A 57671-nucleotide genomic window follows, 5' to 3' on the forward strand; every position below is an offset into this window, starting at 1 on the left:
GAGCGCAAATCAACAGCCAAGTTTAACATTGCTTTGTAAAAGGCAGGTCTAGGACCTGCCTTTTATTTGATGGTATGAATTTGAAAAGGTATACTGAAATAGTGAGTATACATAATTGGGAGGGTTTCTACAGATGATTAATCAGGAACGTCTTTTAAATGAATTTTTAGAACTTGTACAAATTGACTCGGAAACAAAATTTGAGACTGAAATTGCAAAGGTTTTAAAACAAAAATTTTCTGATTTAGGTCTTGAAGTTTTCGAAGACGATACAACGGCTGTGACTGGACATGGTGCAGGAAACTTAGTATGTAATTTAGCAGCTACTAAGGAAGGAATTGATCCGATTTATTTTACCTGCCATATGGATACCGTTACTCCTGCGAAAGGAGTAAAACCATCGATTAAGGATGGCTATGTTGTAACCGATGGTACAACAATCTTAGGTGCGGATGATAAAACAGGTATTTCTGTTATGCTTGAAACCATTCGTGTTTTAAAAGAACAGAGCATAGAGCACGGCTTAATTCAATTTGTTATTACGGTTGGTGAGGAATCAGGTTTAGTTGGTGCAAAAGCCCTTGACCCTTCCTTAATGAAAGCAAAATATGGCTACGCGCTTGATAGTGATGGTTTAGTTGGTAATGTGGTTGTAGCGGCTCCAACCCAGGCAAAAGTAAAAACGACTATTTATGGAAAAACAGCTCATGCGGGTGTCGCTCCAGAGAAAGGGGTTTCGGCGATCACCATCGCTGCCAAAGCAATTTCCAGAATGCCATTAGGAAGAATTGACCACGAAACCACAGCAAATATTGGCCGTTTTGAGGGTGGTTCTGCTACAAATATCGTTTGCGACCGAGTTGACATTCTAGCTGAAGCGCGTTCCCTGATTCCTGAAAAAATGGAAGCACAGGTCAGCAAGATGAAGGAAGCGTATGAGACGGTTGCAGCCGAAATGGGCGGCAGAGCAGAGGTAAATGTGGAAGTCATGTACCCAGGCTTCAAATTCGGCGAAGGCGATCAGGTAGTAGAAATCGCCCGAAAGGCTGCTGGGAAAATCGGCCGCAGCTGTGAATTGCAGCATAGCGGCGGGGGCAGTGATGCTAATGTAATCGCTGGATTCGGCATTCCTACTGTTAACCTTGCAGTTGGTTATGAAGAAATCCATACAACTAACGAACGCATGCCGATTGAAGAGCTATACAAGTTGGCAGAAATGACCATTGCGATTATTAACGAAGTAACCAATCAATAGTATTGAAGGAGGGCTAAGGGCTCTCCTTTTTGTTATACTTAAACTATCAATTGTTTTAGGAAGTGTGTCGGCTTGAAGGAAATGTATCCGAAGAATGGTCGTGTCATTTTACATGTGGATATAAATAGCTTTTACGCATCTGTTGAAATGGCGTATGACCCATCTCTTAAGGGAAAACCGCTAGCCATTGCTGGAAACGCAGAGGAAAGACGAGGAATTATCGTCACCTGCAGCTATGAAGCCAGGAAATTCGGTGTGAAAACAACGATGCCACTTTGGGAAGCAAAAAAGCTTTGTCCGCAGTTAATCGTAAAAACTCCCAATTTTGAGCGCTACCGGGCTGCGTCTATGGGGATGTTTGACATCCTAAGGCATTACACAACACTAGTAGAACCTGTTTCGATTGATGAGGGTTACATGGATATTACGGAAAGCTTTCAATTTGGCAGTCCAATTGAAATAGCAGAAAGCATCCAAAATAGAATACTTAAGCAGCTGGATTTACCCTGCAGCATCGGTATTGCTCCGAATAAATTTTTAGCAAAGATGGCATCAGATATGAAAAAGCCGCTGGGGATTACCATCCTCCGCAAGCGAGATATTTCAGCAGTGCTTTGGCCGTTAAACACAAGCGAAATGCATGGAGTGGGTAAAAAGACAGCAGAAAAACTAACGACTATTGGGATTCACACCATCGGTGATTTAGCAAAGGGCAATGAAATTCAATTAAAAACCCTATTAGGAATCAATGGAGTCCGCCTGAAAGAACGGGCAAATGGAATGGATCAACGGCCGGTTGACCCTGAATCCATTGAGGAGTTTAAAAGCATTGGCAATTCCACAACTCTGCCTCGAGACATCAGCAATCAGCAAGAGCTTTTTCATGTCCTTGAGTCGTTAGCTGAAACTGTTTCTGTTAGGATAAAGCGAAAAAATGTTTTGGCTGCAACTCTGGGAATTACCATCCGTTATAAAGATCGCCGAACAATTACCAGAAGTAGAAAATTAGCGAACCCTGTTAATCATAAAGACGATATTGCAGCGTTTGCGAAACAGCTGTTTCTTAAATCCTGGAATGGTGATGCCATTCGTTTGTTAGGAATAACTGGTTTTGATTTAGTTGAACAGGATCAAGCTTTTAAACAGTTAGACATATTTTCATATGAGCATGATGCAAAAAAGGAACCGTTACTTAAAACTCTTTCCGGCCTCCGTGAAAAGTATGGGAAAAATATTATTGAAAGTGCTGGAACTCATAATATTGATCCTGTTCATAAAATTGGCACAGGCACAAGCTTTAATAAGGATTTTCTTCGTTCTTTTCCCCAGAAAAAAGAGGAAGAAGAGTAAAAAGCTCCACATTGCCCATATAGAGCAAGTGGAGCTTTATTAATTATTTGCAAATATCTACTTCTAAATCTGTTACTGGCCACCAGAAGAAGCCGTCTTTTTCCAAAAGCTTATCTGCTGCATCTGGTCCCTTCGAACCGGATACATAATTTGGGAAATCTGCTTTTGTTTTCTGCCATTCAGCTGAAATTTTGTCTACAAACGCCCAAGAATAGGCAACTTCATCCCAATGGGTGAAATTCGTGGCATCGCCGCGCATACAGTCATAAAGCAGCTTTTCGTACCCTTCAGGCGTATTCATTGCATGAATGCCAGTATTTGCAAAGCTTAATCTTACTTCTTGTGCGTCCAAATGACCACCTGCTTTTTTTGCATTTAGATGCAAAGTGATTCCCTCTTCTGGCTGAATATGAATAACAAGGAGATTTGGGTTCAGCATTTTTTCGGTTTGGTAATATAGATTCATTGGAATATCTTTAAATTGAATGACAATTTTGGTCGATTTAACCTTTAGTCTTTTTCCTGTTCGAATATAAAAAGGAACGCCGGCCCAGCGGAAATTATCAATCATTACTTTTCCAGCCACATAGGTTTCAGTATTGGATTCTTTATCGACCATTGGCTCATCACGGTATTTTGGAACCGAATTTTCATCCATTTCACCTTCGCCATATTGCCCGCGGACGAAATATTCATTTACTTCGTCACCTTCGACTGATCGGAGCGCACGAAACACTCTGACTTTTTCAGACCGAATTTCATCTGTTGTAAGCCGGATTGGCGGCTCCATCGCCAGTAATGCGACCATTTGCATCATATGGTTTTGCAGCATATCTCTAAGGGCGCCGCTAGACTCATAATAGCGCCCGCGTTCTTCTACACCAAGGGTTTCGCTGGAAGTAATTTGGATATTGGAAATGTATCGATTATTCCAAAGCGGTTCAAAAATGGCATTGGCAAAACGAATGACTTCGATATTCCGCACCATTTCTTTTCCTAAATAGTGATCGATCCGGTACACTTCTTTTTCCGAAAAGGCGGTTCGAATTTGTTTGTTTAATTCCTTTGCGGATTCTAAATCATGCCCGAATGGTTTTTCAATGACAAGCCGCTTGTAGCCCGATACATCTGTAAGCCCATCAGATTTTAAATGCAAGGCGATTGGACCGAAAAATTCCGGTGCCATGGCTAAGTAAAAAATCCGGTTTCCTTCCAGTTTATGATGTTCATCAATTTGGTCAGCAAAGGTTTTTAAGGAGCCGTATGAACTTGAATCTGACACATCATGAGGTTGATAATAAAAATGCGAGATGAATTCATCAATATTTTCCTTGTTTCCAAGTGCCGATACAACGGAGTCCCTTACAGATGCCTGAAAAGCATCATTAGGCATAGATTTCCTGGCAACGCCAATCACAGCAAATTTATGGAATTTCCCTTTATTGTATAACCGGTACAGAGAAGGGAAAAGCTTCCGTTTCGCTAAATCCCCAGTTGCTCCAAAAATCATGATTAAAGAAGTCATGTTTTCTTCCACGTTCAAAGCCCTCATTTCTAAAGTTTGATGCATATGTAGTTTGTACTTAACAAGTATTTAATTTAGCGCTTATGAATAGGTTTCGCAAATATAATGATTTGCATGTATCAATTTAGTAGGACATAACGGGCTAAGAAGCAATCCGCAGCAGTTTATGCTATAGTAATTGGAAGTAGGTTCGGTATAGAGAGGAGATTTAATTTTGGACATTTTTTTCTTAGGAACCGGCGCAGGAATGCCTGCAAAGCTTCGCAATGTAACGGCCATTGCCCTTAAACTATTGGAGGAACGCGGGGCAGTCTGGTTATTCGATGCCGGTGAAGCAACGCAGCATCAAATTTTACATACATCGATTAAACCGCGGAGAATTGAAAAAATCTTTATAACCCATCTTCATGGGGATCATATATACGGTCTTCCAGGTCTGTTATCGAGCCGGTCTTTTCAAGGTGGAGATACCGAAGTAACAGTATATGGACCGAAAGGGATCAAAGAGTTTATTCATGTTAGTTTATCTTTAAGTCAAACCTATTTAAAGTATCCGTTGTCTGTTATTGAAATCTCCGAGGGTATCATTTTTGAAGATGATCAGTTTTCCGTCGAAGCTCGTTTGCTCGATCACGGAATCCCATCCTATGGATATCGGGTGGTCGAAAAGGACAGGCCTGGTACGTTGCTTGCCGATAAGTTAATTGAAGCAGGCGTCCAGCCTGGCCCTATTTTTAAAAAGATTAAGAACGGTGAAGCTATTACACTTGATGATGGCAGTATCATTGAGCCGCATCATTTTCTTGGTCCTGAGCAAAAGGGGAGAATCGTTACCATTTTAGGAGATACCCGATTTTGCGAAAATGCGATTTTGTTAGCAAAAAATGCTGATTTGTTGGTTCACGAAGCGACCTTTTCAAAAGGAGAAGAAAAATTGGCTTCCGACTATTTTCATTCAACGACCCATCAGGCTGCAGAAATTGCTAGAGAGGCCGGATGTAAGCAGCTGTGCTTGACTCATATCAGTTCACGGTATGATCGAAATGACTGGAAAGAATTAGTTGACGAAGCAAAAGAAATTTTTCCTAATACGGACATATCTGAGGATTTTAAAGAAATTAATATTCCGCTTAATTAATAAAAAAAGCACTTACCGAAATTTAGTAAGTGCTTTTTGTCTTTTATATCCAGCCGCGCTCATATTGTTTTGGTCCTTCAATGCTGACACCAAGTTCTTTCGCCGCGTTTCTTGGCCAGTATGGATCTCTTAGTAATTCACGTGCTAAAAAAACTAATTCGGCCCGTTCGTTTTGTAATATTTCTTCTGCCTGAATCCCGGAAGTGATTAAGCCGACTGCACCGGTAGGGATGTCAGCACCATTCTTAATCGTTTCGGCATATTTAACCTGATAGCCCGGATAAACATTAATGCGTGCTGGAACGACTGCGCCTGAGCTTACGTCAATTAAATCGACACCCTGTTCTTTCATCCACTGAGAGAAGATTACGTAATCTTCCGGCTTTAAGCCTTCTTCATGGTAATCATGAGCGGAAACACGCACAAAAAGGGGCCCATCCCAAACTGCTTTGATGGCATCAATCACTTTTTGCAAGAATCGGTAACGATTTTCAGCTGATCCTCCATATTCATCGGTTCTTTTGTTGGAAAGAGGTGAAAGGAATTCGTTTATCAAATATCCATGCGCCCCATGAATCTCAATTACATCAAAGCCAGCCTTGGCAGCCCGCTCGGCACCCTTCTTAAAAGCCTCCACGGTTTCTTCAATTTCGGATTTTGTCATTTCCCTTGGCGTTTTCATTTTATCATTGAAAGCTAGCGCGGAAGGGGCAACAATTTCTCCTTCTAGCATCGCTTTTCGACCTGCGTGGGCAAGCTGGATTCCCATTTTGGCCCCGTGTTCTTTACCAAGCTTAACTAGTTCTTGGAATCCTGCAATATGGTCATCATTCCAGATGCCTAAATCCTGTGTTGAAATCCGTCCCTGAGGTGTTACGGCTGTTGCTTCTACTATAATGAGGCCGACTTGGCCAACTGCTCTGCTTGTGTAATGCGTGCGATGCCAATTTTGAATATGACCATCCTCATTATGACTGGAATACATGCACATTGGTGCCATGACAATTCTGTTTTTGAATGTGACACCTTTAATTGTATAAGGAGTAAATAATTTAGCTGTCATGTTAAGGAGCCTCCTTCAACTGTTATATTAACAATCATAGTATAGCAAAAGGCTCCAAGATAATTAAAAATTCTGCTTCAGTCGTTATCTCTAAGCTCGCTTAATCGGTAGGTGGTGCCTCTCCAGACTATTCCCCCGCGTTTAAACGTAATAATGCTTGCTCTAATAATTGAATAAATAAACAGCAAGGCCGTAATCGGAAATACAGCAAATAGAAAAGGGGAGAATCGCGTCATTTTCTTCACGATCATCCAATACAGAATGCCGCTCGCAGCAATATTTCCTAAACTGAGCAGGGCAATGGTTTTATTTTTTGAAAAAATAGTCACAAAGGGAAGCACATGAGTGACAAAGACTCCAAATATCGAGAAAAGGACCATGCTGACCCGATAATTTAGTCCGGCAAAAGTATTTTTTTCAAGACCCACAAATGCCTCTTTTAAGCTGCCATACCATTCGACTTCAATTAATTTGAGCGCGGTGACAATTCTTTGCCGGAATCCTGCTTTTTTCATTTTCATCCCCAGCTGCAAATCATCATCCGGACGCATTTTCACTTTTTCATGTGTACCAAACTGTTTATAGGCCGCTTTTGATACGAGGTTAAACGCCCCGATTCCCGTGCCGATTTTCGACTTTGGGTTATTTGCAGACCATGGCCGCTTAAAATAGGAGAATCCAAATAGGAAGAAGGCGACAAAGGTTTTCAGCCAAAAATGGTTTGCGTTAAGATTTGGTGCCGCCGTTAAATGATCAAGCTGGTGTTTGTCAAAATAATGGAGGGCCTTTGCGAATGCTTCTTCGTCATACTTTACATCCGCATCGGTAAACAATAGCCATTTACCCGAGGCCTTTAGAGAGCCTTGATATAAAGCATGATTTTTCCCAAGCCAGCCCTCAGGCAGGTCCTTAATGTGGAGAACTTTTATTCGCGAGTCTAGTTCCATTAATTCATCCATGATTTTTCCGGTATGATCAATTGAACGGTCATTGACAAGAATCCATTCCACATTTTTATAGGTTTGCTTCATTTGACTGATAATGCTTGATTTTATTTGTTTCTCTTCATTACGGGCTGCCACAATTACCGACAATAATGGCCCATTTTCTAAGCATTCTTCGCTTTCAAGCGAGTCTAAATTTTTAAAACCAAAATGAGCATCTACGAGAAAAACAATCCAAACCAGGATGCCCAAGGAGAATAAAACGGTAAGTATGGTGTCCATATCCTCAGCCCTCTAAAATCATGTGTTTACTATTAGTTTAAGAGAACTGTGGATTACGATACAACTTTTTAAATTGTTTTTCCTACCTTAAGCTGTGAACAGAGGGTATCTCCCATTTTCCTAGATTGGGCAGTCGCTGCTTTAATACAGGAAATGAATGCCTCTTGAACCCCGTTTTCCTCTAAAATCCGAATGCCGGCTTCCGTAGTGCCGCCTGGACTTGTCACTTCTTTCCGCAATTGTGTCGAAGTTTTACTGGAGTTTTTAACCATCTCTGCCGCTCCAATCAACGTTTGCACAATTAATTCACTTGCCATTTCCTTTTCCAATCCAACCTCTACAGCACTTTTTTCCATTGCTTCAATCAGGTAATAAATATAGGCTGGTCCGCTGCCGGACAAACCTGTTACAGCATCGAGCTGTTCTTCGGCAACAAAGGCTGCCAGGCCGACTGTTCCAAACAGCTTTTTTGTAGTTTCTAGCTGTTCTGTGGTGACACGGTTATTAACAGCGATGGCGGTCGCCGATTTTCCTACTGCCGCAGATGTATTAGGCATAGACCTGGCGATGGAGAGGGATTTATTCGCTAGAGTCTCAATCGTATTCATCGATACCCCTGCTAGAACGGAAACTACCAGCATTTTCTCGGTTAAATGCCCGTGGATATAGTCGATTGCAGATGCCGCATCCTTTGGCTTCATTGCTAACATGACAATGTCGGCCCCATCAAAAAGTACATTTAAATCATATGTTCCGCGGACACCATATCGTTCTTCTAGACGATGTAATCGTTCTTGATTTGAATTATTTGTTACCCATACATTTTTTTTATCAATTAATCCATTTTCTAGAATGCCGGAAATAAAGGCTTCAGCCATCGAACCTGCGCCAACAATTGCGATTTTTTTCATCATAAACCCTCCCTAATGTTTTTAAAAAAAACAAAAAGACCCTTCATCCACAAAGGACGAAAGGTCTAGCTTCCGCGGTACCACCTTCATTTACCCAGTTGGAACTATACACAACAAGGTTCACTCGACTCCGTTAACGCCGGACATACGTTAGGTTTTCCTAAATGCTCATAAGGTAGGTTCAATGATTAAGCGGGCGGTGAAGCCTTTCAGCCTTCGAGCTTCACTCTCTTTCGCCATTTCTCATTTACTAGCCTTACTCATCGCTTCGAACAAATGAAATTTTAATAGTGATTATGCAAGAAAAATAGCCTGTCTGTCAAGAAATAAATTTAAAGAATTTTTTATTTTTTCTAAAAAATTATGTAAATATAATGACATTGGAAAAAATAATCGTTACACTTTAAATTAACCATTATGTTAAGGGGTTTTGAATATGACTGAATGGAAAGATGGAATTGCCAAGATTACGTTGCCGACTCCTTTTGCCGTTGGCGATGTTAATGTTTATTTGATTAGGGGAGAACGTTTAACGCTTGTTGATACGGGAGCGAAAACGGAAGAATCATGGAATTCCCTTACAGAACAAATGGCTGAATTAGATTTAAGCCCTAAGGATATCGAGCAGGTAGTTCTTACTCATCATCACCCTGATCATGCCGGGATGCTCGATTTTTTCCCCGATTCGTTAGAGGTGTATGGGCACCCGCTGAATGAAAGATGGATTCATCCAAATGAAGCTTTTTTTCAAGAACAAGAACATTTTTTCATAGAGCATTTTAAGGAGTTTGGATTACCGGAGGAATATTTTGCGATACTTCCAAAACTAAGAAAGACGATGAAGTATATGTGTAATCGGCCGCTTTCCGGACATCTCTTGGAGGGCATGAGACCTCCGGGACTACATGACTGGAAGGTACTCGAAACCCCTGGTCATGCCCAAAGTCAAATTGCGCTTTTTAGGGAAAAGGGCGGAGTTTTGATTGGCGGGGATTTAATACTTGCCCATATTTCACCTAATCCATTACTTGAGCCGCCGGTGCCGGGAGAAAAAAAGAGGCCTAAGCCGCAGCTTCAGCATAACGATTCGATGAAAAAGCTGCTTCACTATCCAATTCATTCTGTCTATACTGGTCATGGTGATGAAGTCTATCAGTTAGCTGAACTAATTGAAAAAAGGCTAACCCGCCAGCATGAACGTGCGATGACGGTAAAAACTTGGCTTGAGGAAGAGGAACTTACTGTATTTCAAATCTGCCAGCGGCTGTTTCCATCCGTCTATCAGCGTGAATTGATGTTGACGATTTCGGAAACGGTTGCTCAGCTTGACTATTTGGCTTCTATCGGAGAGATTATTAGTAGAGATGGTCAGCCTGTGGTATATCAAGCAAAACCACGGGATTAACTCTGATGGGGTGTATAAATGGTTAGGGAACAGTTAAAGGGGAAAAATATTGTGATTACCGGTGCATCCGGGGGGATCGGAGCGGAAATTGCCAAGCTTTGTGCGGCGAGCGGCGCTAATCTTGTCCTCCTGGCACGAAGCCTCGATAAGCTGGAACAACTGAAGGCAGTATTGCAGCAAAAGTATCAAGTAAGAGTGGATGTTTTTCAGCTTGATGTGTCTGATACTGATCAAGTTCAAAGCGTTTTTAAGGAGATTTTTGCAGAAATAGGACAAGTAGACATACTTGTAAATAATGCAGGCTTTGGGGTTTTCCGTGAAGCGCATGAAGCCCCGATTGATGAAATTAAGGGAATGTTTGAAGTAAATGTTGTTGGGCTGATGGCCTGTACCAACATGGTGCTGCCGAAAATGCGCGAGCGGCGCTTTGGGCATATTATTAATATTGCTTCACAAGCTGGAAAAATTGCCACTCCGAAATCAAGTGTCTATTCTGCCACTAAGCATGCTGTTCTTGGCTACACCAATGCTCTTAGGATGGAGCTTTCCGACTATAATGTTCAGGTCACCTCCGTGAATCCAGGGCCAATTGCCACTAATTTTTTTAACATTGCCGATGAAAAGGGCACTTATGTTAAAAATGTTCAACGGTATATGCTACAGCCTGAGTATGTGGCAAAGAAGGTCGTTGACAGCATGCTGACGAAAACGAGGGAGATCAATTTGCCGCGTTGGATGAATTTTGGAAGTGTTGCCTATGTTCTATTTCCTCGGTTGTTCGAGCGGCTGGGAAAACGAATGCTCAGTTCTAAGTAAGGGAAAAGCTGCCTGGTCAAGGCGGCTTTTTGTATGGGAGCAATTCTATAAAAATGTTATAATGGGTAATCTAAATGACCTCAGGAAGGAGTCCGCTTTTGAATATAAGATTACACCAAAAAATGATTAAAGAAATGTGCGGGACTGTCTCCTTCAAAAGAGGCGAGGCTTTCTACCGTTCCAACAAAGTAACCTTTGAATATTACGGTCCTGACCGATGTGAAGCAATAGTATCTGGAACTGAGGACTTCCATGTTGTGATTGAAAGGGAAGACAACGGTGGTTTTCGATCAAAGTGCACCTGTCCTGTGTTGACTTCCTTTCAAAAGGATTGTCAGCATATTGCGGCGGTATTGCTAGCTATCCACGACCATCAACGTAAAGGAACCACTCCCTTTCGAGAGGTTTCTTCAAACAGTGGGGAGAATTTAGCTGAAGGCGTGCTGAACCTCTTCAATAACCAGCCGATACGCTCTAGTCGGCATCAGCTTCATTTTGAAAATAGAACCGTGCTTGAAGTCGAACTTACCTGTGAACCCATTTTGATTGATGAACAGTACCTACTCGGAATGGAGATAAAGATTGGACCAATAACAGTACCGAACATCCGGGACTTTCTTAGCGCCGTCGATCAGGGACGGCCAATTATGGTTTCTAGCCTATTCAGCTATGAACCTTACTTGCATTGCTTTCAACCTGAAATTGATTCCGTGATTAAGAAACTAATACAAGTGATTCAAGATAATAAGCACACTGGCGAGTCAGAACTTCTTCCTATTCCGCCATCTTCCTGGAAGGAGCTACAGCCATTGCTTACGAAGGCACCATTGGTGAAGCTTAAATACAATGGCAATACCTATGATAGTTTAATTGTTACAGCCGAGCTGCCTCCGTTAAAGTTTGAATTTGGCGAGGCGGAAGGCACTGGCTATTTTCTTAAAGTCAAAGGATTATCTAATATGATTATCTTAGATTCATACGGGTCTGTTTTATCTGCAGGGAAAATCGTCACGATGAAAACGGAGGACTGCCAGCGGTTGTCCGATCTTAACCATCTGCTGGATGCATCAGGAACGAATCAAATTTCCATCCCTCAGGTACAAATCCAGCATTTTTTAGAAAAAGTAGTTCCTGGCTTAAAAAAAATAGGTTATGTCCAGCTTTCTGATGCACTGGCAAAAGAGTATATGAAAACGCCGCTAATTGCCAAATTGTACTTGGACCGGGTGAAAAATCGCCTGCTAGCCGGGCTGGAGTTTCATTATGATCATGTTGTTATCAATCCTTTGGAGAAGCAGGATATTCATGCTGGTTCTAGAGTAATCCGAGATGAGGAAAAGGAGAGCCAGATTTTACAGCTTATGGAGGAGAGCTCATTTTCCAAAACTGAAGGCGGTTATTACCTTCACAATGAAGAATTAGAATATGAGTTTCTTTACCATACTGTCCCGAAGCTTCAAAAGCTAGTGCAAATTTATGCCACAACAGCTGTAAGAAACAGGATTTTTAGAGAGAATCCCCGCCCGGGCTTGAGAGTAAAGGTGAAAAAAGAAAGAACAAACTGGCTCGAATTTAAATTTGAACTAGGAATTCCTGAGCAGCAAATTAAAGAAGTTTTAGCGGCCTTAGAGGAAAAGCGGAAATATTATCGTCTCCGGAATGGTGCGCTATTGTCATTAGAGACACGGGAGTTTAAGGAAATCCAACGGTTTTTAGCGGAAATACCAGCGGAGAAGAAAAATCTTGAAGACAGCTTCGAGCTATCGATTATGCAGGGACTGCCGCTGCTTGATTCCGTTGATGACAGTCAGGTGTTCATCGCAGAAGAATCCTTTCGTCAGTTCCTTGAAAGTCTCCGCAATCCTGGCAGCTTGGAGTTTGTGGTGCCATCTAGTTTAGAGTCCATTTTACGCGACTATCAAAAACGCGGTTACAAGTGGATGAAAACACTAGCCCATTACGGGTTTGGTGGAATTCTGGCTGATGATATGGGCCTTGGAAAAACGCTGCAAAGCATCTCGTTTATTTTATCGGAGCTTTCGATTATCCGTTCAAAGAAGCAGCCAGTTCTAATCGTCTGTCCTTCCTCTTTATCGTATAACTGGCTGAGTGAAATAATGAAATTCGCTTCGGAAATTCAAGCTGTTGTCGTGGATGGCAATCAAGTTGAGAGGCATCGTATCCTGAAGGAAGCTTTGCAAATGGACGTGGTTATTACTTCGTATCCTTTACTGCGGCGGGATCTCAAATGGTACGAGAAACAAGAGTTCCACACTGTCTTTTTTGATGAAGCTCAAGCCTTTAAGAACCCGCTGACTCAAACGGCACGAGCGGTAAAAAGGCTGAAGGCGGATTATCGGTTTGCCTTGACCGGAACACCGGTGGAAAATTCTCTCGAAGAACTCTGGTCCATTTTTCATGTTGTCTTTCCTGAACTATTTCGTGGCTTAAAGGAATTCTCAAACCTATCAAGGAAAAAGATCTCCCGGAGAGTCCGTCCATTCTTATTGCGCAGGATGAAGGAAGACGTCGTTTCCGAGCTTCCGGAAAAAATAGAGTTTACGGAATCAGCAGAACTTCTTCCAGACCAAAAGAAGCTGTATGCCGCGTATTTGGCCAAGCTTCGAGAGGTTACACTTAAGCATTTGGACAAGGAAACTATCCGGAAGAACCGGATAAAAATCCTCGCAGGTTTAACGCGCTTGCGGCAGATTTGCTGTCATCCGGCTTTGTTTGTGGACGGTTACAAAGGCAGCTCTGCAAAATTTGAAATGCTGATGAGACTTATTGAGGAATCCAGGCTTTCAGGAAGGCGGGTGTTGATTTTCTCCCAGTTTACAAAAATGCTCGGTCTTATAGGGAGAGCTTTAGCGGTTAAGGACCTTCCTTTTTTCTATCTTGATGGGGCTACTCCGTCTGAAGAACGCTTGGAAATCTGCAATCGATTTAATGAAGGGGAACGTGATTTTTTCCTTATTTCGCTTAAGGCTGGAGGTACAGGGCTTAATTTGACGGGAGCGGACACGGTCATTTTGTATGACATTTGGTGGAATCCGGCGGTCGAGGAACAGGCCGCAGACCGGGCTCATCGCATTGGCCAGAAAAATGTTGTCCAGGTCATCAAGCTTGTTTCCCGGGGCACCATCGAAGAGAAAATCAGCGAACTGCAGGACAAAAAAAGACAGCTGATAGAAGAAATCATTGACTCCGAGGAGCAGGGCAAATCCGTATTAACCGAAGAGGATATACAAGAAATATTATCTTAAAATTGTTTATGGAGAATTCTTGCTTGTTTTCTCAATCGAGTTCTTTTATGGGACAATTTGCATAGAATTCCCGCTGGTTTTTTCTCATAGAGCTCTTCTATGGGACAGTTTGCATGGGATTGCCACTGGTTTTGTCCCATAGAGTCCTTCTATGGGACAATTTGCATGGAATTCTCGCTGGTTTTGTCCCATAGAGCTTTTCTATGGGACAGTTTGCATGGGATTCCCGTGGATTTGTCCCATAGGGCTCTTCTATAGAATCACCCCGTTAAAAATTCATACACCATATCATTTACTACCTCATATAAATCCGCATTCGGTTCTTCGTCTTTTGTTTGAAGAATCCGATTCACAAGTGCCTCCAAATCTTTCTCATCAACAGGCAGCGAATCCGCCTCATAATACTGTTTAAAACAATTCTTGATCATTTTAACGACTAATTTTTTCTCCATAAAAAGCACCTCATCGTTATTATACTGTTTTACCGCTTAATCTCCATCTAAAAAAACAGTCAAAAAATTTCCATTGAACGAGAACGTATATTCGCTTATCATAATAAATATAATAATAAAGAACAAATGTTCTACTTTTTGGAAAACTGTGAGGGGAAAGCCATGGTGGATTATAGCACACTGCCGCAAAATAAAATTCTATGTGTGGATATGAAGAGTTTTTATGCAAGCTGTTCGGCTGTTATGAGAGGTCTTGACCCATTGAATTGCTATTTAGCGGTGGCGGGCAACTTGGATCGGCAGGGAAGTGTCGTGCTTGCTGCTTCCCCGCGCCTCAAAAAGGAATTTGGGATTAAAACAGGTTCACGGCTATTCGAGATTCCAAAAGACCCAAGAATTCAAATTGTTGAGCCAAGGATGGCAACTTACTTACGTGTTTCAACTGAAATTTCCCGTGTCTTTAACCGCTACGTTCCAAAAGAAGCCATCCATACGTACAGCGTCGATGAAAGCTTTATTAAAGTCGATGGCGCGATTCATTTATGGGGGGATGCCCGGACGATTGCTGAAAAAATAAAGGACGATATTGAACGGGAATTTCAGCTGCCGTGCGCTGTCGGCATTGGCCCGAACATGCTCATGTCAAAGCTTTGTCTGGATCTGGATGCAAAGAAAAAAGGAGTGGCCGAGTGGACGTATGAAGATGTAAAGACAAAGCTTTGGAATGTATCCCCGCTTAGGGAAATGTGGGGAATTGGCCGGCGTGTCGAAAAGACATTAAACGGAATGGGGATTTTTACGGTTGGCCAGCTGGCCCGCTATGATTTAGAAAAGCTGGAAAAGAAGTTCGGCATTATGGGGAACCAGCTTTATCATCATGCCTGGGGAGTGGATCTTTCTGAACTGGGAGCCCCAATCATTCAAGGGCAAATCAGCTTTGGAAAAAGCCAAATTCTCTTAAGGGATTATAAAGAGGAAAAGGAAATCAAGGCCGTTATTTTAGAAATGTGCGAGGAAGTGGCCCGAAGAACAAGAACGCGCCGAAAAGCAGGGAGGACCATTAGTTTCAGCGTCGGTTACAGCCAAGATGAATTTGGCGGCGGCTTTCATCGCTCCCGTACGATCAGGCAGCCAACAAATGAAACGATGGAGCTTTACCGCGTCTGCCTTGAATTGTTTCATGAAAATTATACAGGCAAGACGGTAAGACAAATTGCGATTGCTCTCGGAAATATAGTCGACGACAGCGAGCTTCAGCTCGATCTTTTTGACTTGGGGGCCTACAAGAGGCGGGAGCTTGGCTATGTAGTGGATTCGGTCCGCCGGCGCTTCGGTTCAGGCTCGCTGCTGCGCGCTGTTTCCTATACAGCTGCTGGAACTGCAAAGCATAGGGCAACACTAGTAGGCGGGCATAAAATGTAATTGGGAAAGAAGGTAGAGGCGTATGACGATTCGCGACCGCGGCAGAATCAAATGGACGTCGATGATGCTTCCTGAGCATGTGAAGTTGCTCCGGGATTGGGTAAAAGAAGATGAATACGAACAGAAAAGAGAAATGGATGAGCAGCAGCTCGAACTCATGAATGAGACCTTGTCTGAAGCAATTGAATTTGATCAATACGTTACAATTACGCATTACCATAATCGGAACTATGAAATTGTGATTGGCAAAATTCATTACTGGGACGAAATGGCCCAAAGGCTTCATGTAGTAGACCGCTTTGAAGAAGTGCACCGGATTCCGATAGATGCGATTGCCGATATAAGGCTGACGGACACATAAAAAAGCGCGGCTTCTATATGAAGCCGCGTTTCTTAATCTATTCACCTTCAGGAACCCGGACTTGTGATTCGAAATTTCCTTTATGCGAGCCATCGCAAAAAGGTTTGTTTTTTGATAAGCCGCATCGGCAGAGAGAAAAAGAAGGTTTAGTAGTATAAACATTGCCTTCACCATCTAGCAGCTCCACATCACCCGTGATTCTTAGAGAGCCGTTATCATTTACTTTGATTTGAACTTTGGACATAAACTGACACTCCTTTAAAAACATATGATACAATCATCATATGCCAAAAGAGAGGAGCTTTAAACGTGGAAATCACCATAACAGCAGAAGCGGCAGGAAAAATCAATGAAAGAACCGGCAACCGTGAAGGCTATTTAAAATTAAAATATGATACAGATGGCTGCGGCTGCGCCGTAAACGGCGTAATTGCCTTATGGCATGTTACTGAACTAGATGATACCGACATCGCGATAGAAACAAACGATAGAACGGTTTATGTGGAAAAATCCAAAATGGTCTTCTTTGATGAACAAATGAAAATAGATTTTTCTAAGGCAACTAATTGCTTTCAATTAAAAAGCCCAGGGCAAATCCTGAACGGACATATGAGCCTAATCCTGAAAGAAAAAACAGACTGATCCAATGGACAGTCTGTTTTAATTAGGCATGGGCTGCTGAACATACTTTTGAAGAAATTCATCAACCACCCGTGCGTAATCGGCGGGATTTTCGTTAAAGGATTGGGCATGGCGCCCGTTTGCTGCGAGATAGAGCATTTTCGGCCCTTTCTTTTGCTCAAATAACTCTTTCGTCATGGTAGGAAGAATAAAATCATCCTTTTGGCTGTGAATGAACAAAACGGGATGTTTGATGTTCTCGATGACCGAAATCGGAGAAACATTTCGAATGGAATATTTATCACGTAACCTTAAAAGAGTGTCACCGATCGGCAGCAAGAGTCCAGGGATGAGTTTAAAATCCTTTTTAATCAGATAGGCAAGCTGTTCTTTAAAATCAGAAAATGGACAGTCGGCAATATAAAAATCAGCGCCATCCTCTAAAAGACCTGCATATAACAGCATCGTTGCTGCTCCCATCGATTCACCGTGAATTCCAAGTTCAAGATTAGGCCCTTTTTCTTTTTTTAGCCAGTCAACAATTGTTTTTAAATCAAATTTTTCATAGTGGCCAAAGCTGGTGGTTTTCCCTCCGGATTCTCCGTGGCGGCGATGGTCATAAATCAAGGCATTGAACCCGCGCTCAAGGAAAAGGTTTGCATATTTAATCGAATTAATTTTCGTTTCAGTTACACCATGGGTAATTATGATATAGCGGCTGGTCTCGTGAGGTTCAACCAAAACGGCTTTAATGGTGTAGCCGAAAGGAGAAGGTATATCCACTTCTCGTTGTGGAAGGGAATCAAATTCATCAGGATTATACCTGCCAGCATCCTTTTCCCGCTTTAAGATAAAATTCTCGTCCTTTTTTTTCATATACATAATCCGGTTTGTAAAATATAAAGCGAGAGATAACCAGAAAAACAATAAAATGAACAAAGCTCGAAATGCCTTTTTCAAAAGCGGCACCTCCCGAAGTGATTAATATAATATATGGAAAATAAACTACATTCGCCCATAAATTTTAACATGAAAAAAGCCGCTGATTCCAATGTAGCGGCTTACGCTCATAATACAAATTACATGATATCGCACTTTAAGAACTGTCCAGCTCCAGCGCCTAGGAAAAAATGAACTGCTTTTTTCCCTGGGCACTAAGGAAAGCTCCTTTGAATAAGCCTCGCAGGAACAAGCTTCGCTTGTTCCGAAGGCGCTTCCGCTTTTCTATTATGACTCTGCATTTTGTCGCTTCGTCGGATGAATCGCTTTGTTCATCTCTTCAGCGGCCATTGTTCGTGTACCGCCACCGCCTGTTTCTGCATAGTCTTTGCCCTTTTGGCTATTTCCTTTGTCACGTTTTTGGCTCATAAAATCAATCTCCCTTCAAGGTAGCTTCATCTAATAAGATGCATAGATAGAAGGGTGATTATTCAAAAATCTAAATGGTTTGAGCATGTAAACGATAATATCCGCTATCGATGGACCTTGAAAGATGAGGCCGGACGATTTCAATCGCATCCACGAGCTTTTCGAGATTAACTTCTGTTTCAATTCCCATCCGCTCAAGCATGTAAACTACGTCCTCTGTTGCTGCATTTCCGCTGGCTCCAGGTGCGAAAGGGCAGCCGCCAAGCCCGCCGGCAGAAGAATCAAATCGGTCAATTCCTGCTTGAAGAGTAGCTAAAATATTGGCTAAGGCAAGCTTCCGGGTGTCATGAAAATGGGCTGTTAAAAGAACCCCATGGAATTCTGCTTTTAGTTGAGAAAACAAGGAGTAGGCTTCATCAGGGGCTGCCATTCCAATCGTATCGGCCACGCTTAATTCATCGACACCAGCCTCTACAAAATCACGGCAAAGCGCCAATGTGTCAATCTCATTGATTTTCCCTTCATAAGGACAATAAAAAGAGGTAGAAATGCAGGCGCGAACAAAATAATTCTTTTCTTTTAATTCTTGGATGATGGGTTTTAATTCTTCCATACTATCCTTCGTTGATTTATTTATATTTTTTAGATTAAAAGTGTTGCTCACCCCAACAAACACGGCAACCGCTTTGCAATCGGTAGAATAAACCCGGTCAATCCCTTTTCGATTCGGGGCAAGGACAATATTTCTTGTCCTATCATCGAGGCAATCAGTGACAATTTCAGCCGCATCGCCCATTTGCGGCACCCATTTTGGCGAAACAAACGAAGTCAGCTCCATTTCCTGAAGCCCGGCATCTCTTAAAGCAGCAATAAATTGTTTTTTTATATCAGTCGGTACGAATAACTTCTCATTTTGCAGACCATCGCGCGGACCAACCTCAATAATGGTCACCTTTTTTGGTAAATTAAGCATCATTTTTCCCCTCCCATTTTCATACTTTCATTGTAGTGTCGGTATTTTTGAAAAATCAAGAAAAAATGAAATTTTGACAAAATTAGAGGAATTTCCGTGTTAAACTAGAAGTAGTAAAGGAAAAAAGGTTGAAGGGGAGAGAAAGATAATGAGTCAAATAGAAGTAGTCATTGTCAGTGCGGTCCGAACTGCACTTGGAAACTTTAACGGAAGTTTAAAAAATATATCCGCACCGGAGCTGGGAGCGACAGTTATCAAAGGGGCACTTGAGCAGGCAGGAGTAAAGCCAGATCAAGTGGATGAGGTAATTATGGGAAATGTTCTCCAAGCAGGCCTCGGGCAAAACCCGGCAAGGCAGGCGGCTATTCAAGCGGGCATTCCTGAAAGCGTTTCCTCAATGACGATTAATAAAGTTTGCGGTTCCGGACTTAAGGCTGTTCACCTTGCGACGCAAGCCATTTTGGCGGGTGACGCTGAAATCGTAGTGGCCGGCGGAATGGAAAATATGAGCCAGGCGCCATACCTATTAAAAAATGCCCGGGACGGCTTTAAAATGGGCGACCAAAAATTAGTGGATACATTAACTTCTGATGGTCTTACATGTGTATTTAACGACTATCATATGGGGATTACCGCAGAAAACCTTGCTAGCAAATATTCGATCACAAGAGGAGAGCAGGACGAATTTTCGGCATGGAGTCAGGACAAAGCTGTGAAGGCGATCGAAGCAGGGAAGTTTAATGATGAAATCGTTCCTGTTGTTATCCCGCAGCGTAAAGGGGAGCCAATTGTTTTTGCAGTGGATGAATATCCGAAAAGAGGAACAACGGCAGAAAAATTGGCCGGGTTGAGAACAGCGTTTAAAAAGGATGGCACAGTAACGGCAGGAAATGCTTCAGGAATTAATGATGGCGCGGCTGCTGTAGTGGTCATGAGTAAGAAAAAGGCGGAAGAATTAGGTCTTGAATCACTAGTAACTATTAAAGCAAATGCCAGTGCCGGTGTAGACCCAAGCATCATGGGAATTGGTCCAGTACCTGCCGTAAGAAAAGCATTGGAAAAGGCAGCTGTTTCGATGGAGGAGATTGAATTAATCGAAGCAAATGAAGCTTTTGCGGCACAATCGCTGGCTGTAGACCGTGAGCTTCAGTTTAATAAAGAAATTCTCAATGTAAATGGCGGCGCCATTGCTCTCGGCCACCCTATCGGAGCAAGCGGGGCGAGAATTCTGGTTACCTTAATCCACGAAATGAAAAAGAGACAGGCGCGCGTAGGATTGGCTACTCTTTGTATTGGCGGCGGGCAAGGTGTCGCAACGATTGTTGAGCTTGCATAAAACGTTCATGATAAGGGGGAGAGAACGAAAATGAAGAAAATTTGTACATCCTTCCAGGAAGCAGTTGCCGATATCCATGACGGAGCGACGCTGATGGTAGGTGGATTTGGTTTGTGCGGGATACCAGAAAACCTGATTTTAGCGTTAGCAGAGAAAGGCGTAAAGGATTTAACCGTTATTTCTAATAACTGCGGAATTGATGAGTGGGGGCTCGGTCTCCTATTAAATAATAAGCAAATTAAAAAAATGATTGGCTCTTATGTCGGGGAAAATAAAGAGTTTGAGAGACAGGTTTTGACAGGAGAGCTGGAAGTGGAATTGACACCTCAAGGCACATTAGCGGAAAAAATTCGAGCAGGAGGCGCCGGCATTCCAGCGTTTTATACTCCTGCAGGGGTAGGGACGCCGATTGCTGAAGGCAAAGAAACAAAAGTTTTTAAAGGTCGTGAATATCTTTTAGAGGAAGCGCTGACAGCAGATTTTAGCTTGGTGCGGGCATGGAAGGGCGACAAAATGGGCAATCTCGTTTACCACAAAACAGCCCGAAACTTTAATCCTATGATTGCGGCTGCTGGCAGAGTAACAATTGCTGAATTAGAAACACTCTATGAAATCGGCGAATTGGATCCGAATTTTATTCATACCCCAAGCATTTATGTGCAAGCCATTATCGAAGGAACCCAGGAGAAACGAATCGAGCGATTAACAATAAGTAAATAAAGTTGGTAGAAGGGAGTAGTGTAAATGGCGAATGAGAAAGTCTCTGTCAGAGAGAGAATTGCGATTAGGGCAGAGAAGGAAATTGAAAACGGCTTTTATGTAAACTTAGGAATCGGCATGCCCACCCTCGTTGCCAATTATATAACGGATAACAAACAGGTTGTTTTGCAATCAGAAAATGGCCTTTTAGGAATTGGTCCATATCCACATGAAGATGAAGTGGACCCGGATTTAATAAATGCAGGGAAAGAAACGGTTACAGCGATCAGCGGTGCAGCCTATTTTGACAGTGCTGAATCGTTTGCGATGATTCGCGGCGGACATGTGAACTTGGCAATCCTTGGTGGAATGGAAGTCTCCGAAACCGGCGATCTTGCAAACTGGATGATTCCAGGAAAAATGATTAAAGGAATGGGCGGGGCGATGGACCTTGTTCACGGCGCTCAGAAGATCATAGTTATTATGGAGCACGTCAATAAAAAAGGCGAATCAAAAATTCTAAAACAATGCACTCTTCCATTAACAGGGAAAGGGGTCGTCAACCGGATTATCACGGAACGCGCCGTTATGGATGTCACGGTTTCCGGATTGCGGCTTGTGGAAGTAGCAAAAGGTTTTACCGTAGAGGAAGTCGTAAATTCGACGGAAGCAGCACTAAATGTCGATGAAAGTGTTAAACTAGAAGCATATTAAAGAAAAGTTTTAGGCAGGCTGTGTAAACAAACAGCCTGCTTTTTTCATGATATAATAAAAAGGAATAATTGAATTCTGGAGGATTTTAGAATGAAAAAGAAAGCGAAACAAAAAAATCAATCTAAACCAAAAACAGATGACAAACCCGTAACACTTAAAGATATGATTAATCCAGACTTAATTAAGCAGTTAAAAGATCAGCAGGATCAATTAAAGGCGGAAGAAGAAAGAAAAAAACAAGAGGAAGAAGCAAAAAAACGGGAAGAACGCAGATTAAAAGAAAAGAATAAATCATTTGAAGAGTTATTGAACGAAAGCGGGATGAACTGGAAGGAGTTTAAATAATAAAGGCTCTTTTCGTAAACTTTGTTGCTTATGGAACTTAATAAGGTTCAATAACTAAGTTTCTGGGCAATTTTCGTAAATGTACTTACGAAAAGATGCCCCGAAGCTACTAGTTATACGGGTTGATAAACTTATACGAAAAACAACAATTTATGCGAATAGCTATAATAAAAAAAGGAGGGCAGCTGCTCTCCTTTACCGATGTTCTGGAAAAATATTATTCTTTGTTAAGTCTTTGATTAGCGCAACCTCTTGATTAGTCAATGGCTGGCTTCTTACCGCCTTGGCATTGCCTCTAATTTGTTCTGCACTGCTTGCACCGGCAACAACAGATGCGACAGCAGGGTTAGCTAGATTGTATTGCAACGCCACTTCTGTAAACGAACGGCCAGCCCCCACTTTTTCTTTTAATAAGCCAAGCGTCTCTCTTAACTCTTCGTAGGAATAATCCAAATACCCCTTTTCAGATGCTTTTTCAAGCAGCTTATCGCTGAGCAGCCCTTTTGCAAGCGGTCCACGGGTAACAGCACTGATGCCTTTTTCATGAAGCAGCGGTAATGCCTCTTCTTCAGGCCTGCGATCTAACATGCTGTACTGCATCATGACAGAAACCATCCCCGATTTCCTCACATATTCGCGAATCACATTCGGCCGAATCGATGAGATGCCATAATAGCGAATCAAGCCTTCTGCCTTTAATTCCTCAAATGCTTCGATCGTTTCGTCAATCGGGTCCTCAATCGTGCCGCCATGCAATTGATAAAGATCAATATAGTCTGTTCCCAGCCGTTTCAGACTGTTTTTCACTGCTTCTTTTATATAGGCTTTAGAAGGGTCCCAAGACCAGCCGCTTCGATTCTCCTTCCAGCGATTCCCGACTTTAGTCGCAATAATCACCTGTTCACGGACATCCTTTAACGCACTTCCGACGATTTTCTCATTTTCACCGAAATCATATAAATCAGCTGTATCGAAATAGTTGATTCCTTCCTCAAGTGCTGCTTCGATGATTTTTCTCGAAGAAAGCTCATCTGTTCCGATGGACATACAGCCGAGCCCTAACTCGGTAACATACAAATCGGAGGCTCCTAATCTTCTTTTTTTCAAAAAAAACACCCCGTTCTTTTTTCTATCATTTTACAAAAAGAACAGGGCAGACTACAAACAGCAGAACTCATTTTTGCACAATATTTTGAACCCATTCCGAAACGAAAGTATAATCCTTGTTATATTCCTTAAGTTTTTGAAGAATCTCCCAGCTCTTTCCGACAAGGATAATTCCTTTTTCGTGCACGACGACCTTCATCCATACCCCTCCATTTTAAGTATGGTAAAATGTATGAGCAGATTATCGGAATAGAACAGGAGTGACCTTAATGAGCAAGCTTGAAGAAAAAACGCTTCATAGTGAAGAAATTTTTTCAGGAAAGGTAATCAGTCTTCATTTACAGGATGTTGAACTGCCAAATGGAAAGCAGTCCAAACGGGAAATCGTCAAACATCCCGGGGCAGTTGCTATTTTAGCTGTAACCAATGATGAAAAGATCATCATGGTCGAACAATACCGAAAAGCGTTGGAAAGAACGATTGTGGAAATACCTGCAGGAAAGCTGGAAAAAGGGGAAGAACCAGCTGTCTGTGCCCGCCGCGAGCTTGAGGAAGAGACAGGCTATGGATGTGAAAGTCTTGAATTACTCACTTCCTTTTATACTTCACCAGGTTTTGCTGATGAAATCGTCCATGTATATTTGGCAAAGGGCTTATCAAAAATAGAAAATTCCGCCGCACTTGATGAAGACGAATTTGTGAATCTCGAGGAATTAACTCTTGAAGAAGCTTTACAATATGTCAAGGAACAAAAAATTTATGATGCGAAAACAATCTATGCTGTCCAATACTTACAATTGCAAAGGGCATTAGGAAAAAAATGAATCGTTATTATGTAGATTTACATATTCATATTGGCAGGACCTGGACAGGTAAACCGGTCAAAATTACCGGGGCCAAATCGTTAACTTTTACAAATATTATCGAACATGCCAGGCACGAAAAAGGGCTCAATATGGTCGGAATAATCGACAGCCATTCACCGGAAGTCATTCTCGAGATGGAAAGTCTGATTAACAGCGGAGAAATTTATGAGCATCCGGATGGTGGCTTAGTATTTGGAGACTTAACGGTTATCCCGGGGTCGGAGCTGGAGATTTATGATGAACAATGCAATGGTCCAATTCATTTGCTATGCTATTTTCCGAACCTAACGATTATGAGAGAATTCTCAGCATGGTTGTCGAACCACTTGAAAAATATACAATTAAGTTCACAAAGAATCTATGTATCAGGTCGGGTATTGCAAACAAAAGTAAAAAAGCTTCGAGGTATTTTCATTCCCGCTCATGTTTTCACGCCCTTTAAAAGTTTATATGGAAAAGGGGTCAATCATTCACTAACAGAGGTACTGGATCCCGATTTAATAGACGGGATAGAGCTTGGCCTAAGCTCAGATACAAGCATGGCTGATCAATTAGGAGAATTGCACCGCTATACGTTTGTAACGAATTCAGACGCGCATTCCCTTGCAAAGATTGCCCGTGAATATCAAGTGGCTGCGATGAAGGAACCAACCTTCCTTGAACTGCAAAAAGCATTAAAAGGAGAAGACGGCCGGCAAATTATTGCAAACTATGGGCTTGATCCACTGCTAGGGAAATATCATAAAACTGTGTGCGCAGAATGTTTAAATCATGTTAGTGAGGAAGATCAGCTTTGTGATTTATGTGGAAATAAGAAAATCATAAAAGGAGTGGCTGACCGAATTCTGGAATTGAAAACGGCAGATGAAAGTCCTCCTGGCCGCCCTCCCTATGTTCATCAAGTACCACTGGAATTTATCCCTGGCCTAGGGCCTAAGTTACTTGAAAAACTGGTGAATCATTTCGGCAGTGAAATGGCTATATTACATGAAGTCCCATATGAAGCATTAAAAGAGGTAGTTCCGGCCAAAATAGCCGACCTTATCATGAAAGCAAGGGAAGGAAAAATAAATCTAGCTGCCGGCGGCGGCGGAAAATATGGTAAAATTGCGGATTAAAATCCCGGCAGGATGTGCTGCCGGGATTTTTCCTATACTCTATTAAATTATGGTAATAGAAATACTAGATTAGGCATAGATTGTAATAACAGATTGACAAAAGTAGGAGGAACCGCAAATGAAAAAACGATTGAACCATTCCAATGCCGCTAGTTATTTCCGTGAGCATTCCTCGATTTTCTTATTTATTGTAATTTTATTTTTAATGGGGGTCATATTTGGAGCTGTTGTGGTAAACAGTATGAGTTTTACCCAAAAGGAAGATCTCTACTATTACTTATCACAATTTTTTGGCCAAGTTTCCGGAGATAAGGTAGCGGAAGATAATGACCTATTTTTCCAAAGCTTTTCCCACAATAGTAAGTTTATTGGACTAATGTGGATCCTTGGGATATCAATCATTGGACTGCCTGTTATTCTGATTCTCTTATTTGTTAAAGGAATGGTTGTTGGGTTTACAGTTGGCTTTTTAGTAAGTCAAATGGGCTGGAAAGGATTTCTGCTCGCGTTTGCTTCGATCCTCCCGCAAAACTTGATTATCATTCCAGTGTTTATCATGATGGCAGCCTTATCAGTGATATTTTCAATGAGAATGATCAAAAAACAGTTTATGAAAAAATATGCCCAGCCAATCATGCCTTTTTTTAAAGGATATATTTTTGCCCTGATTGCTGCAGTAATTTTTATCTCGGCAGCATCTGGAATAGAGGCTTATTTATCGCCATGGCTAATGAAAACGATTATTACTTCAACATCTTTATAATAATTATTATTTAATATTAATTATAAGTTCTTGTTTATAATAATTTTATTTTGAATCTCATTTCTCATCTGTTATAATGAGAACTAACAGTGGCGAGGGAGGGACTTCAGAATGGAAACTAGAATTGAACGTATAAAAAAACAGTTGCATTCAGCAAGTTATAAGCTAACACCTCAGCGTGAAGCAACCGTCAGAGTTTTACTAGAAAATGAAGAGGATCATTTAAGTGCGGAAGATGTGTACCTCCTCGTTAAAGAAAAATCGCCTGAAATTGGATTAGCAACTGTTTATCGAACATTAGAATTATTAACGGAATTAAAAATTGTCGATAAAATAAATTTTGGCGACGGCGTATCGAGATACGATTTAAGGCAGGAAGGTGCAGCACATTTTCACCATCACCTTGTTTGTATTGAATGTGGAGCCGTTGATGAAATTCAGGAAGATTTGCTTGAGGATGTAGAAGCTATCGTCGAAAGACGATGGAATTTTAAAATTAAAGATCATCGCCTTACTTTTCATGGGATTTGCTATCGCTGCCAGGCGAAAGTGGAAGAAAAAACTGTATAGCTTATAAATGGTCCTTTTGTGCAAAGGGCTTTTTCTTTTGTTTCCCCATATTTCCAGATATAAAGGTATAAAACTTGTACATTTTGGCATACCTTTTACTAGAGTACCTGAAAATTAGGGGGAAGTAAGATGATTTCTTTTCTAAAAATTACACTGCAAACCTTAAAGGTTTTTATCATTTTCACCGGATGCACAATCCTCTTCTATTATGGTATCATGTGGGTATCAGAAGAATACCAAAGCTATCATCGCTATGAAGAACCGGAAGGAGCAGCATTAAAGGTTTCAAATGCAGTAGATGAAGAAAATCCTTCCTTGTTAGATCGGCTGATGTTGTTTTATTTAAATGGGGAGTAAGGGCGATGGAAGAGCGAATAAAAGAATTTATGCATTATTTGATAGTTGAAAAAGGGCTGGCCAAAAATACGATTCTATCCTATGAACGCGATTTGAAAAGCTATCTTCATTATTTAGTAAAGGTTGAGGCAATCCGCTCCTTTAATGATGTACAGCGCGTCCATATTGTGCAATTTCTGGGATTTTTAAAGGAGAAAGGAAAATCAGCGAAAACAATTGCACGGCACATTGCTTCCATTCGTGCCTTTCATCAATTTTTATTAAGGGAAAAAGCAGCTGACCAGGATCCTTCGAATTTGATTGAACCGCCGAAACTTGAAAGGGCTATTCCTAAAGTTTTGAGCATGAAAGAGGTCGAATTCCTTTTAGAAGCGCCTAAATTGGATGATCATTTTGGAAAACGGGACAAAGCGATGCTTGAACTTCTCTATGCAACAGGAATTCGTGTTAGTGAACTTATTGGTCTGGATGTTGATCATGTTCATTTAACGATGGGGTTTATTCGTTGTCATGGAACAAGCAATAATGAACGGATTATTCCGATTGGGCGAACTGCCTCAAATGCGATATTGCAATATTTAGAACAAGGCAGACCTTTGTTTGCGGCGAAAAAAACCCCTGATAATGCCTTGTTTTTAAATCACCAGGGTAAAAGGTTGACCAGACAGGGTTTTTGGAAAATTCTAAAAAAACTTTCCAAAGAGGCTGGAATAGTAAAAGAGCTGACTCCACATACACTCCGTCATTCCTTTGCTGCTCATTTATTGGAAAATGGGGCTGATTTAAAGGCTGTTCAAGAAATGTTAGGACATGCAAATATAGCCACAACACAAATATATACAAACGTTTCTAAGACAAGGTTGAAGGACGTTTATAGTAAATTCCACCCAAGAGCTTGATAGAATCATAGTTGCTACTCAATTTCACAAAAACGTCAAAAAGCTGCCAAAAATTCAGGCAGCTTTTTCTTGTATTTTCGAAAACATTTAGTAAAATAGAGATGTCAGACTTCTGACGAATGCAATTATGGGACCCCTTCATAGTTCCAATATAAACAGGGTAACCTATTTTTGTGTATTTTTTTATTTGTAAACGTTTCCTATTGATAAAGGAGGAAGATTCGAATGACGGCAGATACATATAAGCGTATTTTTATTATCGTCATGGACTCAGTCGGAATTGGAGAAGCACCGGATGCAGAAAAGTTTGGTGATAAAGGTGCTGATACATTTGGACATATTGCTGAAAGAATGAACGGTCTTAATATGCCTAATATGGCGAAATTGGGATTAAGTAATATTCGGGAAATAAAAGGAATTAATAAAGCAGAAAAGCCTTTAGCTTTTTATACAAAAATGATGGAAGCTTCAAACGGAAAAGATACAATGACAGGGCATTGGGAAATTATGGGACTTAATATTCAGACTCCATTCCGTGTTTTCCCAGAAGGGTTTCCAGAGGAACTTGTATCTGAATTAGAAAACCGCACCGGCAGAAAAATTATTGGCAATAAACCAGCCAGCGGAACCGAAATTCTTGATGAACTTGGTGCAGAGCACATGAATTCAGGTGCATTGATTGTATATACATCGGCAGATTCTGTCCTGCAAATTGCCGCCCACGAGGAAATTATTCCGCTTGAAGAATTATATAAAATTTGTAAAATTGCACGCGAACTGACGCTTGATGAAAAGTACATGGTTGGCCGGGTAATTGCCCGTCCATTCCTAGGGGAACCAGGAAACTTTAAACGGACTTCTAACCGTCATGATTATGCCTTAAAACCATTCGATCGGACAGTAATGAGCGAATTGAAGGATGCAGGATTTGATGTAATCGCGATTGGTAAAATATCGGATATTTATGACGGCGAAGGCGTTACAAAGTCACTCCGCACTGTTTCGAATATGGACGGTATGGATAAGCTTGTTGAAACCCTTGATATGGACTTCAATGGAATAAGCTTTTTAAATCTAGTGGATTTTGATGCATTGTATGGTCACCGCCGCGACCCTGAAGGTTATGGTAAAGCACTTGAAGAATATGATGCGCGCCTTCCTGAAGTGTTTGCGAAAATGAAGGAAGATGACCTATTAATGATTACAGCAGACCACGGAAACGATCCTGTCGCACCTGGCACAGACCATACTCGTGAATATGTCCCATTATTGGTTTACTCTAAGAAAATGACTGAGGGCAGAGAGCTGCCACTCCGAGAAACATTTGCTGACCTAGGTGCAACAGTGGCGGAAAACTTCAATGTGAAAATGCCAAATTACGGAAAGAGCTTTTTAAAAGAATTAAGCTAAAAAGGGGAATGAACATGAACGTTGAAAAAATTCAAAATGCTGCTGGATTTCTTAAAGATAAATATGCGAATACACCTAAAATTGGTCTCATTTTAGGCTCTGGATTAGGTGTGTTAGCGGATGAGATTGAGAATCCTGTCAAAATTCCATACAATCAAATACCTGATTTTCCAGTATCCACAGTAGAAGGACATGCAGGACAGCTTGTTTTTGGGGTATTAAGTGGAGTAGAAGTTGTTGCAATGCAGGGTCGCTTTCATTTTTATGAAGGATATACAATGGATAAAGTAACTTTCCCTGTTCGCGTCATGAAAGAAATGGGAGTTGAAATGTTAATCGTTACGAATGCTGCCGGCGGTGTCAATGAAAGCTTCGAGCCGGGAGATTTGATGATTATTACCGACCATATTAATAATATGGGAACAAATCCATTAATTGGGCCAAATGATGCTAAATTAGGCGTTCGTTTTCCAGATATGTCAGAAGCCTATACGAAGGAATTACGTGCTATGGCAAAAGAAATCGCTTCTCGCTTAAATATTAAGATTCAAGAGGGTGTTTATTTCGGAAACCCTGGCCCTGTATATGAAACGCCAGCTGAAATTCGCATGGTTCGGGTATTGGGCGGTGATGCAGTAGGAATGTCTACTGTACCAGAGGTAATCGTTGCCCGCCACAGTGGAATGAAGGTTCTTGGGATATCTTGTATTTCAAATATGGCTGCCGGAATTCTTGACCAGCCGCTGACACATGATGAAGTCATTGAAACAACTGAAAAAGTTAAAGCAAATTTCCTTCTATATATAAAAGAAATCGTTAAAAATATGGCGTAATTGAGCAGAAAACTATTTATTGTAAAGTGGTGATAATCGATGAGAATGGTTGACCTAATTGAGAAAAAACGAGATGGACATGAATTAACAACGGAAGAAATCAAATTTATTATTAACGGCTATACAGATGGTTCCATACCGGATTATCAAATGAGTGCCTTAACAATGGCTATCGTCTTTCAAGGGATGACTGAGAAAGAAAGAGCCGATTTAACAATGGCAATGGTGGAATCCGGGGATCAAATTGATTTATCGCAAATTGAAGGAATAAAAGTTGATAAACATTCAACTGGGGGAGTTGGTGATACTACCACTCTTGTTCTTGGCCCGCTTGTAGCTGCCCTGGGGGTCCCAGTTGCGAAAATGTCAGGTCGTGGATTGGGACATACCGGCGGTACCATTGATAAATTAGAAGCAGTTAATGGTTTCCATGTTGAAATTGATAATGCTGAATTCATTGATCTAGTAAATAAAAATAAAATCGCCGTTATCGGCCAAAGCGGAAATTTAACACCTGCGGATAAAAAGCTTTATGCCCTAAGAGATGTTACGGCAACTGTTGAAAGTATTCCGCTGATTGCTAGTTCCATAATGAGCAAAAAAATTGCTGCAGGAGCTGATGCCATTGTACTGGATGTAAAAACAGGTGCCGGAGCTTTCATGAAAACGCTTGATGATTCAAAAGACTTGGCAAAAGCAATGGTTCGGATTGGTAATAATGTCGGCAGACGTACAATGGCCGTCATTTCCGACATGAGCCAGCCGCTAGGATATGCTATCGGTAACGCGCTTGAAGTAAAGGAAGCTATTGACACATTAAAAGGTGAGGGTCCCGAAGATTTAACAGAGTTATGCTTAACACTCGGCAGCCATATGGTTTACCTGGCAGAAAAGGCAGGCTCATTAGCAGAGGCAAGGACACTCCTTGAAAATGTGATTAAAGATGGTTCAGCCCTTGAAAAATTAAAAGTCTTTTTAAGCTCTCAAGGCGGGGATGCTTCGATTGTAGATGATCCTGCTAAAATGCCGCAGGCTAAATTCACGTTTGAACTTGAAGCGAAAGAAGATGGGTATGTTTCCGAAATCGTCGCTGACGAGGTTGGAACAGCAGCAATGTTACTAGGAGCAGGAAGAGCAACGAAGGAATCTATTATTGATTTGGCAGTTGGCCTTGTGTTAAGGAAGAAGATCGGAGACCAAGTCAATAAAGGTGAATCGTTAGTAACTATCTACAGCAACTTTGAGGATGTAAGTGAAGTAAAACAAAAGCTTTATGAAAATATCAAAATCTCGGCAGCCAAAGTCGACGCGCCAGTTCTCATCCATGGAGAAATAACTGAATAATAAACGTGCTCTAAGGTGTCAGGCACCATGTGAAAATTTCACATGGTGCCTGACACCTTTTTATGTATAAACTTGTTTATTTTGGTAAAAATGGTGGCTATAAAGAATGGAGGGTTATGCGAATGAAACGATTGTTCTCTTTTATAGTAGCATCTTTTTTACTGACTAGCTTATGGGTACCATCTTCCTTTGCTGCTGAAGAAAAAAAGAATGCCCAAATAGAAAATAAGGGTACAGATATTGTCAGTAACGTCAGTTCTGCCATTTTAATTGAGCGGGACACAGGCAAGATTCTATATGAGAAAAATAGCCAAGAAAAATTGCCGCCTGCAAGTATGACCAAAATTATGACGATGTTACTCATTATGGAAGCGATTGATAAAGGAAAGCTTTCCTGGAATGAAAAAGTCCGGACGAGTGAATATGCCGCCTCTATGGGTGGATCACAAATATTCCTGGAACCAGGTGAAGAAATGACAACCAAGCAGATGCTTCAGGGCATCGCGATTGGTTCAGGAAATGACGCTTCAGTAGCGATGGCTGAGAGAATTGCCGGTTCGGAGGAAGCCTTTGTCGATATGATGAATGCAAAGGCAAAACAGCTGGGATTGAAGCATACCTTTTTTAAAAATACTACGGGCTTACCTGTAAGCGGACATTACAGCTCTGCACATGATATGGCAGTAATGGCAAAAGAACTATTAAAATATGAAGACATTACAAAATTTACGGGAATGTATGAGGCATACCTTCGTGAAAATACAGACAAAAAGTTCTGGCTCGTTAATACAAACAAATTGGTTCGTTTTTACCCTGGAGTTGACGGGTTAAAAACGGGTTTTACGGCTGAAGCGAAATATTGCTTAACAGCAACAGCACAAAAGGATGGCATGCGTGTCATTGCGGTTGTCTTTGGAGCACCAACGTCGAAAGAGAGAAATGCTCAAGTGACAAAAATGCTTAATTATGCTTTTAGTCAGTACCAAACACACCCGCTGTATAAAAGAAATCAAACTATTGGCACAGCCAGAATCAGTAAAGGCAAGGATAAATCAGTAGAGGCAGTCACTAGTGAACCACTTTCGTTACTGACTAAAAAAGGTGAAAAAACGGAGGATGTAAAGCAAAAAGTAATTCTCCAAAAAAACCTCAACGCACCATTAAATAAAGGTGACAAGGTTGGGACGATTAAGCTGATTAAGGATGGAAAGGTAATCCTTGAAAGTCCGCTCGTCGCAAGTAAGTCTGTAAAAGAAGCAGGCTGGTGGACCCTTTACAAGCGTTCATTCGGAATGTTTACAAAAGCAGGAAAATAATTCAAAGCGCATACGCTATCGTTGTCGAATGTTAAGATAATCCACTACTTTTGACGAAATAAGACTAGTTTTGTATTTATAGAAGGATATTGATAATAAAACAGCGAATTGACTCACTATACCAGATTAAGGAGGCCGGGGATAGTGAGTCTTAACATTGAATTAGTTACAAAACATGATGTTTTATGCATTCGCTTAAGCGGTGAATTAGACCACCACACCGCGGATGAACTTCGCGAAAAAGCAACAGCAGCGATCGAAAAAAATGACATTCGCCATATCGTCTTGAATCTAGAACAACTCTCTTTTATGGATAGCTCAGGTTTAGGCGTAATTTTAGGAAGATATAAACAAATTAAACAGGTGCATGGTGAAATGGTAGTTTGTGCAATTTCCCCAGCAATACAAAGATTATTCGATATGTCTGGTTTATTTAAAATCATCAAAATGGAACCGACTGAGGAATTTGCATTGCAAAGATTGGGGGTTGCCTGAATGAAAAATGAGATGAATCTTGAGTTCAGTGCTTTAAGTCAAAATGAATCCTTTGCCCGTGTGACTGTAGCTGCATTTATTGCCCAACTAGACCCAACGATGGATGAGTTAACCGAAATAAAAACAGTGGTTTCAGAAGCCGTGACGAATGCGATTATTCATGGTTATGAAAACGATCCAAATGGAATTGTTTATATCCGTGTTTCCATTGAAGATAGTTTAATTGATATGACAATTAAAGATATAGGATCAGGAATTATCGATGTGGAGGAAGCTCGTCAGCCATTATTTACAACAAAGCCGGACTTAGAAAGGTCCGGTATGGGTTTTACCATCATGGAGAATTTCATGGATGAGGTAGAGATTCATTCACAGCCAGGCAGCGGAACCGAGGTTAGATTACGTAAGCATTTACAATCCCGCAAAATGCTTTGCAATTAAGGAGACTTGCCGATGGATGTGGAGGTCAAGAACGATAAAAGTCAACCGTATTTAAAGGATCATGAAGTGAAAGAGCTCATAAAAAAGAGCCAGGACGGAGACCAAGAAGCAAGGGATTTAATTGTTGAAAAGAATATGCGCCTTGTTTGGTCAGTAGTTCAAAGGTTTCTTAATAGAGGGTATGACCCTGATGATTTATTCCAAATTGGCTGCATTGGATTATTGAAGTCAGTTGATAAGTTTGACCTTTCCTACGACGTCAAGTTTTCTACCTACGCCGTACCGATGATTATCGGAGAAATTCAACGATTTATTCGTGATGATGGAACCGTAAAGGTCAGCCGTTCACTGAAAGAAATGGGAAACAAAATCCGCAAGGCCAAGGATGAGTTATCAAAAACATTAGGAAGAATACCTACCGTTAATGAGATTTCTGAGTATCTTGAGCTGACGCCGGAGGATGTCATTCTTGCACAAGAGGCAAGCAGAACACCTTCCTCCATTCATGAAACCGTTTATGAAAATGATGGAGATCCAATTACATTATTAGATCAAATTGATGATGGCAACGAAGGAAAGTGGTTTGATAAAATTGCCTTAAAAGAAGCAATTCGCGAATTAGATGAACGGGAAAGGCTGATTGTCTATTTGCGCTATTATAAGGACCAAACTCAATCCGAAGTTGCCGGGCGCCTTGGGATTTCTCAAGTACAAGTTTCAAGACTCGAAAAAAAGATATTGCAACAAATGAAAGACCGTATGGATCTCTGATTCATGCGGTTTTTTCATTTTCATACATGAAACTCTTCTTTAAAACTCATACTACATACACAAGGAAAACATTGTGTGGGAAGTGAATGTTTTGGAAAAAACAATCTACATTCGCATGCGGAACCGTGTTCAAACAAAGCCTGAAGAAAGAGTTTTATTGAAGGATGTCGCCCAGATTATTGCCCCAGATGCTATACTTTCAAATTTAAAAGAAATGCTTGTTCACCTGGTAACGGAAATGGATCGAAATATTATCGTTATTGATGTTATGCATATCATTCAGTTGATAACAACTAAGTTCGGGGACATGGAGGTTCAAACGATTGGCCCTGCGCAGACCATCATTGAAGTAACAAATAAGAAAAAAGGAATATCTATTCCTTTTTTTCTGCTAATTTGGTTTCTATTATTTTTTGGATCAGCCATGGCGATTATGAATTTTCATGATGATGTAAGTATGAAGAGTGTCCAGGAAAAAATTTACACCATTATTACCGGAAAAAATGAAGCAAAGCCATTACTCTTTCAAATCCCTTATTCAATTGGTTTAGGCCTCGGCATGATTTTATTCTTTAATCATTTTTTTAAGAAGCGTTTAAATGATGAACCCAGTCCACTTGAAGTAGAAATGTTTAATTATCAAATGGATTTAGATAATTATGTGATTATCCATGAAAATAAAGAAAGTATGAAACGCGTTAATGACGATTAAAATTGTATCGATCATATTTTTAGGATTAGCAAGTGGATTAGCCGTTGGGTCGGGATTTGTAGCGTTTCTAACCGTTCTTGGAATTATCCCAAGACTTACTCAGCTGACCAAAACAATGAAAATGATTCAACACTATGAATGGGCAGTTGTGATTGGTGCGATTAGCGGTGTGCTCGCAAGCTTAAGGGACCCGCTCCTTCCTATTTCAGCCTATTTTTTGATTCCGCTTGGTATCAGCGGGGGAGTGTTTGTTGGTATGTTGGCAGCTGCTCTTACGGAGGTTTTAAATGTTCTGCCAATCCTCGCTAAACGGATTAGGTTAGATGGAGAAATTGTCATTTTAATTATGGCAATTGTATTAGGAAAAATCTTTGGATCCATTTTTCAATGGCTTTATTTTGTACATATTAAGTAAACTTCTCCATGAAAGGACATCACAGGATGAGTAATCGGAGGCGTGTTATTTTAATTACTGACGGTGATGAATACGCAAAGAAAGCTGTCGAGCATGTTGCCAAGGAAATAGGCGGCCGCTGTCTTTCCATGTCGCAAGGGAATCCGTCTAAATTAACAGGTGCTGAGCTTGTCCGATTAATAAAAAAAACTCCGTATGATCCAGTACTGGTGATGTTTGATGATAGTGGAATTGTAGGGGAAGGATATGGTGAAAATGCCCTAAAATATGTGGCATTACATAAAGATATTGAAGTATTGGGAATTATAGCAGTGGCAGCAAAATCGCATCATGAGGAATGGACGAGAGTCGATATAAGTATCGATCACGATGGCGAATTAACGCCATATGGAGTAGATAAATACGGTATACCAGAACTTGAAATCGGCAGAATAAATGGAGATACCGTTTACTGTCTTGATGAATTGAATGTACCGATAATTGTTGGAATAGGCGATATTGGTAAAATGGCACGCCGTGATTCTTATAAGATAGGTTCGCCCATCACGAAAAAAGCAGTAGAGCTTATACTAGAAAGGAGTGGCTTCTATGACAAGAGGTAAGGAGCATATTTGGCCGATTCCGGAATCCGTGCATGAAATTGAAAATTATATGAAACAACGAGTTGGGCTGGGTGTCAGCTTTGATTTAGGAATACGGAAATTGACCATTCTAAAAAAAGAAGTCAATATTTATTATGTCAATGGACTATGTGACACCAGTTATATAATTCAACTAATTAAAGAATTAGTAGAGATTAATGATCATGAAAAAATTTCCACGAACCTGTTCAAAATTATTGATAATAGGCTTATCAACCAATCTGTTGAGCAAATTAAAGATTTAGACCAGCTTGTATTAAAAGTACTATCAGGTTTAATTGTTGTAGTAATGGAAGGCGAAAGCACGGCTTTTGCTATTGATGTAAGAAGCTACCCGGGGCGTTCACCTCAAGAACCTGATACAGAAAAGGTAGTAAGAGGATCACGAGATGGTTTAGTAGAAAATATCATTCTAAATACGGCTTTAATTAGAAGGAGAATCAGGGACGAGCGGCTTCGTTTTGAAATGTTAAAAGTAGGAGAGCGCTCAAGAACCGATGTTTCTTTAGGTTATTTAGAGGATGTGGCCGACCCAGATCTAATTAATATAATCCGAAAAGAATTAAATGCTATTGAAACGGATGGAATTCCAATGGCAGATAAAACGATTGAAGAATTCTTAGTAAAACAAGGGTTCAATCCATTTCCGCTTGTAAGGTATACAGAGCGTGCGGATGTGGCCGCTACCCATATCCTTGAAGGGCATGTAATTATATTAGTAGACACATCACCAAGCGTAATTATTACACCAACGACGTACTTTCATCATGTTCAGCATGCGGAAGAATTCAGGGAATCACCAGCAATGGGAACTTTTATGCGCTTTGCTCGATTTCTTGGTGTAGTAACTTCTATATTACTACTTCCGTTATGGTTGTTATTCGTATTGGAACCATCATTATTACCTGAAAAGCTATCATTTATTGGACCGAATGAACAGACCAATATTCCAATTATCGTTCAAATATTTTTAGCAGATTTTGGTCTGGAATTTTTGAGATTGGCTGCCATTCATACACCAACACCGCTTTCAACAGCAATGGGCTTAATTGCAGCAGTATTGATTGGGCAAATTGCCATTAGTGTAGGTCTATTTGTTCCTGAGGTAATTTTGTATGTGGCTGTAGCTGGTATTGGATCTTTTACAACCCCAAGTTACGAGTTAAGTATAGCAAACAAAATGGGTAGATTAACCTTGTTACTGCTTGTCGCATTTTTCCATACACCAGGTTTTGTAATCGGGACTACCTTATTCTTTATTTTTCTTGTTAAAACCCGTGCCCTTAATACACCATACTTATGGCCTTTTCTTCCGTTTGAGCCTAAAGGATTTATGCAAATTATTTTTCGAAGGGCTATTCCGGGGTCAATCCTTAGACCAAGCATTGTCCACCCAAGAAATCGTTACAGGCAGCCGCCAAAAGCCAACGAGAAATGATTGCGGAAATTTCTCTGTTATGCTAAAGTGTTTTTAATTAAATATTCAATAGAGTGCAAAAAAATAGGCAGTTTCTATGCAGATTCTGTCTATTTATTTATTATCTTTTGTGATTGTCTACATAAAATGTAGTGAGTCGTTACGGAGAGAGGGAAGGGAATGTTTTTTTACGGAACAACAGGTGTAAATAAAAACGGGAATTTAGAAATAGGCGGTGTTGATGCTCTCGAGCTGGCACAGCAATTTGGGACTCCGTTATATGTTTATGATGTGGCATTAATGAGAGAAAGAGCGCGTGGGTTTAAACAGACTTTTGAAGACCAGCAAGTAAAGGCTCAAGTTGCATATGCCAGTAAAGCATTTTCAACAGTCGCCATGGTTCAACTGGCAGAAGAAGAAGGATTATCACTGGATGTTGTCTCCGGCGGCGAATTATATACAGCGATTACTGCTGGATTCCCAGTGGAGAGAATTCATTTTCATGGAAATAACAAAAGCAGAGAAGAATTAGAAATGGCATTGGAGCATGGAATTGGCTGCATTGTCATTGATAATTTTTTTGAGATGGAACTTTTAAAATCGATCTGTTTAGAGAAAAAGGCCAATGTAAATATTTTATTAAGGATTACGCCGGGAATTGAAGCCCATACCCATGATTATATTTTAACGGGTCAGGAGGATTCCAAATTTGGTTTCGACCTGCAAAATGGACAAGCGGAACAGGCCTTAACATCCGCTCTCCAATTTGAACATTTTAATGTCCTTGGACTTCATTGTCATATTGGCTCGCAAATTTTTGAAACCACGGGTTTCTTGCTGGCAGCTAAAAAAATTGTTGAAAGAATGTCGGATTGGAAAAACAAGTTATCCTTTGAAGCAGAGGTATTAAATTTAGGCGGAGGTTTTGGAATTCGATATACAAAAGAGGATGAACCGATTCCGCCATCGCAATATGTTAGTGAGATAATAAAAGAAGTAAAAAATTTGACTGCACAATACTCGCTAAAAATGCCGGAAATATGGATTGAACCAGGACGTTCGTTAGTCGGTGATGCTGGTATTACTCTATATAAAGTCGGGTCTTCAAAGGAAGTTCCTGGGGTTAGAAAATATTTAGCAGTGGATGGCGGGATGAGCGATAATATCCGTCCAGCCCTTTACCATGCAAAATATGAGGCTGTTCTTGCTAATAAGCCCTTGGCACAGCCGAATGAAACAGTTTCGATTGCAGGGAAATGCTGTGAATCCGGAGATATGTTGATTTGGGATTTGCCTTTACCTGAAACGGACGATGAGGATATTCTGGCTGTATTTTGCACAGGTGCCTACGGCTATTCCATGTCAAACAACTATAACCGCATACCGCGTCCGGCTGTCGTTTTTGTTGAAAACGGCAAGGCTGCTCTTGTCGTAAAAAGAGAGACCTACGAGGATTTAATTAGACACGATTTACCACTAAGATAGAAAAAAGCTGCCGTATCTTCGGCAGCTTTTTCGACTTATTAAGAAAATAGCGATTTAATGGCATCAATGAGCGAAATGAAAAATTGTTTTAATTTTTCTAAAAATCCTTGCCCTTCCTCCGATTGAAGGAATTTTGAAATGCGGTCTTTTGCTTTATTTAGCTGATCCCCTACCTGATTCCAGTCAATGTCCAAACCCTTTAGCTTATTAAAAAGGTCAATCAAGCGTTTCATTTGTTCTTCAGTTAGGGTAATGTTTAATTCCTTAGCTGCCTGTTCAATAATGCTTCGCAATTCTGCATCATTTTTTGGTTTATTCTTGGCGATTTCCTCTTTTACTTTTGCAATTAAAGCTGCCGCATTTTTTTCACCGATGGAGTCACCGAGCTTGGCTGTTTCGACCATTTCCTGGTTAGCAGCCTGCTTTACTTCCTCAGGAATCGTTTTATCTGCTGAGATTTCATATGCTTTAATAATTCCTGTTAAAGCTGCGGTTCCTGAAACAGAAATTGGAGCTGTAATGTAAATGTTGGCATCCTTGACCCCTGCAGTAATAAGGGCGTTAACAAACATTTCATCGGTTACCCAATTTATATTTTTTGTTTTAACCGTTATGCCGGCACCTTTGGGAGCAATGGTGATGGATGAGGATGAAATCGCCTTTGTTCCGATGAGTGATTTGGCTACATATTTCCCTAAATATTGATGCTCCTCCTGATTAGATACGGTTACGATTTGAACATCCTTGGGAGCATTCATTTCTGCGAGTAGTGCGTCCTTTTGTTCTGCTGTTAAATTTTCACCCAATGTTACAATCATGTCACCTTCAGCTAAATCCGCAAAGCTTTGGATAGGGAATGTGAACATAATAGCTGCCATTAGGAGAATAAGAATTTTTTTCATGTTAGCCTCCTTGAAAAATACCTTACCTTAATAATATATCCGATTTCATTAAATATAACGAAAAAAACGATTTAGAAGTTTCATAGAATGAAAATTTAATTAATAGAGGAAATGGATTATTTTTGTCAAATAGTGTAGAATGAAGGTCGAGCAAGAACTCGTTTTGGAGGAACCTTTTTCATGAAAAAAAGCAACTGGATATTATTTGGTATTCTTATTGGACTTTCTGTTCTCTGGGGAATCATTTATTGGATGTTTATTGGACCAAAGCAATAGTAATATTTCTCATTGATGATTGTCCTAGAATTATGTATGATGGTGGTTAGTGAAACATTATAATTTTAACTACATATAATGAATAAATGTTTATTATTGATTTATTAGGAAAAAATATACTATTGTTAAACCAATATTTTCATCGGTTTATTTAATATAATGAGGGATCTAAATGTTAATTCGATACAAGAAAGCATTCGAAAAAATTGCAATGGGTTTATTGTCTTTTATGCCGAATGAAAAGGACTTAAAGAAACTTCAGCAAACGATGAAGGAATATGAAACAGAAGAGAATTGGCAGCTGTTTTTATGGAAGGAAGAAGATATTATTGGGCTTCTTGGCGTTCTATATCATCGTGATACAAATGCTCTTGAAATACAGCATATTTCCGTAAATCCCTCACATCGCTTTCAAGGGGTTGGAAAAAGGATGGTTCAAGCACTTAGAGAAATGTATGCAGATAGAGAAATTATTGCAAATGAAGATACAGCTCCGTTTATTGAAAAATGTAACTTTTGCTAGTTTCAAAAAATAGAGCAGCGAATATCTTATTCGCTGCTCTTTCGCATCTTTAAAGACCGATATCTTTCCTCAATGACCTCTGTTCTGTCCCTTAATCTATGACGCTCGACGAGTTCCACGTTGCTAATATCACTTTTTTTCCCCCATTGGAAGCCCTGATCTTCACAAAATAATTTACAACTCTCAATTAGAAAGGGGTCACTTATCGGCAATTGGATGCTCATATATTCTTTTTTTTCTTTGATGACTGATAATTGCTTCAATAATAATTCATGAAGCATCTGTTGATTAAGGCCAAGACTAGTAACTGAGACATTTTTTGATTCTAATATTTTTATTGCTTTTTCTAATGTTCTTGCAGCCCCATTATAATTTCCGCGGCGGAAATGATAGCATGATACTGCCAATTGTATAAGACCGACCCAAATGGATTCTTTGTTACCTGGGTCAGTTTTTTTCCAAAATTCTTCAAGAATCTCATGACACTCAAAATAATCCCTGTCACCGTGAAAGTGGGCTAAAAATTGAACATATTCTATTGGGTACAAGGTATCCCCCCTAAAAAAGAATGTATATATAGTTTAGCATAAACAAACTAAAAAGCCCGTCAATCATGACGGGCTTCTAGTTCTAATCCATTCTTCAAGGTTTGTGCCTTAGTAAATCCAAGAAGCACCAACAATAATTAATAAAATGAATAGAACTACGATTAAAGCAAATCCGGCACCATATCCGCCATCAGCCATATTAAATACCTCCTAAAAAGTTTTTGTTCTTTTCTTTGTCATCATATGTAGGGTATTTGTCCATTGTTTGGGCAAACATCATGATTACACAATAAAGCTGTTATGTTTTGATTTTTCTATTGGATAACCTAGATTGAATCCTCTATACTATTAATAGTCTAAGTAAAAAGAATTTTGGTGAGTAACGATGCCATATCAGGTGAAAATTGATGCATTTGAGGGACCGCTGGACTTGCTCCTTCATTTAATTAATCGGCTCGAAATTGATATTTATGATATTCCAGTTGCCCAAATTACGGAGCAATACTTGCTTTATATTAAAACCATGAACGAATTAAAACTCGATATTGCCAGTGAGTATTTAGTAATCGCGGCAACATTGCTGGAAATAAAGAGTAAAATGCTGCTGCCAAAGCATGAAGAAGAATCTAATGAAGATTTTGATGAGTTTTCGTATGAAGAAGATCCAAGAGATGAGCTTGTAGAACGTTTGATTGAGTACCGTAAATATAAAGAGGCTGCCCATGATTTAAAATCAATGGAAGAAGAACGTGGTCTAATGTACACAAAGCCGCCTAGTGATTTGTCTGATTATGTAAAAGATATCCGACCAGAAAAGACAGAGTTAAATGTATCCTTATATGACATGTTAGCGGCTTTTCAAAAATTATTAAGAAGGAAAAAGCTGCAGCGTCCAATGGCAACAAAAATTGCGCGGCAAGAGATATCAATTGAGAAAAGAATGACAGAAATACTAGATGAATTAAAACAGCTAAAAGGAAGGAAGAACTTTAACGAATTATTTCCTTACCCGGCAAAAGACCATGTTGTCGTCACTTTTTTAGCCATTTTGGAGCTGATAAAAAGAAAAGAAGTTGACGTCGAACAGCAAGAAAATTTCGGTGAAATTTTTGTAGAAGCTGTAAAGAAAGGAGTAAATGTGGTTGGAAATTATTAATTGGAGCAGTATTCTTGAAAGCCTCTTGTTTGCTGCCGGCGATGAAGGCCTTTCACTTAAACAATTAGCTGAGGTCTTAGAAATAGATGAAATAAAGGCAAATGAAATTATTGAGGAATTGAAGCAGGAATATGATGAAGATGAAAATAGAGGAATAATTGTTGTTCAGCTTGCGGGAACCTTTCAGCTGGCAACGAAGAAGGAAAATGCCCCGTATTTAAAAAAGCTGGTTGATTCCCCGAATAATTCGACTCTTTCTCAAGCCGCCTTGGAGACTCTGGCTATTATCGCCTACAAACAGCCAATCACTCGTGCAGAAATTGAAGAAATTCGCGGTGTGAAAACAGAAAGACCGTTGCATACACTTGTATCAAAAGCATTAATAAAAGAAGTAGGCCGCGCTGAAGGAACAGGAAGAGCTTATTTATATGGTACCACGAAAGAGTTTCTTGATTATTTTGGATTAAAAAGTGTTGATGAGCTTCCTAAGCTTCCGGAAAAAGTGGAGGATGATTTTATTCAAGAAGAAGCAGATTTATTTTTTGAGAAATTCCAAGAAACAATTAACTCTTAAAATACAATCAAATCATCAGAATTTATGCTAAAATAAATATAAGATTTCAAAATTTTTTAACATGGTTGTGCATTTCGATAAGGAGCGGGATTAAGTTGCTAATTAAAGAGTGTAAAGGGTTCGAATTAGAAAAAGAAAAATCCAATACCTCAGAGGATTTTTTTAACAGAAGTGAAGTGACCTTTATTGAAAATGGGGAAGAAAGGACGCTCCACGTTTTATATGTTAGGTATTTTGATGAGTGTCTCCAAGAATTTACACCGTACACAACGGACCCTATTATGTCAGGACAAGGCCTTGAAGTGACTTTTAAAGATATCGTTGCCCTTGTATGTTTATTGAAAAATCCCGGCTTACGCGGGCGCAAACGTCTTTATCTTAATTCAAAGTATGAATTTGCATTGTATTTTCAAGATATTGATTTTAAAAAATTACCTGAAGTTTTTCAGTCTCTTAAGCAGAAAAATAGCTATGAGATTCGTTCTCCGCTAGAGTTTACATTACAGTCTAAATAAATTCAAATTGGATAAATTCCAGGGGGTAAATAATGGGAAATTCACTAGTAAAATCTCAGCTTATGGATGTGAAAGGTTTTCTAACTAAGACCATTACAACATTAGAGGATTTCTTAAATGAAACAACAATTAAAGGGTTCAATCTAGAAAATGAAGAAGATCAATCGTATATTAAATTAATTTTTTCAAATCTAAGGAAACTAATTGTTTATAGTGAAGAAGGTCTGGAGGCTTGTTCTGTCATTTTGCAAAGTGAACCTTTTCAAAAAGCCGCAGCCGAAAAAACTTTATATAAGATTTACCACAATTGTATTGAAGAGTTCTTTGCTCCTAAAAATGATGCGTGGTTTGAAAATAGCCGATCTGCTTATACTGGCAGAAACGCCATTAAATATTATCGGAATGTGCCAGAAGCAGTAAGTCTGCTGATCAAAAGTCTTGAGGGTGAATTTCAGCGGATTAGAGAAGAACTTGAATATTATGAAACAGATTACCGGACAAAAATGATTCAATCTAAATAGAAAAAATGAGTGCTGCCATTGGTTACAGTAATACCAATGGCAGCTTTTTTTGGGTTCTTAATAGTCTAAAATTTTCATACTATTTATGTAGATTTACAGCATAAATAGGAGTGGATATCATGGATCGGTTTAGCCGCTATGTGACTGAATTATTTGAATGGAATGAACAAATGAAACAATTTCTTCGTTCAGAAGCAGTCGGTAATAACTCTGAATTATGGGAACAGCTTGATGCCTTTACGGAATTAATAGAAGGGACCAATCGAGAGCTTTCTAATGAGGAACTACTTTCTCTTCAAACAAAAGCAGAGAACATCCATGAACAAATGGAAACCTATTTTAAACGGAAGCAGGAAATCGGGCAGCTTTGGGTAGTTGAAAAGACAATTCCGCCTGGAGGACATTCTTTACCGGAGTTATCTTATTCATATAACGCATTGGAGCCGTATATCTCAGAGGAAATTATGAGGCTTCACCATGACAAACACCACCGTTCCTATGTCGACGGTTTGAATAAGGCCGAACTTAATCTCAAAAAGGCAAGAGAAACGAATGATTTTTCACTTATTAAGCATTGGTCAAGGGAACTCGCTTTTCATGGATCGGGTCATTACCTTCATACAATTTTTTGGAAAAATATGAGCTCAAATGGTGGCGGAAATCCCCATGGACCTCTTAAAGAGGAAATAGAAAATTATTTTGGTAGCTTAACAGCTTTTAAAAAACAGTTTTCTGAAGCGGCAAAGCAAGTGGAAGGAGTCGGCTGGGCGATATTGGTCTGGTCACCAAGAGCAAGGCATCTGGAGGTTTTACAATCCGAACGGCATATGCTTTTAACCCAGTGGGATACCATACCGTTGCTTGTTTTAGATGTATGGGAGCATGCCTATTATCTTCAATATAAAAACAAGCGGGCAGACTATGTAGATAATTGGTGGAATGTTGTGAACTGGAGCGATGTTGAAATGAGATTTGAAAAAGCAGCAGATATAAAATGGCCGGCTTTTTAAGTAATGACTATGTTAAAGAACAGTGTTGATTTTTAACACTGTTGATTGGAGCGGAAGGCGCGAAGACTCCTGCGGGAGTACGGGGCAGGGGAGACCCCGGAGGCGCTTAAGCGCCGAGGAGGCTCACCGGCACGCCCGCGGAAAGCGAAGCGCCTGGAGAGCAAATCAACAACTAATTTAAACAGAGTTTAAGTAATTGGAATGGCAAGTGCCAATTGGCAGCTTGCCTTTTTCTATGGGTTATTGTCATAACAAGCCTTGTCCTGCATAAACTTTTATTAAATAGAAAAGCGGAAGCGCCTTGTCCAGGGGCGACAAGCATAAGACCAGCCGGCTGGAAGGTTGCTTTTTAACCTTCCCGACGGATTGGCTTATGACCTCGAGCCCCTAGGCGCTGTAGCTAGACATTAAAGAAGGGGACGAGGTAAATCTAATGAGAATGATTTCAAAGCTAGTCATTTTTTTCCTCATGGTCTCAATACTCGTTGCTAACATTCCTCAAAAGGTGGATGCTTCCCTTGGAGTAAGTGCTGCAAGTGCTGTACTCATAGAGCAGAAGACTGGACGAGTCCTATATGAAAAAGATGCGCACACAAAAAGGAGAATTGCCAGTATAACGAAAATCATGACAGCAGTTCTGGCGATTGAATCAGGAAAAATGAATAAATATGTTAAAGTCAGTGAGCAGGCAACCCGTGCCGAAGGGTCATCGGTTTATTTAAAACCTGGAGAAAAAATTAAACTGAGTGACTTGGTATATGGGTTGATGCTAAGATCCGGGAATGATACCGCAGTAGCCATCGCCGAATATGTTGGCGGTAGTGTTGATGGCTTTGCCTATTTAATGAATCAAAAGGCCAGGGAAATCGGAATGTTTGATACTCATTTTTCCAACCCGCATGGACTTGATGACCATGAAGATCACTATTCCTCTGCCTATGATATGGCTATGTTAATGCGTTATGCGATGCAAGATAAAACGTTCGCGAAAATCTCGGGGACAAAGGTACACCGGGCCCCTAACCCAACAGAAGCATGGGATCGTGTTTGGAAGAACAAAAACAGGCTGCTGACAAAATATAAATATGCCACAGGTGGAAAAACCGGCTATACAAAGCGGGCAAAAAGAACGCTTGTAACAACAGCAACAAAAGGGGATATGAGTTTAGTAGCGGTTACCTTGAATGATTCCAATGATTGGGATGACCACATCTCCATGTACGAAGATGGCTTTAGAAACTATGATATGGCTGAGGTTTTAGAAAAGGGGAAAATTAATGTAACGACCAATAAGGCGTATAAAAATCATTTGTTTGTAAAAAAAACAATTGTGTATCCTGCTACGAGCGAGGAAATGGATTTATTTTCAGTGAAATATAAATTGAACAAGCCAGAGAAAAAATGGAACATTGGAAAGAAAACCGAGCAAATAGTTGGTAAGGCTGCCGTCTATTTGGATGGAAGAATGGTTACTGAAACTCCTATTTACTATCAAAAAGTAAAAGAAGAGAAGCAAGGGCTGCTTGATTCTGTTAAAGAAATTTTCTATTCCATTATAGGTGTGAACGCGAATGGTTAATTATATATGGGTTTTCATGACTATCGTTGGGATTGTTTTCGCGGCTTTAAACGGAACAATGGAGGCAGTAAACAAGGCAGTGTTTGATGGAGCTAAAGAGGCTGTGACCCTATGTATCGGATTAATCAGTGTCCTTGTCTTTTGGCTTGGAATGATGCGGATTGCTGAGGAATCGGGTCTCCTCGAACGGTTGTCGAAGCTATTCCGGCCTCTTGTAAAGATCCTATTCCCAGATGTACCAGCCAACCACCCAGCAATGGGGTATATATTGTCCAACATGATTTCTAATATGTTCGGTTTGGGAAATGCTGCTACACCTCTTGGCATCAAAGCAATGGAAGAATTAAAAAAGATAAATGGTGGAAAAAATACAGCGAGCAGGTCCATGGTCACCTTTTTAGCCATCAATACTGCAAGCATAACAATTATTCCAACCACCGTTATTGCTATCAGGATGAATTATAAATCCATTTCCCCAACAGAAATTGTTGTTCCTACTATAATCGCTACTATACTTTCAGCAATAGGTGCCATTCTCATAGATCGTTATTTTTATTATCGCAGAAGCCGAAAAGGGTGAACTATATGGGGCTGATTTCGGGGCTTTCGCTTACTTTTATTCCACTGTTAATCGGATTTATTTTATTATACGGAACTTTTAAACAAGTTCCAACCTATGAAAGTTTTGTTGAAGGCGGCAAAGAGGGGATAAAAATTGCCATTACCATCATCCCCTTCCTAGTCGGCATGCTCGTAGCCATCTCCATATTTCGGGCCTCAGGAGCATTAGATGCTTTAATGCATTGGATTCGTCCTTTTATGAAATCAATTGGAGTACCAGCTGAAATCGTGCCGTTATTGTTTATTAGACCAATTTCAGGTACAGCTGCACTTGGAATGACAAGTGATTTAATTGCTGTATACGGACCAGATTCCTTTATTGGCAGACTTGCATCGGTGCTGCAAGGAAGCACAGATACTACCTTTTATGTATTAACCGTTTATTTTGGTGCAGTTGGGATAAAAAAAATGGGAGATGCTTTAAAGGTAGGACTCCTCGCCGATGTATTCGGAATCATAGTTTCAATTGTTGTTGTAGTCCTAATATTTGGTACAAAGTAGGTTCACTTAATTGAATCTACTTTTTTAATGCGTATTCATAAAACCCGCTACTTTGAAAAGTGAAGGATTTGTGTCATAATTCATTAGGATAGAATGGATTAATTTTGAGGTGAAAAATTTGGAAAGATTGCAAAAAGTAATAGCTCGAGCTGGAGTTGCATCAAGAAGAAAAGCGGAGGAATTAATTAAAGAAGGAAGAGTTAAAGTAAATGGCACAGTTGTTAAGGAACTCGGTGTCAAGGTATCTTCTTCCGATAGAGTAGAAGTGAATGAAATCCAAATCGAGAAAGAAGAACCTGTCTATTTTCTTTTATATAAACCAAGAGGAGTCATTTCAAGTGTCAGTGACGACAAAGGAAGAAAGGTTGTAACCGATTTCTTTTCTGAATTTAAAGAAAGAATCTTTCCGGTTGGTCGACTGGACTATGATACATCAGGATTATTGTTATTAACCAACGATGGAGAATTTGCTAACTTACTGATGCATCCAAGAAATGAAATTGAAAAAGTGTATGTTGCCAAAACCAAAGGAATTCCTCAAAGAGAAAACATTAGAAAATTGGAAAAGGGAATTAAGCTGGAAGATGGAAAAACAGCACCTGCCAAAGTTAAGGTTCTTTCGGTAGATAAGAAGAAACAAACAGCCATTGTCGAGATAAGTATTCATGAAGGCCGTAACCGTCAAGTTAGAAGAATGTTTGAAGCTATTGGTCACGAGGTTGTGAAATTAAAGCGGGAACGATATGCTTTTTTAACCTTAAATGGTTTGAAGGCGGGAGAGGCAAGAGAACTAACTCCGCATGAAGTAAAACAATTACGAACTCTTGCAAATGATGTTTCTAAAAAAAATTCATAGAACCGTCACAATTCGCAGTGAGGGTTTACACTATGACAGGATTGAAAAATGATATAATTTAGACTAACTGTGTCAGGAGATTTAATGGAGGGTTGGGAATGAAAAAACGGCGATTAGTAATCCGAACGGTAATATTACTTGTTCTAGGTGCAGCCGTTATCTATACGCTGTATGCTAATTTTACAAAAGACAATAAATTAAAAGTCGCGGTTGGTGAAACGGCTCCGGATTTTGTTTTAACCGATATGCAAGGAAACAAGCATCGCCTTTCAGATTACCGTGGACAAGGAGTATTTTTGAATTTTTGGGGAACATGGTGTCCGCCTTGTAAGAAGGAAATGCCATATATCAATAATCAATATCAGCAATATAAGGACAAAGGGGTTCAGGTTTTATCCGTTGATATCCAAGAATCTGAACTTGCTGTTAATCAATTTGCTGAACACTACAAGCTTGATTTTCCTATTATGATTGATACTGATAAAGAAGTAATGACTGCCTATGGAATCGATCCATTGCCAGCTACCTTCTTGATTGATAAAAACGGCAAGGTGATTAAATACAATACTGGAGAAATGTCTGAGGCTACTGTCAGGGATTTTATGGAGAAAATTAAACCTTAGATTACAGGGAGTTTTTTACAATGAAAGATGTTAAATGTGAATGCGGGCATGTAAATCCTCATGGAACCGTGTTATGCGAAGCATGTGGAAAAGTGCTGGATGAAAATGAGAAAAAGAATCCATTACTTGATATGCGCTACGAAGGCAGTGCACGCCGCTCACAGACCTATAACAAAACAATTATTGATAAAATTTGGAATTTCTTTTCTTCTGTAAAGGTTGGAGTTTGGCTTATTATCATTACCCTAATTGCTTCTGCCCTTGGCACAATTCTGCCGCAGGAAATGTATATTGACCAGCCTCCGGAAGTGTATTATGAAGAGGAATACGGCTGGTTTGGTAAATTATATTATCAATTAGGATTCAATGATTTGTATGGTTCCTGGTGGTACTTATTATTAATTGCCATGATAGGTATTTCACTTGTTATTTGCAGCCTAGACAGGGTCGTCCCTTTATATAAGGCATTAAAAGCCCAGCGGGTTACAAGACACGAAGGCTTCTTAAAGCGCCAGCGCGTGTTTGGTGTCAATACACACGTGAATAACGACGACTTTACGGTCATTAAGAAGCATCTAAAAGAAAAACGATACCAGGTTCGTGAGGAAAAGGGAGATATTTTAGCTGAAAAGGGACGTTTTTCAAGATGGGGTCCATATGTAAACCATGTCGGGTTAATTATCTTCCTATTTGGCGGAATGCTTCGTTTTGTGCCTGGAATGTACGTTAATGAGAACCTTTGGGTCAGGGAAGGAGAAACAGCCCTTGTGCCTGAGACAGGTGAAAAGCTTTATCTGAAAAATAATCAATTCATCTTGCAGCATTATGATAAAAACAAAGATAAAACTTTTAAAAAGGCGATTGAAGAAGCAGGAGAAGTGGTGAAAAATTACCAATCTAACGTTATTCTTTACAATCGTGTCGGTGAAAATATTCCCGGAGAAAAACCAAAGCTTGAAAAGATAAAAGATTATAAGGTCCGAGTTAATCATCCTTTAACCTATGAAGGGTATTCTATTTTCCAAGCCTCGTTTAGAAGTGACCTAGAAGCAATGACATTTGCCTTGACCAATAAAAAGACAAATCAGGCCTTTGGGGAAATGAAAATCAACCTTAGGAATCCTAAGTCAGTTTATGAACTAGGTAATGGTTATTCGGTTAAAGTTCTAAGTTATTTTCCTGATTTTGAGTTTGGGAAAAATGGAGAACCTTCTACAAAATCAAGAGTTCCCAATAACCCTGCCTTTGTGTTTCGGATGATATCTCCTGAAAATCCAAAAGGAGAAACGAGTTTCGTTGCAATCAGGCAAACAATTGAACCATCAGGTAATAATACTTATAAAATGGCCTTTAAAGGAATTGAAACTAAAAATGTTTCCGGATTTATCGTGCGCAAGGATTCATCATTATGGGCTATCATATTGGGAGGCATTATCTTTATGATTGGTGTCATTCAAGGGGCCTATTGGAATCACCGCAGGATTTGGGTTCAAAATAAAAACGGTGAGGTTTGGATTGCGGCACACACGAATAAAAATTGGTACGGCCTAAAGAGAGAAATAGAAACTGTTTTAACCGATACGAAGCTAAATATGCCTGAGGATCAACTACAAACGGAAAAACAGGATAAGGAGGTAGTTTAGTTGGTAACAATAAGTAGTAATTTATTGTTTATTGCTTTTATACTTTATTTAGTTGCAACGCTTTTTTACGGCGGAGCCATTACCTCTAAAAAGGGGGCAATTGATAAGAAGGGAACTAATCGCTGGGGGAAAATTGCCGTCTTATTAACAATTATTGGTTTTATATCACAGTTGGGCTATTTTATTACCAGATGGATCGCAGCCGGACACGCACCGGTCAGTAATATGTTTGAGTTTACCACTTTCTTTGGAATGGCTTTAGTTGGTGCATTTATAGTTATATATTTTATTTATCGAACAACTTTACTCGGTTTGTTTACAATGCCTGTTGCGATTCTGGTTATTGCCTATGCCAGCATGTTTCCTAGGGAAATAACCCCATTAATACCGGCATTACAAAGCTACTGGCTTCATATCCATGTAACCACTGCAGCCATTGGCGAAGCAATTTTAGCCATTAGTTTTGCTGCGGGGTTAATTTATCTGGTTAAGGCAATTGATCAATCGAAAGCATCAAAAAGAACCTTTTGGCTTGAAGTGGTCATGTTTTCGCTAGTTACAGTTTTAGGCTTTGTCGCAGTTTCCTCGACATTTTCAGGGTTAGGGTATGATGAAAAATTTACCTGGATTGATAAACATGGAAATGAAGCAAATCTTGAATATACAATGCCCGCCCTTACTGGCCCTCATGAAGGAACACTATTAACAAAAGAGGGATTTCAGCCCCTGGTAGAAATGCCGGCTTTCATTAATGCCAAAAAATTAAATACGGTTATTTGGTCGTTGATGGCAGGCCTTATTCTTTATGGAGTAATTCGGGTTATTTTAAGAAAGCGGATTGCAGCTGCACTTAAGCCGCTAGTAAAAAATATTAAACTTGATTTCGTTGATGAAATTAGCTATCGATCAGTACTTATTGGATTCCCGGTGTTTACACTTGGAGCATTAATCTTTGCAATGATTTGGGCACAAATGGCATGGTCGAGGTTCTGGGGATGGGACCCAAAAGAAGTATGGGCATTAGTTACGTGGCTTTTCTATGCGGCATTTATGCATCTTCGCTTATCGAAGGGATGGCATGGAGAAAAATCAGCGTGGCTTGCCGTAATAGGATTCGTCATCATTATGTTTAATTTAGTAGCTGTAAATCTAGTCATCGCTGGTCTGCATTCCTATGCAGGCAGTTAATTGAAACCTTCACTTTAAGTGAAGGTTTTTTTAAAAAACAATAGTTTATTATAAAAAAATACTTTTGTCATAATATTGACACTTTTAATAGGAGTAATTACCTGAAAATATAGCAAAAACCATTAGCATTTTGTAAAATAAACCTCATGGGGGGATTAATAATGGAAAAAGACGTGAAAATCTTAGTAGTAGATGATGAAGAAAGAATTCGCCGCTTATTAAAAATGTATTTAGAGCGTGAAGATTATACAATTGATGAAGCTGAAGATGGTAATGAAGCTTTAACCAAAGCAATAGATAATGACTATGATGTCATTCTTCTCGATTTAATGATGCCTGGCAAAGATGGAATTGAAGTATGCCGGGAGCTTAGGGAGAAAAAGGCAACTCCTGTTATCATGTTAACGGCAAAAGGTGAAGAAGTTAATCGCGTTCAAGGATTTGAAGTAGGAACAGACGATTATATTGTGAAACCTTTCAGCCCAAGGGAAGTTGTACTGCGTGTAAAAGCTCTTTTAAGAAGATCTTCACAAACTAGCTACCTGCAAACTGAGACAACAACAAAGGATGTTATTGTGTTTCCACATTTAACAATAGATAATGATGCCCATAGAGTCGCCGCTGATGGCAAAGAGGTAAGCTTAACTCCTAAAGAATATGAATTACTATATTTTCTTGCCAAGGCACCAGATAAAGTATTTGATCGTGAGCAGCTATTAAAAGAGGTTTGGCATTATGAATTTTTCGGTGACCTGCGAACCGTTGATACGCATGTAAAGCGTCTCCGTGAAAAGTTAAACAAAGTGTCTGAACAGGCTGCAAGAATGATCGTTACAGTTTGGGGCGTAGGGTATAAATTTGAGGTAAGTAATGAATGACCTTTTTAAGAAGTGTGGTAGGTAAACTTTGGTTTACCATCCTTTTATTGGTATCATTTGTACTATTTATCCTAACAGTCATGCTTTTGGAATACACCCAAAACAATAACATCAAGGTAACAAAAAGTGATTTGACACACACAGCTGAAAAAATTGCCCGAGTTCTCGAAAACCATCCTGATGATAAATTTCCGTTAGGGTTAGAAATATCTTGGGAGATCCTTGATAATGATACCAAAGTGTTAATTGTTAAAAACAGTCAAGATGTCTATTACTCTCCGAACACGGAAAAGGGAAAGAAATTATCCCTTTCAGATATTAAAAATGATACAGAATTGTCTAAAGTATTTAGTAAAAACATTACTGTAGAAAAAATCTCTAACCTCTCATCAGAAATGATTCGAAATAATGAAGATGCCAGTTATTCCATAATTGGTGTACCTCTTCATTTGACTGACGATAAAAATGGTGCTGTTTTTATTTATCAATCCTTGGAAGATATGAAGGAAACATCCCGCTCTACAACAAGATTTATTTTACTTGTCGCAGGTGTTGCGATTATTCTGACAACTATTTTTGCCTTCTTTTTATCAACCAGAATTACGGCGCCATTACGGAAAATGAGAGAGGCAGCCTTTGAAGTGGCGAGAGGAAAGTTTGATACAAAGGTACCGATTCTTACACATGATGAAATCGGGGAATTGGCAACTGCCTTTAATCAAATGGGACGACAATTGAAATTCAATATGAATGCCCTTAGTCAGGAAAAGGAACAGCTCTCTAGCATATTAAGCAGTATGGCAGATGGAGTAATCACCTTTAATCGGGATGGAACAATATTGATCACCAATCCTCCAGCAGACCGCTTTCTCCAATACTGGTACTATGAAAATGGTGAGTTTGGACCTGCTTCGGAGGCCATTCCATCTCAAGTCATGGAGCTTTTTCAAGAGGCAGTAGATACAGAAAAAGAGCAGGTCGGGGAAATTTCTCTTCAGGGCCGCCATTGGGTAATCCTTGTCAGTCCTTTATACAGCAATCGCTTTATTCGTGGGGCTGTTGCAGTCTTAAGGGATATGACGAAGGAAAAGCAATTGGAAAAAATGAGAAGAGACTTTATTGCCAATGTTTCACATGAACTTAGAACTCCCATTTCGATGTTACAGGGATACAGTGAAGCAATTGTGGATGATATTGCTGAATCACAAGAAGAGAAAAAAGAAATGGCAAAGGTTATCTATGATGAGTCCCTTCGAATGGGAAGGCTGGTTAATGAACTTCTTGACTTGGCTCGAATGGAAGCGGGGCATATCCAATTAACAATCGATGAAATAAATATTTCTTCCTTTATTAATAGAATTATTCATAAATTTCAAGGGCTTGCTAAAGATAATGAGATTCAATTGCACGCTGACATAGATATTGGAATTTCCGTTGTTTTCTTTGACCCTGACCGGATTGAACAGGTTTTAACAAACTTAATTGACAATGCCATAAGACACACACCAAAAGGCGGTTCAGTTCGGTTAAACGTAACTTCAGAAGAAAAGGGGATACTAATAGAAGTTAAAGATTCAGGTTCAGGGATTCCTGAAGAAGATTTACCTTTTGTTTTTGAACGCTTTTATAAAGCCGATAAAGCAAGGACCAGGGGAAGGGCAGGTACTGGACTGGGACTGGCTATAGCCAAAAATATTATTGATGCCCATCGGGGGCATATTTCTGTTCAAAGCAAGATCGGACAGGGGACGACATTTTCTTTCCATCTTCCTCGAAAATAGTAAAAACATCAGGTATTTTGCCGATTGTTCTTGATTCACGAGGAACATTATTAAAGCTCATCCAATTTGGATGAGCATTTTTGATTTCGTTAAGTGCTTCCAATAAATACCTTTCTTTTTACCTAAAATAAGTCTATATTTATAGGTGAAACCTTTTATACATAAATATCGACTAATATTAATGAACGGGGAGGGGAATTGATGGACTCCGTTTTCGATGAACTTTATCAAAAATATCATCATGACGTTTTTCAATTTCTATTTTATATGGTTAGAAACAAAGAACATGCAGAGGATCTTGTCCAGGAAGTTTATATAAGAGTTTTTAAGTCCTATAACCGTTTTGAGGGGAAAAGCAGTGAAAAGACCTGGCTTTTTTCTATTGCTCGTAATGTGGCAATAGACTTTTTTCGTAAGCAAAAAGGATGGAAGGAAAGAATTTTCGAAAAATTTGATTGGTCATCCAACCAAGTTAAGGATGACTATCCAATTCCAGAAGAGATAACCGTTCAAAATGAAGAGATTAAATGGATATATAAATGTTTAGAATATTGTACGATGGATCAACGGGCGGTAATCATTTTACGATATTTAAATGATTTATCCATTGCTGAAACTGCAAAAACATTAGGTTGGACAGAAAGTAAAGTAAAAACAACACAGCATCGATCCTTAAAAGTTTTAAAGAAGCACATGGAAATGTTTTATGAAAAGGAGGGATTAACTAGTGAGAAAGTCAGAGTGGAGCGATAAACAGCTCGAGGAACTAATAAGGCAAATGCCTAAAATACAAGATCATCGCGATCCTCGTGACATTTACCAGAATCTTTCTATAAAAAAGCGCAAATTGATACCCTGGTTATTACCAGGAATCGCAACTGCAGCGGCCATGCTTCTTTTTCTTATTTTAGTACCTAACTTAATGGATCGAACAAATAATTCCTTTGATCAAGCCCAAGAAAAAAAATCCTTGGAGCAAACTACAGCTAATAAAGATGCCGGAATTGCCATGGATAAGAAGGAAGCAACTTCAAAGGAGGGGGTAAACTCCGGTACCCAAGAGGTAAAACTTTTACGAACTGAAAGCGTGAAATCTGCGATCTATGATGATGAAGTGGGGAATGGCAAGGTGTTAACCTACTGGATACCTGACCAACAAGCACAGATTCTTATTCCTGTTTCTACTATTGTTTCAGACACAGGCAACAAATCCTGGCTGACTGTTTTTGCAGAAAATAGTGCTTCTCTAAAAGAAGAAGAATGGGGATTAAGTGATTTCTACCCTCTAAATGCGAGATTGGAGCTAGACAACAATAATAATACCGTTATTGTTGATGTCCCTTCAAACCACCTATACGGACAAGGTTCGACCAATGAAACGAGCTTTATAAATGTATTACAAAAAGATATAGCATCAAATAGTAACCTTAGAAAGATAAAGTTCAAAACAAATGGAGAACCAGGTATAGAATTAGGTAATTACGGAATCAAGCAAGAACAAAATATTGTAATCGATCAAAATCATGCTTTTTTGTTTTACTATCCTGTAGGCAGTAAATTACCATATTTAACTCCAACCAAAACTACTTATAAAGATTTTGGAACTGCTTTAGAGGCAATGAAAGAAGATCAACCTGAAAATGGTTTAAAAAGTTCGTTGTCGCCATCATTACAAATTTATGATGTGACCATTTCGGACAAAACTTTATCTATTTCTCTTAAGGACGATTCTACGTTAAAAGATAATCAAATGACATTATATTCATTCGAGGCTTTGATGTTAACCGCTAAGGAGTTTGGGGTTGAAAAAATTATTGTTAAGAATTCCCCGTTAACACATATAGGGCCCTTTGATTTATCAAAGGAAAATAAAGTGCCAATTGCTCCAAATTTGCGCAATATCCAATAAATTGCAAATCAACCTATAATGGGTTGATTTTTTTTATTTATGTATAAAATAGTGCATGTCTCCAAATTATAACAAGTATGCTCAGGGTCCATTATCTCTTTAGTTTCAGTTCTAAACTTAAAACTGGAAACATATGGTGGATTTGAGTAGAAGATTTAAGGAGGAAAAGGACTAGAATGCGTGACTACATAAAGAGGTTTTTGATTGCCATTATTATGGCACTTTGTGTCAGTTTATTGTTTTTAGGTGGGAAACATTCACAAGCTGCAAGTTTGGACGAAATGAAGGAATTACAGGAACATTGGATTTGGCCCGCAGATGGTGTCATTTCTGATACATATGGAACAAGGCAGGGAAAACATAAAGGAATAGATATAGCTGGGAAAATGGATACGCCTGTACTGGCGGTTGATGACGGAATTGTCATCAAATCATATTTTTCCAATACATACGGAAATGTCGTGTTTATTAAACACCCAAGTAAGGTTGTTACTGTTTATGCACATTTAACTAGACGTAACGTTTATGTTGGCCAAAATATAAAACAAGGTGACGTTGTTGGGAAAATGGGGAAAACTGGACAAGCTACTGGAACTCACCTCCATTTTGAAACACATGAATTAGAATGGCGATATGATAAGAAATATGCTATCGACCCTGAAATGCTTTTAGGAAAAGCAGATGTGGGTGAGTTTGTACAAGGCGGAGTTGCCGCTAGTGGATATAATGTCCTTGAAGCAAGCTCACATGTTAAAAGTTCAACTAAAGACCATTCATTACAAGCAAAAGCTAATAAATATGTCGTTCAACAAGGAGATACCCTGTACGCGATCTCTAAAAAAAGAAATATGTCCGTAAAGA

63 protein-coding genes (1 of these 63 cut by a window edge) are annotated in these 57671 nt (G+C 39.7%); 49 read left to right on the forward strand and 14 right to left on the reverse strand.

The genetic code is table 11. From position 1 onward, the window contains the following. Positions 1-133: 133 nt before the first annotated feature. Both V7161_RS13880 and V7161_RS13885 read left to right on the forward strand, forming a co-directional pair. Positions 134-1255 carry a tripeptidase T gene (locus tag V7161_RS13880; protein WP_335445757.1) on the forward strand — a complete coding sequence of 374 codons (1122 nt, stop codon included), beginning with the start codon at positions 134-136 and terminating at the stop codon, positions 1253-1255. Positions 1256-1327: 72 nt separating this feature from the next. Next, on the forward strand, positions 1328-2605 hold the full coding sequence (locus tag V7161_RS13885) for a DNA polymerase IV (protein WP_335445759.1): 1278 nt from the start codon (positions 1328-1330) through the stop codon (positions 2603-2605). A 43-nt stretch (positions 2606-2648) separates the two neighbouring features. On the opposite strand, the gene zwf is transcribed toward V7161_RS13885, so the two are convergent. Beyond that, complete coding sequence (zwf, locus tag V7161_RS13890) at positions 2649-4175, reverse strand: glucose-6-phosphate dehydrogenase (protein ID WP_420491623.1); 1527 nt, start codon at positions 4173-4175, stop codon at positions 2649-2651. 169 nt (positions 4176-4344) lie between these two features. On the opposite strand from zwf, the gene rnz reads away from it, so the two are divergent. Continuing rightward, positions 4345-5268 (forward strand): ribonuclease Z, encoded by a 924-nt coding sequence (rnz, locus tag V7161_RS13895; protein ID WP_335445761.1) that lies wholly within the window; start codon positions 4345-4347, stop codon positions 5266-5268. A gap of 43 nt (positions 5269-5311) precedes the next feature. Here the strand turns inward: rnz and namA are convergent, their stop codons facing one another. The 3 genes from namA to proC all read right to left on the reverse strand — a co-directional run bounded on the left by namA (position 5312) and on the right by proC (position 8468). Then, on the reverse strand, positions 5312-6331 hold the full coding sequence (gene namA, locus V7161_RS13900) for an NADPH dehydrogenase NamA (protein WP_335445762.1): 1020 nt from the start codon (positions 6329-6331) through the stop codon (positions 5312-5314). 77 nt (positions 6332-6408) lie between these two features. Continuing rightward, positions 6409-7557 carry a glycosyltransferase gene (locus V7161_RS13905; RefSeq protein WP_335445763.1) on the reverse strand — a complete coding sequence of 383 codons (1149 nt, stop codon included), beginning with the start codon at positions 7555-7557 and terminating at the stop codon, positions 6409-6411. A gap of 68 nt (positions 7558-7625) precedes the next feature. Beyond that, positions 7626-8468: a pyrroline-5-carboxylate reductase gene (gene proC / locus V7161_RS13910; RefSeq protein WP_335445765.1), complete on the reverse strand. Its 843-nt coding sequence runs from the start codon at positions 8466-8468 to the stop codon at positions 7626-7628. Positions 8469-8904: 436 nt separating this feature from the next. Between proC and V7161_RS13915 the strand changes: the two genes are divergently transcribed. The 3 genes from V7161_RS13915 to V7161_RS13925 all read left to right on the forward strand — a co-directional run bounded on the left by V7161_RS13915 (position 8905) and on the right by V7161_RS13925 (position 13955). Further along, positions 8905-9873: an MBL fold metallo-hydrolase gene (locus V7161_RS13915; protein WP_335445767.1), complete on the forward strand. Its 969-nt coding sequence runs from the start codon at positions 8905-8907 to the stop codon at positions 9871-9873. Positions 9874-9891: 18 nt separating this feature from the next. After that, positions 9892-10689, forward strand: a complete 798-nt coding sequence (locus V7161_RS13920; RefSeq protein ID WP_335445769.1) for an SDR family NAD(P)-dependent oxidoreductase — start codon at positions 9892-9894, stop codon at positions 10687-10689. Positions 10690-10787: 98 nt separating this feature from the next. After that, a complete protein-coding gene (locus V7161_RS13925; protein ID WP_335445771.1) occupies positions 10788-13955 on the forward strand; it encodes a DEAD/DEAH box helicase in 3168 nt (1055 codons plus the stop codon). A gap of 260 nt (positions 13956-14215) precedes the next feature. Here V7161_RS13925 and V7161_RS13930 read toward each other — a convergent pair whose 3' ends face one another. After that, positions 14216-14407: a YqzH family protein gene (locus V7161_RS13930; RefSeq protein WP_335445773.1), complete on the reverse strand. Its 192-nt coding sequence runs from the start codon at positions 14405-14407 to the stop codon at positions 14216-14218. Between the two features lie 162 nt (positions 14408-14569). Between V7161_RS13930 and V7161_RS13935 the strand changes: the two genes are divergently transcribed. Both V7161_RS13935 and V7161_RS13940 read left to right on the forward strand, forming a co-directional pair. After that, on the forward strand, positions 14570-15829 hold the full coding sequence (locus V7161_RS13935; RefSeq protein ID WP_335445775.1) for a DinB/UmuC family translesion DNA polymerase: 1260 nt from the start codon (positions 14570-14572) through the stop codon (positions 15827-15829). A 22-nt stretch (positions 15830-15851) separates the two neighbouring features. Then, positions 15852-16190: a YolD-like family protein gene (locus tag V7161_RS13940; RefSeq protein WP_223591530.1), complete on the forward strand. Its 339-nt coding sequence runs from the start codon at positions 15852-15854 to the stop codon at positions 16188-16190. Positions 16191-16227: 37 nt separating this feature from the next. Here the strand turns inward: V7161_RS13940 and V7161_RS13945 are convergent, their stop codons facing one another. Further along, positions 16228-16434, reverse strand: a complete 207-nt coding sequence (locus V7161_RS13945; protein WP_223591532.1) for a CDGSH iron-sulfur domain-containing protein — start codon at positions 16432-16434, stop codon at positions 16228-16230. A gap of 65 nt (positions 16435-16499) precedes the next feature. Here V7161_RS13945 and V7161_RS13950 point away from each other — a divergent pair, with 65 nt between their 5' ends. Continuing rightward, the gene (locus V7161_RS13950) at positions 16500-16832 is read left to right on the forward strand and encodes an iron-sulfur cluster biosynthesis family protein (protein WP_335445778.1); all 333 of its coding nucleotides are present in this window, start codon (positions 16500-16502) and stop codon (positions 16830-16832) included. 18 nt (positions 16833-16850) lie between these two features. Here the strand turns inward: V7161_RS13950 and V7161_RS13955 are convergent, their stop codons facing one another. The 3 genes from V7161_RS13955 to V7161_RS13965 form a co-directional block, all read right to left on the reverse strand. Next, positions 16851-17771: an alpha/beta hydrolase gene (locus V7161_RS13955; RefSeq protein ID WP_335445780.1), complete on the reverse strand. Its 921-nt coding sequence runs from the start codon at positions 17769-17771 to the stop codon at positions 16851-16853. Between the two features lie 267 nt (positions 17772-18038). Continuing rightward, positions 18039-18179, reverse strand: a complete 141-nt coding sequence (locus V7161_RS13960) for a hypothetical protein (RefSeq protein ID WP_223591538.1) — start codon at positions 18177-18179, stop codon at positions 18039-18041. Positions 18180-18249: 70 nt separating this feature from the next. After that, the gene (locus V7161_RS13965; protein WP_335445782.1) at positions 18250-19155 is read right to left on the reverse strand and encodes a hydroxymethylglutaryl-CoA lyase; all 906 of its coding nucleotides are present in this window, start codon (positions 19153-19155) and stop codon (positions 18250-18252) included. A 145-nt stretch (positions 19156-19300) separates the two neighbouring features. Here V7161_RS13965 and V7161_RS13970 point away from each other — a divergent pair, with 145 nt between their 5' ends. The 4 genes from V7161_RS13970 to V7161_RS13985 all read left to right on the forward strand — a co-directional run bounded on the left by V7161_RS13970 (position 19301) and on the right by V7161_RS13985 (position 22246). Further along, complete coding sequence (locus V7161_RS13970; RefSeq protein ID WP_335445784.1) at positions 19301-20488, forward strand: acetyl-CoA C-acetyltransferase; 1188 nt, start codon at positions 19301-19303, stop codon at positions 20486-20488. 30 nt (positions 20489-20518) lie between these two features. Next, positions 20519-21208 carry a CoA transferase subunit A gene (locus V7161_RS13975; protein WP_335445786.1) on the forward strand — a complete coding sequence of 230 codons (690 nt, stop codon included), beginning with the start codon at positions 20519-20521 and terminating at the stop codon, positions 21206-21208. A gap of 24 nt (positions 21209-21232) precedes the next feature. Further along, positions 21233-21901 carry a 3-oxoacid CoA-transferase subunit B gene (locus V7161_RS13980; RefSeq protein ID WP_335445788.1) on the forward strand — a complete coding sequence of 223 codons (669 nt, stop codon included), beginning with the start codon at positions 21233-21235 and terminating at the stop codon, positions 21899-21901. 90 nt (positions 21902-21991) lie between these two features. After that, positions 21992-22246 carry a YqkE family protein gene (locus V7161_RS13985; protein ID WP_335445790.1) on the forward strand — a complete coding sequence of 85 codons (255 nt, stop codon included), beginning with the start codon at positions 21992-21994 and terminating at the stop codon, positions 22244-22246. Positions 22247-22441: 195 nt separating this feature from the next. On the opposite strand, the gene V7161_RS13990 is transcribed toward V7161_RS13985, so the two are convergent. Beyond that, positions 22442-23353 (reverse strand): aldo/keto reductase, encoded by a 912-nt coding sequence (locus V7161_RS13990; protein WP_335445792.1) that lies wholly within the window; start codon positions 23351-23353, stop codon positions 22442-22444. A 67-nt stretch (positions 23354-23420) separates the two neighbouring features. Continuing rightward, positions 23421-23552: a Z-ring formation inhibitor MciZ gene (gene mciZ / locus V7161_RS13995; protein ID WP_335445794.1), complete on the reverse strand. Its 132-nt coding sequence runs from the start codon at positions 23550-23552 to the stop codon at positions 23421-23423. 70 nt (positions 23553-23622) lie between these two features. Here mciZ and V7161_RS14000 point away from each other — a divergent pair, with 70 nt between their 5' ends. From V7161_RS14000 to lysA, 18 genes are all read left to right on the forward strand, one after another. Then, a complete protein-coding gene (locus tag V7161_RS14000) occupies positions 23623-24177 on the forward strand; it encodes an NUDIX hydrolase (RefSeq protein WP_223591551.1) in 555 nt (184 codons plus the stop codon). Beyond that, positions 24174-25337, forward strand: coding sequence for an endonuclease Q family protein (locus V7161_RS14005; RefSeq protein ID WP_335445796.1), 1164 nt, complete (start codon positions 24174-24176; stop codon positions 25335-25337). Before V7161_RS14000 ends, V7161_RS14005 begins: the two co-directional genes overlap by 4 nt. A 118-nt stretch (positions 25338-25455) precedes the next feature. After that, positions 25456-26100 carry a stage II sporulation protein M gene (spoIIM, locus tag V7161_RS14010; RefSeq protein ID WP_335445798.1) on the forward strand — a complete coding sequence of 215 codons (645 nt, stop codon included), beginning with the start codon at positions 25456-25458 and terminating at the stop codon, positions 26098-26100. A gap of 111 nt (positions 26101-26211) precedes the next feature. Then, positions 26212-26670, forward strand: coding sequence for a ferric iron uptake transcriptional regulator (fur, locus tag V7161_RS14015; RefSeq protein WP_335445799.1), 459 nt, complete (start codon positions 26212-26214; stop codon positions 26668-26670). A 129-nt stretch (positions 26671-26799) separates the two neighbouring features. Beyond that, complete coding sequence (locus V7161_RS14020; RefSeq protein WP_335445801.1) at positions 26800-27027, forward strand: YqzK family protein; 228 nt, start codon at positions 26800-26802, stop codon at positions 27025-27027. 5 nt (positions 27028-27032) lie between these two features. Beyond that, positions 27033-27926: a site-specific tyrosine recombinase XerD gene (gene xerD / locus V7161_RS14025; protein ID WP_335445803.1), complete on the forward strand. Its 894-nt coding sequence runs from the start codon at positions 27033-27035 to the stop codon at positions 27924-27926. A 225-nt stretch (positions 27927-28151) separates the two neighbouring features. Then, entirely contained in the window at positions 28152-29336 is a 1185-nt protein-coding gene (deoB, locus tag V7161_RS14030; protein ID WP_289985201.1) for a phosphopentomutase, read from the forward strand. A 14-nt stretch (positions 29337-29350) separates the two neighbouring features. Beyond that, a complete protein-coding gene (locus V7161_RS14035; RefSeq protein WP_335445805.1) occupies positions 29351-30169 on the forward strand; it encodes a purine-nucleoside phosphorylase in 819 nt (272 codons plus the stop codon). A gap of 39 nt (positions 30170-30208) precedes the next feature. Then, positions 30209-31513 (forward strand): pyrimidine-nucleoside phosphorylase, encoded by a 1305-nt coding sequence (locus V7161_RS14040; protein ID WP_335445807.1) that lies wholly within the window; start codon positions 30209-30211, stop codon positions 31511-31513. A gap of 122 nt (positions 31514-31635) precedes the next feature. Further along, on the forward strand, positions 31636-32829 hold the full coding sequence (locus tag V7161_RS14045) for a D-alanyl-D-alanine carboxypeptidase family protein (RefSeq protein WP_335445809.1): 1194 nt from the start codon (positions 31636-31638) through the stop codon (positions 32827-32829). Between the two features lie 144 nt (positions 32830-32973). Continuing rightward, positions 32974-33324: an anti-sigma F factor antagonist gene (spoIIAA, locus tag V7161_RS14050; RefSeq protein WP_223591570.1), complete on the forward strand. Its 351-nt coding sequence runs from the start codon at positions 32974-32976 to the stop codon at positions 33322-33324. Continuing rightward, positions 33325-33765, forward strand: coding sequence for an anti-sigma F factor (spoIIAB, locus tag V7161_RS14055; protein ID WP_335445811.1), 441 nt, complete (start codon positions 33325-33327; stop codon positions 33763-33765). Between the two features lie 12 nt (positions 33766-33777). Beyond that, positions 33778-34536: an RNA polymerase sporulation sigma factor SigF gene (gene sigF, locus V7161_RS14060; protein ID WP_223591573.1), complete on the forward strand. Its 759-nt coding sequence runs from the start codon at positions 33778-33780 to the stop codon at positions 34534-34536. A gap of 91 nt (positions 34537-34627) precedes the next feature. Beyond that, a complete protein-coding gene (locus tag V7161_RS14065) occupies positions 34628-35248 on the forward strand; it encodes a stage V sporulation protein AA (RefSeq protein ID WP_335445813.1) in 621 nt (206 codons plus the stop codon). Further along, positions 35238-35663 (forward strand): stage V sporulation protein AB, encoded by a 426-nt coding sequence (locus V7161_RS14070; protein WP_223591575.1) that lies wholly within the window; start codon positions 35238-35240, stop codon positions 35661-35663. Before V7161_RS14065 ends, V7161_RS14070 begins: the two co-directional genes overlap by 11 nt. Positions 35664-35689: 26 nt before the next feature. Beyond that, positions 35690-36265, forward strand: a complete 576-nt coding sequence (locus tag V7161_RS14075; protein WP_335445814.1) for a stage V sporulation protein AE — start codon at positions 35690-35692, stop codon at positions 36263-36265. Further along, positions 36252-37742, forward strand: coding sequence for a spore germination protein (locus tag V7161_RS14080; RefSeq protein ID WP_335445816.1), 1491 nt, complete (start codon positions 36252-36254; stop codon positions 37740-37742). Before V7161_RS14075 ends, V7161_RS14080 begins: the two co-directional genes overlap by 14 nt. A 159-nt stretch (positions 37743-37901) precedes the next feature. Beyond that, complete coding sequence (gene lysA / locus V7161_RS14085) at positions 37902-39206, forward strand: diaminopimelate decarboxylase (RefSeq protein ID WP_335445818.1); 1305 nt, start codon at positions 37902-37904, stop codon at positions 39204-39206. Positions 39207-39244: 38 nt separating this feature from the next. On the opposite strand, the gene V7161_RS14090 is transcribed toward lysA, so the two are convergent. Continuing rightward, positions 39245-40108, reverse strand: a complete 864-nt coding sequence (locus tag V7161_RS14090) for a DUF1002 domain-containing protein (RefSeq protein WP_289985217.1) — start codon at positions 40106-40108, stop codon at positions 39245-39247. A 448-nt stretch (positions 40109-40556) separates the two neighbouring features. Here V7161_RS14090 and V7161_RS14095 point away from each other — a divergent pair, with 448 nt between their 5' ends. After that, the gene (locus V7161_RS14095; protein WP_289985218.1) at positions 40557-40907 is read left to right on the forward strand and encodes a GNAT family N-acetyltransferase; all 351 of its coding nucleotides are present in this window, start codon (positions 40557-40559) and stop codon (positions 40905-40907) included. Positions 40908-40933: 26 nt separating this feature from the next. Here the strand turns inward: V7161_RS14095 and V7161_RS14100 are convergent, their stop codons facing one another. Then, positions 40934-41455 carry a DUF309 domain-containing protein gene (locus V7161_RS14100; protein WP_335445820.1) on the reverse strand — a complete coding sequence of 174 codons (522 nt, stop codon included), beginning with the start codon at positions 41453-41455 and terminating at the stop codon, positions 40934-40936. A gap of 108 nt (positions 41456-41563) precedes the next feature. Then, positions 41564-41653, reverse strand: coding sequence for a YjcZ family sporulation protein (locus tag V7161_RS14105; RefSeq protein ID WP_223591584.1), 90 nt, complete (start codon positions 41651-41653; stop codon positions 41564-41566). A 187-nt stretch (positions 41654-41840) separates the two neighbouring features. Here V7161_RS14105 and V7161_RS14110 point away from each other — a divergent pair, with 187 nt between their 5' ends. From V7161_RS14110 to V7161_RS14190, 17 genes are all read left to right on the forward strand, one after another. Further along, positions 41841-42611: a segregation/condensation protein A gene (locus V7161_RS14110; RefSeq protein ID WP_335445822.1), complete on the forward strand. Its 771-nt coding sequence runs from the start codon at positions 41841-41843 to the stop codon at positions 42609-42611. Beyond that, a complete protein-coding gene (gene scpB, locus V7161_RS14115; protein ID WP_335445824.1) occupies positions 42598-43185 on the forward strand; it encodes an SMC-Scp complex subunit ScpB in 588 nt (195 codons plus the stop codon). Before V7161_RS14110 ends, scpB begins: the two co-directional genes overlap by 14 nt. 95 nt (positions 43186-43280) lie before the next feature. Continuing rightward, positions 43281-43700: a hypothetical protein gene (locus V7161_RS14120; RefSeq protein ID WP_335445826.1), complete on the forward strand. Its 420-nt coding sequence runs from the start codon at positions 43281-43283 to the stop codon at positions 43698-43700. A gap of 32 nt (positions 43701-43732) precedes the next feature. Then, positions 43733-44221, forward strand: a complete 489-nt coding sequence (locus V7161_RS14125; RefSeq protein WP_335445828.1) for a YpuI family protein — start codon at positions 43733-43735, stop codon at positions 44219-44221. A 119-nt stretch (positions 44222-44340) separates the two neighbouring features. Continuing rightward, entirely contained in the window at positions 44341-45231 is an 891-nt protein-coding gene (locus V7161_RS14130) for a superoxide dismutase (protein ID WP_335445830.1), read from the forward strand. Between the two features lie 433 nt (positions 45232-45664). Beyond that, positions 45665-46810 carry a D-alanyl-D-alanine carboxypeptidase family protein gene (locus V7161_RS14135; RefSeq protein ID WP_335445832.1) on the forward strand — a complete coding sequence of 382 codons (1146 nt, stop codon included), beginning with the start codon at positions 45665-45667 and terminating at the stop codon, positions 46808-46810. Continuing rightward, on the forward strand, positions 46803-47390 hold the full coding sequence (locus tag V7161_RS14140; RefSeq protein ID WP_335445834.1) for a nucleoside recognition domain-containing protein: 588 nt from the start codon (positions 46803-46805) through the stop codon (positions 47388-47390). The genes V7161_RS14135 and V7161_RS14140 overlap by 8 nt, the downstream gene beginning before the upstream one ends. 5 nt (positions 47391-47395) lie before the next feature. Further along, positions 47396-47932: a spore maturation protein gene (locus tag V7161_RS14145; RefSeq protein WP_223591595.1), complete on the forward strand. Its 537-nt coding sequence runs from the start codon at positions 47396-47398 to the stop codon at positions 47930-47932. A 118-nt stretch (positions 47933-48050) separates the two neighbouring features. Further along, positions 48051-48788, forward strand: a complete 738-nt coding sequence (rluB, locus tag V7161_RS14150; protein WP_223591597.1) for a 23S rRNA pseudouridine(2605) synthase RluB — start codon at positions 48051-48053, stop codon at positions 48786-48788. Positions 48789-48886: 98 nt separating this feature from the next. Then, positions 48887-49411 carry a thiol-disulfide oxidoreductase ResA gene (gene resA, locus V7161_RS14155; protein WP_335445836.1) on the forward strand — a complete coding sequence of 175 codons (525 nt, stop codon included), beginning with the start codon at positions 48887-48889 and terminating at the stop codon, positions 49409-49411. A 20-nt stretch (positions 49412-49431) separates the two neighbouring features. Beyond that, the gene (gene resB / locus V7161_RS14160) at positions 49432-51054 is read left to right on the forward strand and encodes a cytochrome c biogenesis protein ResB (protein WP_335445838.1); all 1623 of its coding nucleotides are present in this window, start codon (positions 49432-49434) and stop codon (positions 51052-51054) included. Then, the gene (ccsB, locus tag V7161_RS14165; protein WP_335445840.1) at positions 51055-52242 is read left to right on the forward strand and encodes a c-type cytochrome biogenesis protein CcsB; all 1188 of its coding nucleotides are present in this window, start codon (positions 51055-51057) and stop codon (positions 52240-52242) included. A 161-nt stretch (positions 52243-52403) separates the two neighbouring features. Beyond that, positions 52404-53120, forward strand: coding sequence for a response regulator transcription factor (locus V7161_RS14170; RefSeq protein ID WP_335445842.1), 717 nt, complete (start codon positions 52404-52406; stop codon positions 53118-53120). Then, positions 53117-54901, forward strand: a complete 1785-nt coding sequence (locus V7161_RS14175) for an ATP-binding protein (RefSeq protein WP_335445844.1) — start codon at positions 53117-53119, stop codon at positions 54899-54901. The genes V7161_RS14170 and V7161_RS14175 overlap by 4 nt, the downstream gene beginning before the upstream one ends. A 201-nt stretch (positions 54902-55102) precedes the next feature. Beyond that, positions 55103-55654 carry an RNA polymerase sigma factor SigX gene (gene sigX, locus V7161_RS14180; protein ID WP_335445846.1) on the forward strand — a complete coding sequence of 184 codons (552 nt, stop codon included), beginning with the start codon at positions 55103-55105 and terminating at the stop codon, positions 55652-55654. Between the two features lie 25 nt (positions 55655-55679). Further along, positions 55680-56810, forward strand: coding sequence for a hypothetical protein (locus V7161_RS14185; protein ID WP_335445848.1), 1131 nt, complete (start codon positions 55680-55682; stop codon positions 56808-56810). Positions 56811-56986: 176 nt separating this feature from the next. After that, positions 56987-57671 carry the 5' portion of a peptidoglycan DD-metalloendopeptidase family protein gene (locus tag V7161_RS14190; RefSeq protein WP_335445850.1) on the forward strand. It continues 68 nt past the right edge of the window, so only the first 685 of its 753 coding nucleotides appear in the window; the start codon lies at positions 56987-56989; the stop codon falls past the right edge of the window.

The organism is Neobacillus drentensis, assembly GCF_036965425.1.
GTDB lineage: Bacteria > Bacillota > Bacilli > Bacillales > Cytobacillaceae > Neobacillus > Neobacillus drentensis_F.

What these genes read in the sequence shown, in the direction of transcription:
- V7161_RS13960 (WP_223591538.1), bottom strand. Translation starts at nt 18,179, where the DNA reads ATGAGCCAAAAACGTGACAAAGGAAATAGCCAAAAGGGCAAAGACTAT.
- V7161_RS14185 (WP_335445848.1), top strand. Translation starts at nt 55,680, where the DNA reads ATGCCTAAAATACAAGATCATCGCGATCCTCGTGACATTTACCAGAAT.
- V7161_RS14040 (WP_335445807.1), top strand. Translation starts at nt 30,209, where the DNA reads ATGAGAATGGTTGACCTAATTGAGAAAAAACGAGATGGACATGAATTA.
- V7161_RS14175 (WP_335445844.1), top strand. Translation starts at nt 53,117, where the DNA reads ATGACCTTTTTAAGAAGTGTGGTAGGTAAACTTTGGTTTACCATCCTT.
- proC (WP_335445765.1), bottom strand. Translation starts at nt 8,468, where the DNA reads ATGAAAAAAATCGCAATTGTTGGCGCAGGTTCGATGGCTGAAGCCTTT.
- V7161_RS13880 (WP_335445757.1), top strand. Translation starts at nt 134, where the DNA reads ATGATTAATCAGGAACGTCTTTTAAATGAATTTTTAGAACTTGTACAA.
- V7161_RS14095 (WP_289985218.1), top strand. Translation starts at nt 40,557, where the DNA reads ATGTTAATTCGATACAAGAAAGCATTCGAAAAAATTGCAATGGGTTTA.
- resB (WP_335445838.1), top strand. Translation starts at nt 49,432, where the DNA reads ATGAAAGATGTTAAATGTGAATGCGGGCATGTAAATCCTCATGGAACC.
- V7161_RS14000 (WP_223591551.1), top strand. Translation starts at nt 23,623, where the DNA reads ATGAGCAAGCTTGAAGAAAAAACGCTTCATAGTGAAGAAATTTTTTCA.
- fur (WP_335445799.1), top strand. Translation starts at nt 26,212, where the DNA reads ATGGAAACTAGAATTGAACGTATAAAAAAACAGTTGCATTCAGCAAGT.
- V7161_RS13920 (WP_335445769.1), top strand. Translation starts at nt 9,892, where the DNA reads ATGGTTAGGGAACAGTTAAAGGGGAAAAATATTGTGATTACCGGTGCA.
- V7161_RS14140 (WP_335445834.1), top strand. Translation starts at nt 46,803, where the DNA reads ATGGTTAATTATATATGGGTTTTCATGACTATCGTTGGGATTGTTTTC.
- resA (WP_335445836.1), top strand. Translation starts at nt 48,887, where the DNA reads ATGAAAAAACGGCGATTAGTAATCCGAACGGTAATATTACTTGTTCTA.
- V7161_RS14135 (WP_335445832.1), top strand. Translation starts at nt 45,665, where the DNA reads ATGAGAATGATTTCAAAGCTAGTCATTTTTTTCCTCATGGTCTCAATA.
- V7161_RS13940 (WP_223591530.1), top strand. Translation starts at nt 15,852, where the DNA reads ATGACGATTCGCGACCGCGGCAGAATCAAATGGACGTCGATGATGCTT.
- deoB (WP_289985201.1), top strand. Translation starts at nt 28,152, where the DNA reads ATGACGGCAGATACATATAAGCGTATTTTTATTATCGTCATGGACTCA.
- V7161_RS14145 (WP_223591595.1), top strand. Translation starts at nt 47,396, where the DNA reads ATGGGGCTGATTTCGGGGCTTTCGCTTACTTTTATTCCACTGTTAATC.
- V7161_RS13975 (WP_335445786.1), top strand. Translation starts at nt 20,519, where the DNA reads ATGAAGAAAATTTGTACATCCTTCCAGGAAGCAGTTGCCGATATCCAT.
- V7161_RS13965 (WP_335445782.1), bottom strand. Translation starts at nt 19,155, where the DNA reads ATGATGCTTAATTTACCAAAAAAGGTGACCATTATTGAGGTTGGTCCG.
- V7161_RS13945 (WP_223591532.1), bottom strand. Translation starts at nt 16,434, where the DNA reads ATGTCCAAAGTTCAAATCAAAGTAAATGATAACGGCTCTCTAAGAATC.
- V7161_RS14070 (WP_223591575.1), top strand. Translation starts at nt 35,238, where the DNA reads ATGACGATTAAAATTGTATCGATCATATTTTTAGGATTAGCAAGTGGA.
- V7161_RS14075 (WP_335445814.1), top strand. Translation starts at nt 35,690, where the DNA reads ATGAGTAATCGGAGGCGTGTTATTTTAATTACTGACGGTGATGAATAC.
- sigX (WP_335445846.1), top strand. Translation starts at nt 55,103, where the DNA reads ATGGACTCCGTTTTCGATGAACTTTATCAAAAATATCATCATGACGTT.
- V7161_RS14080 (WP_335445816.1), top strand. Translation starts at nt 36,252, where the DNA reads ATGACAAGAGGTAAGGAGCATATTTGGCCGATTCCGGAATCCGTGCAT.
- V7161_RS13980 (WP_335445788.1), top strand. Translation starts at nt 21,233, where the DNA reads ATGGCGAATGAGAAAGTCTCTGTCAGAGAGAGAATTGCGATTAGGGCA.
- xerD (WP_335445803.1), top strand. Translation starts at nt 27,033, where the DNA reads ATGGAAGAGCGAATAAAAGAATTTATGCATTATTTGATAGTTGAAAAA.
- V7161_RS14125 (WP_335445828.1), top strand. Translation starts at nt 43,733, where the DNA reads ATGGGAAATTCACTAGTAAAATCTCAGCTTATGGATGTGAAAGGTTTT.
- namA (WP_335445762.1), bottom strand. Translation starts at nt 6,331, where the DNA reads ATGACAGCTAAATTATTTACTCCTTATACAATTAAAGGTGTCACATTC.
- spoIIM (WP_335445798.1), top strand. Translation starts at nt 25,456, where the DNA reads ATGAAAAAACGATTGAACCATTCCAATGCCGCTAGTTATTTCCGTGAG.
- V7161_RS14045 (WP_335445809.1), top strand. Translation starts at nt 31,636, where the DNA reads ATGAAACGATTGTTCTCTTTTATAGTAGCATCTTTTTTACTGACTAGC.
- V7161_RS13970 (WP_335445784.1), top strand. Translation starts at nt 19,301, where the DNA reads ATGAGTCAAATAGAAGTAGTCATTGTCAGTGCGGTCCGAACTGCACTT.
- zwf (WP_420491623.1), bottom strand. Translation starts at nt 4,175, where the DNA reads ATGCATCAAACTTTAGAAATGAGGGCTTTGAACGTGGAAGAAAACATG.
- lysA (WP_335445818.1), top strand. Translation starts at nt 37,902, where the DNA reads ATGTTTTTTTACGGAACAACAGGTGTAAATAAAAACGGGAATTTAGAA.
- V7161_RS13930 (WP_335445773.1), bottom strand. Translation starts at nt 14,407, where the DNA reads ATGGAGAAAAAATTAGTCGTTAAAATGATCAAGAATTGTTTTAAACAG.
- V7161_RS14170 (WP_335445842.1), top strand. Translation starts at nt 52,404, where the DNA reads ATGGAAAAAGACGTGAAAATCTTAGTAGTAGATGATGAAGAAAGAATT.
- V7161_RS14130 (WP_335445830.1), top strand. Translation starts at nt 44,341, where the DNA reads ATGGATCGGTTTAGCCGCTATGTGACTGAATTATTTGAATGGAATGAA.
- V7161_RS14090 (WP_289985217.1), bottom strand. Translation starts at nt 40,108, where the DNA reads ATGAAAAAAATTCTTATTCTCCTAATGGCAGCTATTATGTTCACATTC.
- V7161_RS13985 (WP_335445790.1), top strand. Translation starts at nt 21,992, where the DNA reads ATGAAAAAGAAAGCGAAACAAAAAAATCAATCTAAACCAAAAACAGAT.
- V7161_RS14020 (WP_335445801.1), top strand. Translation starts at nt 26,800, where the DNA reads ATGATTTCTTTTCTAAAAATTACACTGCAAACCTTAAAGGTTTTTATC.
- V7161_RS14035 (WP_335445805.1), top strand. Translation starts at nt 29,351, where the DNA reads ATGAACGTTGAAAAAATTCAAAATGCTGCTGGATTTCTTAAAGATAAA.
- V7161_RS13935 (WP_335445775.1), top strand. Translation starts at nt 14,570, where the DNA reads ATGGTGGATTATAGCACACTGCCGCAAAATAAAATTCTATGTGTGGAT.
- V7161_RS13905 (WP_335445763.1), bottom strand. Translation starts at nt 7,557, where the DNA reads ATGGACACCATACTTACCGTTTTATTCTCCTTGGGCATCCTGGTTTGG.
- mciZ (WP_335445794.1), bottom strand. Translation starts at nt 23,552, where the DNA reads ATGAAGGTCGTCGTGCACGAAAAAGGAATTATCCTTGTCGGAAAGAGC.
- spoIIAB (WP_335445811.1), top strand. Translation starts at nt 33,325, where the DNA reads ATGAAAAATGAGATGAATCTTGAGTTCAGTGCTTTAAGTCAAAATGAA.
- sigF (WP_223591573.1), top strand. Translation starts at nt 33,778, where the DNA reads ATGGATGTGGAGGTCAAGAACGATAAAAGTCAACCGTATTTAAAGGAT.
- V7161_RS14105 (WP_223591584.1), bottom strand. Translation starts at nt 41,653, where the DNA reads ATGGCTGATGGCGGATATGGTGCCGGATTTGCTTTAATCGTAGTTCTA.
- V7161_RS13915 (WP_335445767.1), top strand. Translation starts at nt 8,905, where the DNA reads ATGACTGAATGGAAAGATGGAATTGCCAAGATTACGTTGCCGACTCCT.
- V7161_RS14110 (WP_335445822.1), top strand. Translation starts at nt 41,841, where the DNA reads ATGCCATATCAGGTGAAAATTGATGCATTTGAGGGACCGCTGGACTTG.
- V7161_RS14005 (WP_335445796.1), top strand. Translation starts at nt 24,174, where the DNA reads ATGAATCGTTATTATGTAGATTTACATATTCATATTGGCAGGACCTGG.